This is a genomic window from Paenibacillus sp. sgz302190, from assembly GCF_059820445.1.
This window is the reverse complement of the sequence record NZ_JBZYAO010000025.1, coordinates 57,672-108,630: the sequence shown is the minus strand read 5'-3', so window position 1 is coordinate 108,630 and position 50,959 is coordinate 57,672. Positions and strand designations below refer to the sequence as shown.

Genomic DNA, 50,959 nt, shown 5'->3' with positions numbered 1-50,959 from the left:
CAGTATTTTCTCGTCGGTATATTCCATACATCATACTCCTTCCCCGGGCGGTTTCCAGCCCCTTCGAATCAACTGCCGCTTGCGCTTTTCAAAAAATGCTGTACTGTATCTTCTTATTTATTTGCAAAAAACTCACTTATACCCAACAAAATCGCAGCAACGGACCAATATTCCATCGGTATAAAGAACAAGCTATGCTGCACGCCTAACCGTACCTGTCTTCCGGTTCGACTATCCAGATAGACATGATCCCGATACCGGTTAAAATATTTTCCTGCATACCATATGGGAGGCGCTGACAAAATGAGACCTATACCCAAAAAAATGTCGGTTAATGTTGAAGCCGTAGAATTATCCGCAAACCCCTTTGCTGTTATCGTAAAAAGCGCGACAACCACAACGACGATAGGGATTACCAGTATTCCGGCGCCTTTCCAAATTATCATTGCTTCCACCTGCCTATACATTAATCTACAATCATCCGCCGCGGGCCGCTGTGCCGGAAATCCGCTTTGGCCCGGCTGTCGCCGTGGGCCTCGCTCAATATACGCGTCAAATGTCTATGAATTTGTCCGTTGTCGCAGGACTTGTAGCCCGTGCCCAGTCTGGCGGCCAAATAGCGCAAAATCAGCTCCCGCTCCAGCGGCTCCCGGTTCATGCACTGCATCGCAAACGCGATGTCGTACATGTGAGAGCTGCCCCGCTCCAGCAGCTCGGCGGCAAAATACCGCATCAGCGCCGGACTTATGCTGCGCTCGCCGATACCCGCGTAAGCGGCGTGGATGATGTTCCACGTGTTGTACTCCGTGGCGAAGTCGGCGAAGCTTTGATATTCCGAGCGCAGCCTCGCCCCTTCCTTTAACTTGAAGCGGCCCAGTTCCAGCTCGCTGCCGCTTCCCGCAGGCTCGTCGTCCAGCACGATTTCCGCGCCGTACACGCTGAAATCCGGCTGCTCCTCGCCTGCCGCAAAGCGGATTTTCAGCACGGTCTCCCGGCCCGTCGCGCGGTATGGAAGCTGGAAATCCTCTTCCAGCATATACAACCGGCCGCCGTGCTTGACGATGCCGGCGGATACCGTGAGAGTCTCGGCCTCTACCGTCACGTCCGCTCCCGCAATAATACCGTCCGAGTATGCCCGGAAGGACAGGTCCGCAAAGCGCCTCGGAAAATCCCGCAGGCTTTCGAGCATTTCCCGTTTCAATATCCGGCCTTTATGAAAATTCGGATGGACGTTCGCAAACAATGCCATTCCCCCCTCTCTCCCCCGGCGTTTTTACTTCCATCCGTCAAAAAAGTCCAGCTCCGACAAATCGTTCTCAAACGGAAAAAATTTCTTGGCGCCCAGATAAAGCTGCTCGTCCCGTCTCGCAACCGGCAGCACGTGAAAGCCCCAGACGTTCTCCTCCGAGAACACGAAAAACTTCACTTCTCCATTGACGATCGAGTCGGTATCGTCCTGCGGAATCTTCGCTCCGTATTCGGCATAAATGTCCTCGTAATGCACAGGCGTGAAGCTGCCCGAATCGCTGGCGTACACGTACTTGTGCCGCACTTGGCCGTCGCTGCCCTTTAAGTACAATTCGACCTCGGCCGCGCTGGACGGCCGGGAAACCGAGCCTTGAACGCGGCTAAGCCTCTCCTGGGCGCCGATCAGCAGCTTTTCCTCACGGCTGTGCGTGAAGGCGCTGACCGAGAAGGGGACGACAGGCGCGCGATTCGTCATGTTCGCCTCAATCGTCCCGGCCCTGCGGGCGTTCATATACCGGATAGCGCCCCGCAAGCAGGCCAGCTTCAAGTCCGGCACCTGCCCCGGATGCTCCGTTTTCCGGCGGAATTCAATGCTGCGGCCCGGCACAAACTCCTTCAAGGCTTCCCGAAACACATCGATGGTGCACGATTGTCCAGTCAGCTTGATGATCGAGTAGTCCTGAAGCTGGCCCTCCTGGTAATAGGTTTCCAGAAACTTGCGGACGATTTCGTAAATATCCGCCTTGATCAGCTGATTGATTTCCTTGATATTGAACACGACGTTCGGAAAATCGTACACATCCTTCATCTCGCCGTTCTCGCTGAGCGACAGGCACCACCGGTCCACGGTCGTGATTTTCAGGTCGCTTTCCTGCCTCGTTCCGCCGTCGGCGTCAAACCGGTTGCGCACGATGCCGGTTTTGCGGAAAAATTCTTTTTTCATCCGGTCGGCCATTTCCCAGAGAAAGTAAAAATTGCTTTTCACCCGAAGGTACTCGTCCCTCGTGCGGTTTTCATATTCCTTGAACCGGGTGGGAATCAGCCTCTCCGCTTCCCGGTAACTCGCTTCGAACGCCTCGTACACAGACCCGACGCCGAATTCGTCCACATGCCTGTAAAGGTCCGTCCCCGGAATCTGAATCAGGCTGTCGATATCCGTCACGCGCTTGCGGTTGCCGTAGTAATCGGCAAATACGATTTTCATAAACTGCATAATCCGGTACGTAATATTGTTGCCGCCAAAATTGGTATCGCCGTTTTCATAAGCGGTCTGGATATCGATTTTGTAGGAAAGATTGCCGTCCTCAATGCGAAACCGGCAGGAGGAAAGATCCGTCGTACCGCCGCCGCAATCGATCACCAGCGCCTTGTATTCCTCGCCGTCCATAAAACTGCGCTTCTCCAGCTGATCGGCAATCGTGTTATAGAGCACCGCCATGCCTTCATCCAGTCCATGCTCGGTTTCGATCGCGTATTCCGGCAGCAGCTCGGCAAACATGTCGTTATACTGCATTCGCAGCTTTACCGGGCTCGATATGTGCAAATGCTTGAAGCGGCACTTGAACTGGTGCTCCGCCGTCTCCACCACATGCAGAAGATAAGCCCGCAAAATGTCGCTTCGGGAAACCAATGCAGCATTGCCGTGCCCGTCGACGATTTCTTCGGTCTGCCTGTAGCTGTTCACCCACCGTTTAATTCCGTGAAATACCGTCGCCTGGCTCGTGTACCCGCTCTTTTTCATCGATTTCAGCGCATCGTAGCCAAAATGGTACTTGACATTCGCCGGATCGGAGCAATCCGCCGCACTGACGACCGTCGGCAGCAGATCGATCCACTCTTCTTCCTTGCGGGTCGTATCGGGGAAAGACACGTAATTGATCGCATCCAGCCGGATTGCGCCGTTAAGCTGATTGTGCGAGGAAGGGGAGGAGACATACCCGCTGTCCAAATAAGCGCCAGCCGTCGTATTGGAGGTTCCGAAATCGATGGCCAGCACAGCGTCGGTCTCCTCCAGCTCCCTGATTTCCAGATCGGCGATCGGAACCCGGTAGTAATGCAGATTGACGGGAGGAAGCGGCTTCTCCTGATCATAGATCTTGTAGATATATTCCGAATCCTGCTTGCGAAAAAACAGGAAGCTGTAATTTTTGTTCGGCTTTTTGCGAAACGGAATGTCCGGCGACGCCGACAGGTAATAGACGCCCGGCTCCGCAGCGTCTTTGACCAGATGGAGCAAGCCGCACAGCTCCTGCCGCTCATTCACGATCAGCACGTTGGACTCGCCGATCGCGCCCGGCGCTTCGATCCGGTACTTGTCACGCCGGTCTGCCTTCTGCCCCGCATACAGCGTCAGCCGGGCGGGCACTTTCATGCTGCCGGCGTCCCGCAGCGGCGTGTTCAGATAGCGCCCCAGCGCTGCTTCCACGCGCTCGTGCCCGCCCTTCCTGAAGCTGCGGATCAGCAGGCTGGCTTCCGCATTTCTGTATTTCAAAATCGTGCGGACCAACGCTTCCCTGTCCAAGGATCCGGTGAGTCCTTCGACCAGCTTTTCCTTATGGCAAATGTTTCTTAATTGCAGCGTCGTCATATCCGACAGCTCGCTCCTGGTGTAGGTGGCCTTATGGCGTTCCGCCTGTTCGCCGCCCATGCCCTTGGGCGAATTCAACTTGTAGGTATAGGCCTTCATGCAGCCCCCATCCTCCCATCAATAAATCGCGATGCGGTCGATCCGCATCGTTTCCTCGACATCGACGATGCCGAAATGATCTTCCCAGTACGTTTGCGTATGAAAGCGGACGGGGAGAAATATCGTCTTGATCAGCTCCAGCTTGGCGCGTGCCCGATCGCTTTCCGCCTGGCCGACATAAAACAGCAGCTCATCCTTGTCCTCGCAATTGGCGTAAATGGTGGAACGGCTGAACAGCTTGCGCATCGTATCTTTCAGTAGATACACGGCCTCGCCCGTCTCGTACAGGCTGAGAATATTGCTTGCTACAACCTCCTGCTCCTCCAGGCTCAGCAGCTTCATCTTGTCCCGCACATCCTGCCCGAATATGCCTGCCTCCAGATCCCGCCGCACAAAACGGATATAGAACTCGCGCTTGTTCATTCCCTGCCGCAAATCCATATCCGTCAAAAAATGCATCAGGATATCGAACAGCGCATGCCGCAGCTCCGTATCCTCCTGATTGTTGATGTCGAACAAATCCTTGAATATTTCAAAAAAGCGGTAATACGGGTTCAATTCAACCTGTCTGTCGACAACCCCGGCATTCAGCGCTTCAGGACTAAGCTCCATGTAAGGGGAGTAAGTGCGGGCCGGGGCAAAATAAAGCTCCCGCTTCGCGATCCCCGATTTTTCCGCCTTGATGACCAAATCCCAAACGTAGTTCAAACCCATTCCCCTTCGCATTTGTATTCGGGAAAATACATCTGTACTTCCGATACCAGGAAACTCATCAAATCCTGTAGGATAAAGCTTTCCTCGCCGCGCCTGCGAAAACGGAGCCGCATCGCTTTCTTGTCGTTCTCCGTCCTGACCTGATCGCTGATGAACGGATTCATGCCGTAAGTCGCTTCCTTGCCGTCCGCCTTGTCCACGATCTCCACCTGCTCCAGCTCCAGCGATTCGCAAGCTTCGAAGGAATGAACGATACGGATAATCTCGCCTTTGGCCCGGACGGTCTGCGCCTGTTTGCGGGCGAATCCGCCTGTAAAGCTGTCTTTTCGCTTATTCGAGACAAGCCCGTAAGGGAGTCTGCCGATTCGGGACGGAACGGGCTGCGTAATTTTGAACACGTTCCAGATGCCCGATTTCTCCTGCGGCGAGACGACGGTCAGCTCCTCCGGCATGCGCTTGATATAGCGGATTAGCTCCTCGTCGCCGTCGACCAAATAACCGTGCTCCGCTCCCGTTTTGCGAAGAGACAGCACATGCTCGAAGTTCACCCGGTCCGCCGCCGGAATCGGGAATCCGACATTTTTGAACGAGAGCCGCTCTATGTTCCACATCGGAACCATATCCAGCTTTTTGCAAGCCTCGTACTCCTCCAAATGAACCCGGATTTCGACAATGTCCTCGTCCTCGCCGATCCCCTCCCCGCCGCCTGTCCACCACACATCGAAAAACTTGTGCGCGTACGGGTGGTTCACCGTTTTCCAGGGAACGTTATTTTTCTGAAAAACGCTGTACAGCTTTTCCAGCTCGCCGATATAGGCAAGGTTTTGCCTGAGGTGCGCTTCGATGGGATGGCTGCCGCGCGAAGTGACCAGCTCGCCCCGGAACGTGCTGCGCCCGTTCAGCAGCCCTCTGAGCGCCGTGTACTCGCACTGGAGAAATACCTTCATGAGCGCCGCTTCCCCATGCTCACGCTTTTCGGCCAGCAGCTTCCGAATATCGCTGACTTTCTTCTCCGCATCCTCCGCAATCATCGGATATAAAAACTCGTGGATCGGGTCCATTTCCTCCCTCGGCATCAAGGTCACGTAGACGTCATAGCTTTCCTCGCGCTCCTCTGCCTCCTTGAATACCCGCTCCTCCAGCTTGCGGTTCCATTCCTCCTGATACTCCACCAGGTTGAGAAAGATGCCCGTCATGACGCTCTTCAAAAGCTTGCGCTGTTCGAGATCCTCGATCCTGTTCAGCCTGTCCAGAACGATGTCCTTCATCATGGGTCACTTGCCTCCTCCCTCGTTTTTGCCCCCGCTTCCGGCCAAGCCGGCTTGAGCTGCGGGCGCAGCCTGCGCTTTGGCGCCTTCGGAAGCTCCCTCCGGCGCCGCTGCCTGAGCGGGCGGCGCAGCGGAAGGTGCCGTGGAAGGTGCTGCGGAAGGCGGCGGGTTCAGCTTTTCCTGGGCTTTCGTCATTTTCCGTTCGACGCCAAGCACCTTTTCCAGCATGCCGATCTCCTGGTAAATTTCCTGCGCCATGGCGTAAGAAGACAAGGACTGCTCGAAATCCTGGGCCGCATAGCTTTGGTCGCCCTTCTTTTCCAGCTTGTCGGCGTCCAATTGCCTCTTCTCTTTCTGAATCCCCGCCATTTTGGCGTCCGAGGCTTCGATTTTGCCGGCCAGCTCCTTTTCGCCGCCGGCGAACGAAGCCGCTGCCGCTTCTTTCTTCGCCTTGGCGTACAGCTCTTTGGCGCCTTCATAGTCCTGCGCCTGGAACTTCTCGTCCCCCTGCTTCATCAGGTCGGCGACTTGCAGGTACGAACGATTCCTGCTTATTTTGGCCTCCAGATCCTTGATGTCGTAATCTTCCTGCGAGCGCGCATCCTTCAGCGCCTTCTCGTAACTGGCCAGCGCCTTGGCGTAGTCGCCGTCCTTGAAAGAGGCGTCCCCGTCGACGACTAGCTGCGCCGTTCTCTGCTTCCGGGTCAGCAGCTGCTTATGCAAGGTGTCCTCCACCTTGATGGCCGCGTTCCGCCCCTCGCTGTATTCCTTGACCGCATTCGGGTAATTGCCATCCTGCACGGCAGTGTCGCCGTTCTTCTCATGCTCGAAAATAGCGGCCGCCGCCTCCGCTTTCGCTTTTACGGCGCGCGCTTTATAATAAAGGGCCCCTCCCCCCAGCAAAATGAGGGGAATCAGCACCATTGCAATCGTTTTTACGAGTTTCCATCTGTTTTTGGGCGGCTCCTGGTATACCTTGTCCGCATACACGGCGGCTGCGGTATAGTTCGGAACGACTCCGGACTGCCTGCTCAGCAGAACATCCTCCAGCGTATCGACCAAATCCTGCGGCTCTTTTGCCTCTTCTACGGCATCGAGCATCTCCGCTCCGTTCACGCCTTCCCATACCCCTGAGGTGCACAGCAGCAGCACATCTCCGTCGGACAGCGCGGACTTGCGGGATACGGCCGGCCGGAATTCTCCGCGCTTGCCCAAATACCACAGCAAATTGTGCCTTTCCTCATGCCGTTCCATGACGTCCTGCGAAATTTGCTCCGCATTCGCCATCGTTTGCGTCAAGCTCTGATCCTTGCTTCTTTCCAGCAATCTTCCGTTGCGAAAATGATAGATCCGCGTATTTCCGGCGGTCGCCCAGATCATCTTCGTGTAATTCGCGACGACTACGGTCAGGCTCGCCTTGCGCCGGACTCTGTGGCTTTCCGTTTGCAGCAGCAGGTGCGCTTCGCGCAAATAGCCGCGTACCGCTCTCCGGGAGAGCCTGGGCCTCTGCATGAAATTGCCGAGCACGCATTTCACCGCCATTTCGGCGCTTTCCGCCTCTGTATCCGTATCCAGCCCTTGGGCGATGACCCAACAAGCAAGTTCGTCATACTCCGTAAAAGCAAAATATCCCTTATTACGAACAAATGTTCCCGATTCTGACAAAAAGCTCGTCTTGAAATTGCTGTTATCCTTTCTCATCGCTGCCTCCCCCTGCTATGACCAACCCTTTTCCAGGAGCACTACCGTCGCATTGTCTTGATGCTTAAGCTCTTTGCGTTCAATGGCTTCAATAATGACCTCGGCAGCGTCATAAGCGGTCAGCGGCTCAGACAAAATATACTCCAGCTCGACTTCCGTGAGCGTATTCGTCACGCCGTCGCTGCACAGCAGCACGCGGTCTTTCTTGTGCAGCCGGATGGGCTCTGCGCCGATCTCTATATTTTTGAAACCTTCATAGCCCAAATAATTGACAAGCTGATGCTTGACCGGACTGTTCAACGCTTCTTCCTTCGTAATTTCGCCGGATACGTATCGTTCCTCCAGCACCGTTTCCAAAATATGCTTATGGTTGACATCGATGAATTCGCCGTTGCGGTAAATTTTGATCAGGCTGTCTCCTACCGCTCCCCAATACAGCAAGCCGTCGGCTATAAGGACCGCCGCCAGCGTCGTCCCGCCCTGCGCGCCTTTGAAGCTGTGCATAATTTCCGTATTGCTGATCCGGGCCGCTCTTGTAAAATAGCCGGGAACATCCTCCAGACTCTCCAGCTTCAAAAACTCCTTGACGAAGGTCGTCACCGCCTTGGTACTGGCCGCCCTGCCCCCGGACAACCCGCTGATCCCGTCGGCAAGCACGGCGATAGTTCCGTGGGTATTGGAAATCGTCGCAAAATAGTCGTCCTGCTCAGCACGCCGGCCGATCGTCTGCGCATTGCCGATGGACATAAACGGTGTTTGCTTCGCACGCGTGAGACATTCCCTGATGACCAGCAGGACGAACAAAACGAACGCGAAAGCGAGCACAATTCGGTAAGGCAGCAAATCGGGTCGTACCAGCACGCTCATCCTTCCCTCCCCGCATCGCTATCCCATTCGAAATGAACGCCGCATAACGGGATGAACAAAAACTTGCTTTTCCCAAGCTGAACGACATCGTACGCCGTCATTTCCACGGGCGAATATACCGCTTCGTTGTTATGATAAGCCAATCCCGAGGCGTCGCCGGGCAGCAGATAAAAGTTTCTTTTCTTCGGATCGTAGACGATCACCGCATGGTTCCGGCGGGAAATCGTGTTGTCTCCGATAATGCGGATATGCATATCTTCCGAGCGCCCGATAAAATTTTTCTCCGCCATAATCCGGTAATCCTGACCGAGCTGCGGCCCTTCGATGCATACAAGCCAGCCGGTGACAGGCTCCACGCCGCCCGTTTCGCCCAAATACGGCATCGTTTTATCGTCTTCCTGCGCTCTCGCCGATCTCGCGCCGTCCGCCCTCGGGGCAGGTTCCACCGCCAGGCTGCAATAGGGGCATACGCTGCCGTGTTTTCTCGTACTGAACATGTGCCCGTTGGCGCACCTTGTCAAACTCATTGTATCCATTCCCCCGTATTCGTCTTCTTCAAAAAAGCCCGGCTTACTTCACCAGCAGCCTCGTATTGGCGATGTAAATCGTGTCTCCCGACTCCACTTTATACGGCTGCTCGTCCGTCAGCGCCTGTTTACCGGCCGATCCCTTCTTTTTGATCCCGACCCCGTTGCGCGAATCCAGATCTTCCAAATACCAGGACCCGGAGGCGTAATTGAGCACAGCGTGCTGCTTGCTGATCAAAGCTGCGTATTCCGCATCGGCCAAATCGATTTCAACCTCCTGCTGGCCCGAGCTTTTGCCGATCAACAAGGACGTTTCCCCCTGGATGAACCATTCCTTGATTTTTTCGCCGTCGTCGCCCAGCAAAGTCAGCTTGGCAATGCCGGTTCCCGCCGATTCTTTGCGGTACGCGCCCGGCATTGGCGGCTTCCTGTAAGCCTTGATCCCGTACAGGATGGCGCAGACGACGGCTGCGCCTCCGACGACGTATTTCAAAGCAAGGAGCGGATTCCATATGTATGTATACATCAAAGCCGCAATCGCGGTCAGGGCGATCATCCAATCGATTGCGGCGACCCAGCCGGATTTACCTGCGCCCGGCTGCGGGGTCCCGGTTGCATCCTTCATTTTCATTACCCCCGTTGCGTCTTCCTCCGGTATTATTTTTTCTTGATGCCAAAATAGGCATCGAACATGGCGCTCGTATCGACGGGATTTTTCCCGCCTTTCGGCTTCAGGCCGGCTTCCCCTTCTTTCGGATGAAAGCCGAAAAATCGCGAGAACTGCTTGTCCAGTCCGCTCATGTCGAACTGCTGCCGGCCGCTCTGCGCGCGCTCCCCGGAAGCGGTGTTTCCGCCTGCTGGCGCTTCCTTCCTCGCGTTCAATCGGGCGTCGTACGCCGCTCTCGCCGAAGCGTCGGACAGCGTGTTGTACGCTTCATTCACCTGCTTGAACAGCTTCTCCGATTCCTTGCTGCCGGCATTGGCGTCGGGATGGTGCTTCTTCGCCAGACGCTTGTACGCCTTCTTGATTTCGTCCGCTGAAGCTTGACGCGAAACACCCAGCAGCTCGTAATAATCGCTCATCTTATTCATCCTTGCAACCAGAATAATTGCAAAAAATAGGTAAGGGGCTGCTGCCCCTTAACCTACTTTTCATTCGCGTATGGCTTCTGCCGTTTAAACGGCATAACCGCCTTCGACCGTCGTGAATTCCGTTTTATCTTTCTTCTGCTTGATGAAAATGGTGAATTCGCCGACGCCTTCGGTATCTCCGAAACGCTCGCTGTAATCCACGACGAATGCGTTAGGGAAATAAATTTTGCGAATTACCTGATCGGCTGCAATCACTTCGAGGGTCACTTTTCTGTAGCAATCGGCTTTTTCCGCCGGTACGAGCGACCACAGAGCCAGCTTCATCGTGTCGTCAGCGCTGTCGCCGTCCGTTGCCGTAATGATTTTGCCCGAAATTTTCAGAAAAGCTCCTACATCCGTCGATCTTGCGTTGGAATCGTCCGGTGTATCCGTTTCATACTTGACGGTTTGGATATTGTCCAATCCCAGCTCGATTGTTTCTGCGCCTTCCACTTTAAGTTTGAATCCCATTGAAAAATCCTCCTTAATAATAAATGTGTGCTCCGAAAGCGGGGTCCGCTTGCGGAATATATGCTGAAGGTTCAGTTTGTGAAAACTTCCCCTTAACACCTGTATGAATGCGGCTATCCGGCTCATTAGGCTTTAACGGGGGTCGTCCCTTTGGTAATCATGACCTCCAGGTTTTTCACGTTGCCGTTATACACGAGATCGATGTGACACAAGTTGCTCTTGTCGTCGATGATGTAGCTCATGTCGTCCCCGTCATGGATAATCGAATTCACGAAGCCGCGTGTGCCCAGCCACCTGCTCTTCTGGCTGTTCGGATTGTTGCTGAAAAACTTGACGATGTTGTCATGCTTGAAGTCCCCGGTCTGGAACCGCAAAATGCGCTCAATGTAGGTGCTGACCAGCGTCTTGTACAGGGAGTCGAAGCCGTCTTCCGCCGAAGCAAGGCTTCTCGCCTTGTAGACGGTAATCCGCTTGATGTCTTTGCCCTGCAGCTGCGCGTTCTCGGAGGAAAATACGAAGCCGAAGTTTTTCCTGTTGATCGAATCCTTGATGTTGTTCGTAAAACCGGAAATTTCCTTCGCCATCGTCGTTATCGCTCTGAGACTGTTCTCTCCGGCTTCGATATCGAAGCGGACGCCCGGGAATTCCTTGCTTACGTTCTTGAACGCTTCGCGCAAGTATTCAGGGCACTGATAGGCCGCCACAATGCCGGCTCCTACATAAGCCGCACCGACATAGACTCCTTCGATCCACAGCTTGAGGACATCTTCCTTCTCCTTCGACAGCTTGACGCCCTCTTCGGTTTGCAGCATTTTGCTGTCTATGATTACGCCGGACTTATCCTTCGGTATAATCGTGAAGTTAGGCACGCACGGGACGGCAAACTCGCTGTAGTCTTTTCTGACCAGCACGCCGCATTTGTCGATATATTTATCGATGCCGGAAGTTGCCATGCTGTTGAACGTCGTTTCCTCGCCGGTTTCGAAGCTGAAGAAAACTTGCACTTTGTAATCTTTGATGACCTGCAGCAGCATGGACAAGGATTCCATCGTGTTGCCGTCCTGCTTGACCACCTTCTCGTTGCCCTTGAAGCGCTCTCTGCTGACCTTCGACGCCCCGGAGGACTCCAGCTGTACGGAAGGAACGATGCCGAACCAGATCGTATCGGAGAAATCGTTTTTCGAGTTGACCGTGTTCAGGTACGTTTCCAGCCTTGGAATGTTGCTGCTTTTTACGATCATGTCCAGCTTCGTGTTGGTAATGAGCAGCGACGGCTGCATGCCTTTGTTTTTGGTCGAATACTGGTCGAAGAACATTTTCACGCCCAATATTTTTTCCACCAGCGGCTTGACCGTTTTGACAAATTCGTCTTTAGCGTTTTTGTAAAATTCAAGATAGGTGTTGTAGTTCTGAACTTCCGTCTCGACATCGATCTGGCTTTGCACCGCAGGGAGCGGGCAGAAGGTCCGGACCACAAGATCCTTCACGTAAGAAGAAGGGGTGTCGGACACCGAGTCGTAATCGTCCTCAAACACGCCGATCAGCCCGTTTCCGCTGTTTTCGTCCATAACCATCAGCTGCATGTTGTCGCTTTTGGGCGCTTCGATAATTTTCAGTTCCCCGGTTTCCCCGATCATCAACTGGCCGATTTGAATGACTTCGGACTGATTCTCCTCCTGCGCGCTTCCAAGGAGCAGTCTTGTCTTGATGTCCTCGATCGCAAGCGGAAGCATCGCCATCACGTTGTTGTAATTTTTGCTCGCATCTTCGAACATGATGTTCAGCTTGTCGCCGAAATCGAGCTTTTTCGGATCGCCGTCATCCAATTTGTCGTACAAATCATACATGTAATGTATTTCTTTGCGCACCTGACGGATATCGTCCATCACTTTCTTCGGCGAAATCATATCAAGCAAGTTTTCAAATTTGAAGTCCACATTGGTAATTCCCTGACTTCTTTTCGTGTCGATCAAGGTGAACAGCATTTTCAGAAAATCGTTCGTTTGGTCGATTTTGATTTCAGAGACACTGTCATCGGAAATGCCTTCCGGCTTTTTCAGCGTATACATGACCTTCTGATTGGCCGCATTAAAAAACGAATACACGCTGGGTGAAAATTTGTCCAAAAACTCGTCAAAGCTTTTGACAAGCAGATGCTGGTTGATCTCCTTGATCTTGTCGTCGCTCAGGCTGTCGATGCCCCGAACGTCCCCGACTATGGTCATGAGATCCAGCTTTTCCGGATTCATTTCCTCAAACAACATAGTTCGATTGGTCTGATTAATAATGTCCATTCTGATGTGTCAGCTATAACCATTCTCCCGGCAGCAGTGGCCTGCGAATCTTACAGCCTACTCCTTTCCAAATCGTTATGGGAATAAGTCCTAGTCTTGGATTCATCATAGGCGATGTTATTTTAATTTGTCAACATTGGAAAAATTAATGTATAATTTGTCGAATCCAGGACTTTTTCCCCATTATTATTTATTACCCATATGCTATATTCTGTAATAATATGTCCCTAGTGTTCCATATATTACCTTAACATGCTAAGTAATTCTGTGTATAATTTAACATTTTTGACGGCACTTGTTGGCAAAATGCCCAAAACCCTTGCGTGGAAAGGGTTTACTCATTTTAAATTTTTTGTTACAAAGAGGTGAACGAATGCTCGCTGCAAACAAAATCATCAAGATATGCCGGAAGGCGTGCTTCTTTGTATCCATCGCCGTCTTCTCGGCTCTGTCCGTCTGCCCGCCAGCCGGGACCGCCCTCGCCCAAAGCGATCCCGATGCGGATTTGGCGGCGATGTTCGTCATGGATACCAGCTATTCGATGAACGCTACCGATTCTGACCGCATCGCCGCCGAAGTCATTAAAATGTTTATGGATATGAGCGAAACCGAACGCACCCGCATCGGGTTTCTGGCTTACAATCATAAGGTTGTCGCCGAGCAGGCGCTGACTTTGCTTTCGACCGAGGAGCAAAAGACACAGCTGAAGAAAAAAATCGAGGCGCTGAAATTTTCCGGTTACACCGATCTCGGCTTGGGGCTCAGCAGGGGGGAGGAGCTTTTGACAAGCGGCAAAAATGGCTCCGCCCAGCCGTTTATGATTTTGCTGTCCGACGGAGGCACGGACTTTGGTCCTATATCCACAGGAAGAAGCGTGGAAGATTCCAATAGGGATGTGGAACGGGTCATCGAAAAGGCCCAGTCCGCAGGCTTCCCCATCTATACGATCGGCTTGAATCGCGACGGCTCGGTCAATGCGCCCCAGCTTGAGACGATTGCCGCCAAGACCGGCGGGGCCTCGTACATCACGGAAAGCGCCGCCGATCTGCCGGAAATTTTCAACAAAATTTTTGCCAAACAGATCCGTTCCGTGCTTGTCCCCGTCGCTGCCGTGACGGCAACCGGGGAACTGCAGGAAGTGAGCGTCAGCATCCCGAACTCAAGCGTTAACGAGGCGAACATCATCTTGCTTTCCGAGCATCCGATTGCGGAAACGCAGCTGTACGCCAACGCGAACCGCATTCGTTTTTACAAATCCGCCAAATATTCGCTGATGAAAATGCCCCAGCCGCAAAAAGGCAGCTATCTGTTGAAGTTCAAGGGCAGTCCCGGCGATCTTGTGAAAATCAGCCTGCTGAATAATTACAGCCTGCAAGCCGGGGTGGACGTTCCGCAAGCCGTCAAAGGCATTCCGGCCGCCTTCTCGTCTTTTCTGAAGCGAACGGCCGGCGACGGTTCGAAGCTGGCGGATGCCGATGTCTATCAAGCTGTCAAATCCGAGCTGATCGTCAAAGATTTGAGCACCGGGCAGGAAGAAAAAATCCCGATGAATCTGCAGGGCAACGGTTTCACCGCCGATGCGACGTTCCGCCACTCCGGGAAATATCAGACCCGCGTTCTGCTCAGCGGACAGGACTTTTACCGGGAAACCGGGGTCAGCGAGCTGGAATTAACCAATACGCCTCCGGTGGCAACAGGGGACGGAACGGTTACGTTAACCAAGGAAAATGGCGCTGCAAAATTGAATCTTTCGAACTATTTCAAAGATGCCAATATGGATGAGTTGACCTATATCATCGATTCGGGAAGCACCGGCAAATCGGCCGCTTTCGCTTTGGAAAACAACGGCGCCTTGGCCGTCACTCCTTTGCAAACCGGGACATCCACGGTAACGATTACCGCCAAAGATCCGGAGGGAGGCGCCGTCACTTCCGTCTTGAGCATCACTGTTCACTCCGTGTGGACCCGCTATTACATCGCCGGAGGAATCGCGCTTGCGGCCCTGCTGGCCGGCCTGCTGGTCTATCTGCTGCTTCGGCCGAAGCCCAAATTCGCCGGGCGAATAGAGGGTTATTTCCTCCATACGGCGAGCGGTAACGATATTCCCGTCAAATACTGGCCCTTGTCCTCATTCGAAAAGCAGCGGGCGATAAGGCTCAGCGAGCTGTTCAGCAGCCTCGATATGAACGAACCGCTGCCGGAATCGGAGCGCATCTTCATCGAACCCGGCAAGAACGGCACTCTCCTGTTCAAGCACAACACCCGCTGCACAGTGGAAAAAGGCAGGACGCCGATCGCCAAAAATAAAAAAGAAACGATCCGTTACAACGACAAAGTCTACATCACCTTCGAGGACAGGCTCACGGAAATCGAGCTGCGCTACAAAGAAATAAAAACCAACGCCCTGTCATAAACGGGGGTTGGTTTTTTGGCGTTCTTTTCGTTTCAAGCGAAAATATTCGATATACAGCGCTGCCTTGAGCAGCTTGATGGAAGGGCATCTTTTGCGGGCATGTACGGCCATCCCCCACATCACAATCGCCGAAGACAACGGGTTCACTTCCCGGTTCACCCGTCTGACCGGCTCGATCCGGTCTTCCACTAACCGGCGGGATACGTCCAGGGGGACATTTCCGGTCATCACATAGTAGAGAAGCGACGCAAAACTGAACGTATCCGAGTATTTGCCCTGCCTGGCTTTCTCCGAATACAGCTCAAGAGCGGAAAATCCGGATGAGGTCACAATCGGATGACCGGAACGCCGATCGCCGTACACGGCTGAACCGAAATCCAGCAGCAGCGGCCTGCCGTCGTCCGTCACGATAATATTGCCCGGCTTGAGATCCCGGTGAATGACGCCGGCCGCATGAACGGCTTCGACGGCGGCGGCCAGCGGGAGCAGCGTTTTGTATATGGTGTCGGCTGCATACAACAACTCGCCGCCTCGCAAGCTGCGATCGAGCGTTTGCCCCCGGCTGTATTCCGTCACTAGATACATCGTTCCGTTCTCTTCGAACATGTCGGCAAAACCGACAATGTTCGGATGGCGCAGCTGCTGCAGAATGTGCCCCTCTCTTTGAAAAGCTTCCAGCAGCGCGCTCCATTTCTCCCGCAGCGACGGCTTTCGGCATACGGCTGTTTTGCCGTCGATATCCCGCAGTGCAAGCGGCTTCGGAAAAAACTCTTTGATCGCAAGCTCCTGCCCGCTTACGGCATGATGAGCCAAATAGACAATCGCCAGCTCGCTGGAAGCTAGATGGTTGGCGATTTTGTAAGTATTGTTTAAAAGAGTATCCGGCCGGAGACATCGGCCATCGGTCACTTCGGTCACTGGCTGCGTCAAGCTTGCTCCTCCGTTTCCGATTGAAGTTAAGCGCAAGCGGCATATAGGTGATCAACACCCATTGCCCGACTCCTAGAACGGCAAATCCGCATCCACGACGGGCGGCCGTTCGGGTTCAACCTTTTGCTGAGGCTTCGGTTTGGCTGCAGCGTTTGCCGCAGACGCGACCATCGGCGTCTTTCTGCCGAATTTTTTCTCATAAAGCTCTCTCACCCACTCGCGTACGGGCGCTTTCCACATCTGTGTCTTGGACGGTATGTTTTTCGTCAAGCTCCTGGGCGTCATCCCCAGTTCCTTGGCCATCCGGATTTCTATATCGCTTAATCCGCAACGTTTCTTAGCATCCGCCCATAAGGCGTCTTTTGCCGCTTTGTTCATTGTTGTATCTCCCTTGTTACGTATAAATAGTCTGCTGCCGGCGACGAAGAATCGCAGAACTTGCAGACGAACGCTAGCGTCTTCGCTGTGGCAATAGAGACCTTCTTGTTCAGGCGGTTTCACGAAGAATATCTCGCTACCCTGCCGATATTCCCCTTATTTTAACATGATTGCAGGAAAACTCGAAGCTGAACTGGAAAAACGGTTTTGGATGTCAGATGGAAGTTTTAGTACACGTAATGTTACGGTTAAATTCTTTATTGGGACGACTCTAAAATAATTCCCGTCTTGTTTCAATACACATAGTGTTACGGTTAAATGAGTATGGAAATCACACCCAGCCAACTTAATACTGGTTTCAATACACCTAGTGTTACGGTTAAATAAGATCCTTACTCATAGAGTTAAAGTGATAATTAAAGTTTCAATACACCTAGTGTTACGGTTAAATATCTACCGCTTCGATAGGAAGCTGGGCGGTCCCTAAGTTTCAATACACCTAGTGTTACGGTTAAATTCCGGGCAGTACCGCGGCCGGTAATGTCGGCTACTAGTTTCAATACACCTAGTGTTACGGTTAAATAGCCGGATGCCAAGACGATCGTCATTCGGTTTCAGAGGTTTCAATACACCTAGTGTTACGGTTAAATGTAAGAAATATGGGCGCCAATCCTAACCTGTACTGCGGTTTCAATACACCTAGTGTTACGGTTAAATTCCCATCGAAGTGAATGTGTTCAGTTCGTTTAATCGGTTTCAATACACCTAGTGTTACGGTTAAATGCTAATAAAATCAAGCTTTTTCAAATCATCCATAGCCAAATTTTACTACAGCCATAAGGATTTATCAATTTTTTCCCAACCGGAGATAGGGTTGGAGAATTTTACAACTGAATTGCCCCAAAGCCTTACGGCTCTTAGGCTCACGCCATATTTCCCGCCATTGCCGGTTGGGAAAAACTTCAACAGCATAGATTCCTGGTTATGAAGACGGACTCCGATAACTTCTTCGTCGAAGACATAATCGCCCGTCATTTTAAACAAAGCTACAAAATTAACGCTCTTATCAATTACCTTTTTCATTTCATCTTTGAGCTTGATCAAATTAGATGGCGTGATCTCGCCGCGAAAGACCACTTCTGAAACGGAACCAGGTATTGCTTGCATATTTTATACACTTTCCCTACACGTTTTTCCCCGATATCATGCACCAAAATCACGTAGTTGTAATTTTTCCCCTTTGGCGCAATGACCAACTCACTTCCGCTCTTTTTGTAATCGGCAAATCCCGCACACCTAGATAATAGACGGGATTCATGAGATCATATGCGCAGCTGAAAGTTACGCGCGCCGTAAATAGATGCGAGCTGTTGTTGATAATAAAGTTGCTTATTTCATAATAAAGTCGATTAAATATATAATAAATCGGGTTAAATTTACCCCCAAAAAGCAACGAATGGTGTCGATCGCTAAATTTCTTTATCAAGCACATGCTGCGATTTTTTAATTGTAAAACCAATTCGATTATAGAATTGGACGGCATCTGATCTAGTCTGATTGGTACGCACTCTAATTTTTGTGAATCCGGATTCTACTGCCCATTGCTCACATGCTTGTACTAATTGTTTGCCAATCCCATTTCCTCGATAGATACTGTCGACTACAAGTCCAACTATCTCAACAAATGGTGACGATTCGATTAAGAAACGTACATTAGCATGAATCCATCCGAACAAAACGTGGTTTGATTCCATCACATAAACAATATGATCGTTGTGGTTAGAGATATATTGGAGTCTCTCTTTAAGTTGGGAGACATCCACTGGATAGCCCAATTGGCTTGAAAGTCTAGCGATCTCTTGGGAATCACTCAGAAACGCTTTTCTAATCAAAATAACAACACCCTCTCGATGAAAGATATCAAATTGAATTTTAGCATAGAGGTGATATTTATGGTTGCGGAGAACAGTGCCACAATTGAGAAACGATAGTTCAATCTGCCGAAGGCAATCCCAAAAAAGAGTTCCATTTAAAATTTTCACAAATTTCAGACGATTTGAGCAAGGCTATTAGGGTTTCAATACACCTAGTGTTACGGTTAAATAAAGGGTAAAGACGAATCGGTTAATTCCCAATCGCTGTTTCGATACACCTAGTGTTACGGTTAAATCACAGGCGACGTCGTTCTGATCGCGGATGGCATACTGTTTCAATACACCTAGTGTTACGGTTAAATTCATACGGCGCGTCGTAGATACCACACCGGAAGATAGTTTCAATACACCTAGTGTTACGGTTAAATGTACAAAATACAGCATTTTATACATATGTACGTGCAGTTTCAATACACCTAGTGTTACGGTTAAATTCGAGAAGGCAGCGGCACTCATCCTGGACGAAGAAAGTTTCAATACACCTAGTGTTACGGTTAAATGCTAATAAAATCAAGCTTTTTCAAATCATCCATAGCCAAATTCTACTACAGCCATAAGGATTTATCAATTTTTTCCCAACTGGAGATAGGGTTGGAGAATTTTACAGCTGAATCGCCCCCAAAGCCTTACGGCTCTAAGGCTCACGCTATATATCGCGCCATTGCCGGTTGGGAAAAACTACAAAAGCATGGATTCCTGATTATGAAGACGAACTCCGATAATTTCTTCGTCGAAGACATAATCACCCGTCATTCTAAACAAAGCTACAAAATCAACGCTCTTATCGATTACCTTTTTCAGATCATCCTTGAGCTTGATCAAATTAGATGGTGTGATCTCACCGCGAAAGACCAACTTTTGAAACGGGACCAGNTAAACAAAGCTACAAAATCAACGCTCTTATCGATTACCTTTTTCAGATCATCCTTGAGCTTGATCAAATTAGATGGTGTGATCTCACCGCGAAAGACCAACTTTTGAAACGGGACCAGATATTGCTTGCATATTTTGTACACTTTTCCTACACGTTTTTCCCCGATATCATACACCAAAATCACGTAGTTGTAATTTTTCCCTTTTGGCACAATGACCAACTCACTTCCGCTCTTTTTCCAGAAAAGGCATGAATGGCGTTCCTTCGACGATATGCTTCTTCAACTTGTAAGCGTCGTATTTAATCGCTGTAAGGTAGCTCAGCTTTCGCTTCATTTTGCCATGATCAAATACTTTTTGCAGGCGTTCCTCCAACGCCGTTATAGAAGCTGATCGATTGATCTAAATGGTATGATAGATTTGCGAAACGGTTTTTGTATACAAGATCATATTGCCAAAACTGATAAGCGCGTTCAATGGATTGTCCGGTGGGCGCTTCACTCTACGGTTCATTGCAAAATCTTCGGGTAAAATCGAGGAAAATGTTTCGTAAAACCGCCACCATATTTCACCTTCTACACTTAGCAATTGAGGTACATGCTTGATACGTGGCAAAATATCAGGTACATCTTTTTTCAGCCAATCAAGATAAGGCTTGATCGCCCTGTTCCCATGCTTGTAATAATGGCCACAATTTATCATTAGGTTTGCTGGAATGACGCTGGCCCAAAATTTTACGTAGAAATCGCACAAAGCCCCTTCAGTGGGCAGGGGGAAGAAGTATTCGCATTTCGAAAATCGTAATCAATTCCGCTGGAACAACATCCTAATTTTTACAGAACAAATCTAGTATCTTCTAAAACGAAGGCTTATATTATGGGCTTTCGAAATTCAGGTTCACCCGTCCCCTAAGTTGTAATCTTAAATTGGGAATTAAGAAGGTGGCAATCGGGTTTCCAATTGCCACCTTCTTAATACTAACCAACAAAAATGACTTCTCCGTATTCGTCTATTCCTAAAACTACGGACCATCTACGATATTTCCATTTTGGTTTTGCATTTCAAAGATAACTGACCAACAAGGATATCGGCTACTACTTTTATTGATGTTCACTAGTGTCAGATTAAACGCAGAAGATGGGTTCTGTGAAATATATTCAAGTGCAATCCTTTTTACATCTTCTTCAGTGACTTCTTTTGTTCCATTACTCATCGAACATCTCCAAAATTTTTAATTGAAAAAATCACTTTGTTTAATTTTTTCTACGCATTCCTTGTCCCATTCGTTCAATTTAACCATTTCTAAATTATATCTAGCAACTGACTCATTAGTATTTAGTAAGTATAGTGCGGATAAAGCTAAGTGACCTACTTTATATATGCCCATTAAGTTATTTGCATCGCTCAATAATTCTCCTCTTTTTGCCAATTTCTCAATGACCGCTTGATTAGAAATTTTGAATTGTACAATTTCCTGATACAATTACTTAATACATAATTATGTTCGATATCCAGACATTCAATTAATTCATCTTCTGTTAGTTTATCATCTTGGATGTCTTTTATTAAACTAAATTTCCGCATAATTCCTCCTGACTTATGGCAACGGGCCAAAATCATCTAGTATTTTATTTCTTTCCGCTCTGTAATTTTTCCATAATTGTTCAGCTACTTCTTTGTAACCTAATTTTTCTGCTTCTCTTATCTCCTTCATAACAGGCCCTTAACTCCCATATTACTCTAGTCTTAAAATCGTAAAGAGTACTCATACCTCCCCATCCTATTTTCATATCATCCAAAAAGTGTTGATATTCATGGAGTAGCGCACTCAACGAAGCAATACCCCGTAGACCCATCATCTCTAAACTTCACTTTACCTCCTAGATTCTCTATATCTTTAATAATTTGATTCCATTCCTCTGGATGAGATTTAAGACCAGGACAAAAAATATCATAAAACGGGTCAGCATTTTTGTTTAAAACATTACCCGTCCCCTCAGCTTGCTTCACCAACGGAACAATTGGGCTTTCCGCCTTCATCGGAGTGGTTGCCTTACTTGCATTCGATGTGAGGACACTCAGTTCCTCCGCTCCCTTCACACTTCGTACAACGGCCCCTAACGGTACAAAGACTTCTGCCGTTTTCTCGATGCCGTAGCCCAGCATTTCCGCTTTNGTGAGGACACTCAGTTCCTCCGCTCCCTTCACACTTCGTACAACGGCCCCTAACGGTACAAAGACTTCTGCCGTTTTCTCGATGCCATAGCCCAGCATTTCCGCTTTCCGGTTCGGACTCGCTTCTTCAAATTCCTTTATCGTACTCACGATTGCTTTCGTTACTTGTCCCGGCAGCTGCTTCACGTTCGCGATCCCATTCTTTGCATCTTCTTGCAGTGTATACAGCGGTTTCTCGCTGCGGAAATTCGGACAAAGCACGCCTTAGCGGGCCCTCCACGGCGCTGCTCTTAATATACAAAGTGTTACGGTTAAATGCATAATAATGATCCTTAAGACGATCATCAAACCCAGTTTCAAAACAGGTAGTGTTTCGGGTTAAATCCCTTACGCTTGTTTCCCAGCGATATGAAATGTTGTTTCAATACACATAGTGTTACGGTTAAATTTGGGGCCCCGGCTGAACATGCTGCCGTCCTCTTCCAGTTTCAATACACATGGTGTTACGGTTAAATGCGACGCTCCAGTTGCAATGAACATCGTTGACCGGTTTCAAAACACATGGTGTTGCGGTTAAATATCGTCGCATTTGTATTCTTTGTATAGAGCTTCAATGTTTCAATACACATGGTGTTACGGTTAAATTATAATCGGAGGTGAACGGAATACGATGGCAAACTAGTTTCAATACACCTAGTGTTACGGTTAAATACATTTGCCCGAGATCCTTTCCGCTTGATTCAGCAGTTTCAATACACGTAGTGTTACGGTTAAATCCATATCTTTCAACCAATTTTCGTACTCATTATCGTGTTTCAATACACGTAGTGTTACGGTTAAATGACCGGTTCCGCTCCATACGATCCAATCATTGGCTAGTTTCAATACACGTAGTGTTACAGTTAAATAGGACTTGGCCGACCGCGACAGGCAGCTGGAGGAGTGTTTCAATACACGTAGTGTTACGGTTAAATGAAGGATAGTCGAGTTCTCTTCGATCTATGTCAGGAGTTTCAATACACGTAGTGTTACGGTTAAATAGGATTTCAGCGGCCTGTTGTGGTATGCAATTGCTGTTTCAATACACGTAGTGTTACGGTTAAATTACCAATTCGGCAGTTCGACGGCCTCTACGTTCCAGAGTTTCAATACACGTAGTGTTACGGTTAAATTTGGGTCAGAGTACAAATTATGGTTGATCACGCTTTGTTTCAATACACGTAGTGTTACGGTTAAATGCGCCGGCAACGGCATGGAGGGTGCTGCATTTGCGTGTTTCAATACACGTAGTGTTACGGTTAAATGTGTGCGAATACATAGACCTCCTGCCCAACTTGTAGTTTCAATACACGTAGTGTTACGGTTAAATAAGCAGCGCCCTTGTCATCTTCCATCCATTCAAAATCGTTTCAATACACGTAGTGTTACGGTTAAATCGCCAAACAAGGTTCTCAAGCGACCATGGAAACCAGTTTCAATATACGTAGTGTTACGGTTAAATTATTTGGATGTGCTCGTGGGTAGCACAAACACAACGGTTTCAATACACATAGTGTTACGGTTAAATACGTAGAAAGGAAGGAGGCAAGGAGATTGAAAGACACGTTTCAATACACCTAGTGTTACGGTTAAATCCAAAACTTTCAGGAAAAAGTAAATCGAACCGAGAGGTTTCAATACACCTAGTGTTACGGTTAAATGGTTTCCTCAAATATTGTATTCGGCCGCCGCTACGGGTTTCAATACACCTAGTGTTACGGTTAAATGCTAATAAAATCAAGCTTTTCCAAATCATCCATAGCCAAATTCTACTACAGCCATAAGGATTTATCAATTTTTTCCCAACCGGAGATAGTGTTGGAGAATTTTACAGCTGAATTGCCCCCTAAGCCTTACGGCTCTAAGGCTCACGCCATATTTCCCGCCATTGCCGGTTGGGAAAAACTACAACAGCATGGATTCCTGATTATGAAAACGAACTCCGATAACTTCTTCGTCGAAGACGTAATCACCCGTCATTTTAAACAAAGCTACAAAATCAACGCTCTTATCGATTACCTTTTTCAGATCATCTTTGAGCTTGATCAAATTAGATGGTGTGATCTCACCGCGAAAGACCGACTTTTGAAACGAGACCAGATATTGCTTGCATATTTTGTACACTTTTCCTACACGTTTTTCCCCGATATCATACACCAAAATCACGTAGTTGTAATTTTTCCCTTTTGGCACAATGACCAACTCACTTCCGCTCTTTTTCCAGAAAAGGCATGAATGGCGTTCCTTCGACGATATGCTTCTTCAGCTTGTAAGCATCGTATTTAATCGCCGTGAGGTAGCTCAGCTTTCGCTTCATCTTGCCATGATCAAATACTTTTTGCAGACGTTCCTCCAGCGCCGTTATAAACACATCGCGGCCTGCTTCATTTAGCAGACAATAATTATATTTCTTGTCAAAATGCTTGCTGATTTGAACTTTACGGTTATTAACGACTTCAAAAATGGTGCGGAATACGATCAGCGGCTTGAACGGCTCAGCCAGATCGAGACTCAATGAAAACCTGCGGTCACTCCGGCTCGTTCAGGAAGCTGATCGATTGATCCAAATGGGTATGATAGATTTGCGAAACGGTTTTTATACAAGACCCCTCCTCAGCCGCATAAGCGCTGTGGTCGAACTTTTTAGCCCCTGTCATCTTATCTTCGATCATAAACCGTTCACCGTAAGGCACATAATACAGGCTTCCAATTCGCTCGCTGTACACCCCAGGTTCCCCTTGCCTACCCTTGCGCTCCGGTCCGTAGCTGTAGATAAAATAAGCCATTTTCTCCCGCGTTTGCGAGAGCCTGACTACACGTTCGGCATAGTCCAATTCCTTGTCAGCCATGAGATGCTTGAACTTTTCCCAGACCTGCTCGCCGTTCAGCGTCACAAGCTGGCCCGATTCATTCGTATAAACGATTTCATGGTCAATGAAAAGCGTATAGGTTTTATCGGTAATAAGTTTCATACGCTGTTCAATATCCGGATAATCCAGCTTTTGTACAGAGGCGAGGAGATTCGACCAATGCTTCAAGTTGCCTTGGGCACGCTGTTCGTTCAACCTGTTCATGCACAGGCGGTAAAAGCCGCTAAAATCCTTATTGAGCAGCATCTGTTGGTAATCACTCGAACGCAGGTCCAGCTCCGTGCGCCAATCGTCACGGTACACTTGTCCAGCCTCAAACATATTGAAAAAGTAAGCATGGCAATCCGTCCGCAAGCAAGATCGATTAATCCGTCCGAGAAATTGTTCCTCGCTGTCGAGTATCGAAATATCTTTGAACCCGACATCCATATCGATATCGACACCCGCTTCGATGACTTGTGTGGCGACCACGACCACATCGGGCAAAATAAATTCCCCGGCCGCATCCTTGCCCAATTTGCTCAGAACCTGCTTCCGCAGCAGGTTGCTGTCGTCTCCCGTCAGTTCGAAAACAGGCGTGTCCCGCCACCATTCACGCAGCCTATTATAGAAACTCCGCGCCGTTTTCTTGGTAATGAATTCGATCAGCAAGCGCGTCGGCTTCCCACGTGACTTCCGCTCATCCAGCACAGCCATCACTTCTTCAAGCAGCGTATCCTCGTCAATCTCTTTATGCTGCAGCAGCTCAAAATGCAGCCGCACCCGCTCGCGAAACAGCGGATGATGAAAATAAAGCTCACGCTCCGGCACCAGAGGGCAGGTCTTCGCAGCTCCGTCTTCCATCAATAGATCCAGCTGCGGCAGCGTCGCAGACATGATAATGATCCGAATATTCATAAGTTCGGCAAAAGCGTGCAGGAAATGGATGATTTCCTTCCAGATTTGGTTACGGTAGCTTTGGATTTCATCGATCACGATAACGCTGTTGCACAGATGCGTAAATGCCAGGTTCGACTCTCGCCCAATCCCGAACAAGTAATTGAAAAAGTTCACATGTGAGGTTAAGGTAAGCGGATATTGCAACATTTGCCGCTGCATGAGTTCAACCCTGTAATCGAGCGGAATATCCGGCTCCTGCTCCCCATGCTCATTCGTCCGGGCCTTGTCGGCGTTCAGCTCACGCTCGGTTACAATCGGAGTTACCGAATTCACGACAGCCATGCGATAGCGCTCCTGCAAATCTGCGGGAAAAATCTGATCCAGCGTTTGCTTTGTCTGCTCGATCAGCGTATTAAAAGGAAACACATACACCAGCTTGTTGAGTCCAAGATCGCTATCCAGCAATTGCAGCGCCAGATTGAGCGACATGAACGTTTTCCCCGAGCCCGTAGGGGCCTCCAGGCTGTAGACATATTCATTCCTGTACATCTTAAGCTGCCGCTCGGTCTCCAGGAACAAGGATGCGCGCAGCCTATTGATTGGCGCGATATCTGCGGACCCGGGATCGCTGCGATATGTCTGGACAGTACGATAATTAGCCGTCTGCCGATACTGCTCCAGCACGGGTCCAAGCGGGTTGTTTTGTCCGAAATAGCGAAACGGCAGTTCAGCCCCGCTGTCATAAGCATGGGTGGCATAGAAGTCGCACGCCACCATCGTCGAGTACAGTAATTTGGTAAGCACATAGAAAGGAAAGGGCGCATGCTTATCCATTAAGCGCTGCCCCCTTCGTTCGCTGATCTGATCATAAATTGGCCCGTTCGCCGTGTCGCCCGACGGGTTCAAAAGCTGCTTTTTGTACCTGTAATAATACAAATGGTCGGGATTGCGGACAAGCTGCTTGTGCAGCGTTTCGAGTTCTTCTTCAAAACGTGACAAACCGTCGCCATTCAGTTCTTCATTGCTGACCAAATAGGTATGGTGCCGGGAAATGATATAAGCAAATACATACAGCACATGCCTTAGAAGCTTACGAACCGACCGGGTTCGCTTGTAGTCGCCGGCAAGCTCGATTTGCTCAATGTCAGGAAGATGAATATGCAGGTACAGCAGGGCCGAGAGCAGCGCATGCTTCGAATCGCCGGACAACAAGCGCAGCTTCCCGATCCCCGGATTGCGCATCCGCTTCATTTGGAACATCGGATTGAGCTTGCCGAGATCGTGCAAATAGATCGCCTGGGTGAACCATGTTTTGATCATTTCCTGAGCAGCAGGTTCAAGCGGCAAACCATCGATCCCCAACCGGCCGATTGCGCGTTCCACGGAAGCCGCCAAGCCATTCACTACATTTAGCTTCTCCATAAAAGCCAGCACCCGATTGGAATGGTCAAGAAGCGTTTCCGGAAGCGCCCCCGTTCCCTCCCTGGCCGTATGCGCCAGCAGCAGCGTCTCCGCCCCCTCCGTCAAATATGCGCTCAGTCCCATCGTTCGTCCCCCTGTCCCGCTCGTCGCCTATATAAAATAAATGATGCGATCCCCATCGCAAAATAAGTTCATCAGATCGCTTTCGCAGAAATCATCCGCATCCACTTCCTGATTCGTCAGCACAAGTGCTTCATACACGTATCCGTTATTCGCCTCATTCAAACCGACGGGCATAAATTCCTTAAAAAAGCTGAGCCGCTGCCCCGGCTTAGGCTCTCCTTCCGCATCATAGCGGATATGCTCGGCGCGATGGAGCGAATCTATGAAGCGGGGCCGTGCCTCCTCAGCCAGCTCGACAATCACCGGCTCCCCAATCGATGCCGGATGATCGTTCTTGCCGAGATACGGCATATACACGCTTTGCGATCGCAGGAAGCTATCGGCCAGCCTATCGAAGATGCCGGAAGGCAATCCCTCGTCGTCAGCCACATAGATGGTCCAATGCGGCTTTTCCAGCCATTGCTCCCGCACGTTCAGCACGCTGCCTTCTTCCTGGCTGGCATAGCCGACGGTATTGTTGAATATTTGAATCTTCTTGGCAAAATAACCGCGATCACCGTGCGGGACAATACCGATTCGGGCACACCGAAATACCTCGTAAAACTCCGGAAATACCCTCAAAAGCTCCGCTTTCTTTCTGTTCGCAGACAACGGATAATTCTCGTCGTACTGCTGCATGTACCCGCCAAGCCCAAGCACTGCGCCTAACAGGCCAAACAAAGCGACTTTATGAATATGGCTGTAAGTAAAATAAGCATATACATTGACGTCCGGCTTTTTAAAAAATGCCGTCTCGCCTTTCAACTCAAATCGGAGCGCACGCATGGCATCCCCCTTAACGTTAAATTTCACGTACCGCAGCAAGCTGCCCTACAGCTCAGTCCTGCTGAACAGGTTGTAACGCCGCAGCCCCTCCGCATTCAGTCGAACCTCTGCAGCATAAGGATTCACATAAAGCTCGACACATTCAATCTGCTCCTGAATCGCAGCAAGCAGCGGGGAAATAGCGCTCAAATCGTATACGGTTCCGGGCAGCTCTCCCGCATGGCCGTCTTCCTTATAGACGCGAACATAGGAATCCAGGCTCGGCAAATACGTCCGGGCGTTCTCCTTAAACACAATGAACAGACCAAACGCATTCTCGCAACCTGCCTTACTGTTCGTGTTCAGCGCCGTTGCCCCGGTTAGGGCGCCTTCTTTAAAAGCTTCGTACGCTTCCTCCGTATAACCTTCAAAACCGTCCATCCCCTGAAGTCCGATATATCCATCATAGTGGGTCGGATTGACCGTGAACGGATAAATGTAGTGCGCCTCATTCACGGTTGTTTTTTTCCCGATCGTTGTGGCGTCTTTGTCTTCACTCTTCTCGTTGGAATTGCGGAAAGGCGACAGAATATCCTGCACCTCGACGTTCGAATACGCATATTTATTAAAGCCCTGCCCGATCTGCACGGCTCCGGTCAAGCCCAGATTTTGCCCTTCAATCGCAAACGTCGCTCCGAAATTCATCACATCGATGCAAGAGAACAAACGCTTCAACACAGTCGTCGAATCCTTGGACACCTCTTCATTGAACAAATGCTGGTAGCGCTCTTTTAAATCGCGGGGCTGCATTTTCTCGCCCTCTTTACCCTTGCCCAATTTGTACGAACGAATATACAGCACCTGCTCCCCCTGCTCCTGCCACAGCCGTTTGATACTGTACTTCAAAGCCTTATCGCTGCCAAAAATAATTCCATCGCTCGTAGTCTTGGGAAGCCCTGTAAAATCCGCATTCCAATTCGCCATCCTGCTCACTATGCCTACCAATCCGATTACCCGTTTTGACCGTTTTGCCATCGAAATTTCACTCCTCTTCCTTTTTCTCGTACATCAAATTAACCGCAAAAAGCCCCGCCAACAGCAGCTCGCGCGCATCTTCTTCACTGTCCTGCTCCGTTTCATAGCCTATGATCATCGCAAAAGCCGCATTAAACTTCCGATAATCCAGCAAAATTTTATGCTTATACAGCATGTAAGCTTCTTTCAGCCTGTTTTTCAGCTGCCTGCTGGTTCTAGCCCGCAAGAACGGCTCATACATATTTCCTTTCTTTTCCTTCGCCTCGGATTGACTTATTAAATACCGGGCCAGTTGCCCCGCCAAAAAGTAAAATTCCCCGTCATTTGCACAGCTTGCCACCGGTTCGTCTGCGGTCAATTTCGCACGCAGGGAAGCTAGGATATGCGGGATACGATCCGCCATGCTTCCGCCTCCTTCATTTCTCAATATTTTATCAATGGATAATCGCAAATTCATAGCATCAGCCAGGTTTGTCCAACGCACCGATTCCACATAGAGCAGCTGTTCTTCCAGCAAACGCAGCGTTACTTTGGCAAACATTCCGCGCAGCGTCAACGTCGTGCCTTTTGCAAACCAATCGTGAAAAGCTTGCCGGCTTTGCAGGAACAGAGCGGCCATCACGCTGGTAAATTCTTTCGTTTTTACATCGGGCTCGTTAAATAAGAACTGTCCGTTCATCCGTCCGCGGAAAAAATAGCTGCTGATCGTTTGCTGCAAAAGCTCGGCATTTTGAATCGGCTCATAATATTTCGGAAACCATGCTTGTTCCTCGCTCTGCTCCTTGTCCTTCACCCGCAGTTCAAGAACATTCAGCCATTCTACCTCCACATCGACCCCGGCCGGAAAAGGAACATTTTCGAAGCTGTACAGTTCGTTGTAGCCGCCGTCCATGTACACATGAAACGTACCTTCAAGCCGCGTTCGATTGCCCTGCATAAAACCGGATTCATAGCCAAGTTTGTTCACTCTGTACTTGCGATAAGCCAAAGCCAGCCACTCGGTGGTTTCCTTCGCCAGCAAAGCTTGCCCCAGTGGAACGCGGTCGGGTGCTTCTATACGCATCGTTTTATGCTCCAAAAAAGGCTTCTTGCTATTCATCGTCATATCATAGCCCGGAAGCCCGACAAGCTCGCCGGCTACAATTTGGTTGTAATCATTGCTGTTATATACTTTCGGGATCAGGTACAGGTCGAATTCGTAAGCGTAGACTTGCTCGCAGGAAGGGGATTCTGAGTTGAGAGGATCATCGAGGGTGAAAAATAGCTTCACGTAATTTTTGAATGTTAGTGTCCGGATAAAATCCGCTAGCGGCTCGGCATTATGCTCGTACCATTGCGTTACTTGTTCCAGCCATCGGCTGCGGACAGGACTTTCCAAATAGTTCAGCGCCCCGGCGTAAACGGTATCCTGAAAAAAGCTTATAGGGTCTTTATCGTTGTCTTTGCCCGGAAACAGTTCGTTCCACTTTTGCCGAATAGGCTCTGCGCTCACGGCATTCAAATATCTTTCAATATTTTCCGACATGCTGAATTTGGCATCCTTCTTCTCTCCCAGAAACACATCCCGCTTGACGAAAAGAGCGAACGGATTATTGCTGTGCACCTGCTTTTTGCCGTCGACAGCTTTATTCATATCGACCAGAGAACTCAAGTAATCCCTTTGCTTGAACCAGTTCAGCAAATCCGCTTTGGACGGTTCTTCCTCTTTGGCGCGAATGATCAGATGATTGTGCTCGAACAACGCGGATTGCTCCGCCCAACTCTGTTCCGGGTTCAACCGAACATAAAGCCCTTCCTTCAGCTTGTAATTGTTCTGGATCATATCGGGAAATTCGCGTTTCGCCATAGCAAAAGACGCTGCCAAATCTTTGATCATGCCACTCACCTCCTTAGCGCTGGACGATTATTTAGCCAGGCAGAATCCGGCTCCTACGGAGCTTGATTTTTCTCCAGCCCCGCTGCCCAAAACGATCTGCGCCAATTTCTGCGAGAACGGGTCGTCATGGACAAAAAGCCGCAGCTTATTGCCAAGCAGCTTGCGGTCTTTGTAACGCAATGCGATGGGCTTGCGATTCTCTATTCGTATGCCTTGAATAAACGATTGCACGGCCTGTCCCTCCGCGTGAGGGTCAAGGCTTCTCAACTTCTTCTCGGCGTTCGCATGGAGCTGCTGCAGCAAAAGCTCGATACTATTCTCCTGCAGCCAAGGCTTATGAGCGATGGTCACGATTACGGGGGTGATGCTGATCATTTCCGTAATGTGCGGCAAGCGCTTCGAGCGCTGCTCGCTGCTGATCAACTGAAAATAGGCGTTCTCACGGCATTGCTGCAAACAGTTTCTCATACGGTTGATCGTATCTCGCAGCGGACTGCGTACCGTGAGGATATAAACCCGGCCCTGCCGGTAAACCCCATCCTTCTCAATGGGATACAAGCTGCTGAAAGCGAGATGCTTGTAATCTCTGTCATAATGGGTTTCCTTGAAGCCATCGTCTGACAGCTGCGCCTGATGAAGCCAATGTCCGATGTGTTCCTGTATGTCCAGGTGATGTGAGGATTGTTTTAAAAGAAGCGTGATTCTAAGCTCTTCATACATCTTGCTTCACCTCTGTTTCCATAATTGCCTGTTGAGATTTACTGTAAAAGGCTATATACTTCTGGTAATAACCTTAACACGCGCTACATATGTGTCTTGAAATAATTACATTAACGCGTACCACGCTATATTCAACCGTAACGCTTATGCGTATTCCCCCTTTGATTAATTCCTTTTTATGGAACAAAACAACAATATCATACAATGGTAAGATATGTAAATGTCAAATTATATTAAATCATAAAAATATTTTAGAAAAGAAAAAACAGCCTCGCGGCTGCCTCAAAATTTGTTTTTTGGTAATTGGGTCAGGGAGATAACCGGCCTTTCGGTAAAGCTTGCCCGGTAAGTGAAAGCCGATAACAGCGCGCAGAAAACCTGTCAAGGCGCTTCTTTCAGCTCCTTGATGCTCTTGCGCTGCAAATTTACAGGCCTCCCCCTATGAGCCGCAATTCCTGCGTAAACAACACATCAGCCGTTCATGAAAGGCTTGGCTAAACCGAAAAAGGGCAACCAGATATTTATGCAAGAACGCGGTTTCAATACACATAGTGTTACGGTTAAATTCCGCGGGTTCTTGCCGGCCTGCCTTCGATTCTCCTGTTTCAATACACGTAGTGTTACGGTTAAATTTGATAACGACTATCTCAAGTACCAAGGCGCGGAGTAGTTTCAATACACGTAGTGTTACAGTTAAATTCATTTCGCCAAACATGAATTCCATCCCAAAACTAGGTTTCAATACACGTAGTGTTACAGTTAAATTATCTCGAATAGCAATAACCCCGACCTGAATAAGTGTTTCAATACACGTAGTGTTACAGTTAAATCGCAGAGGACTATATTTTCCAAAGAAGAGTAACCAAGTTTCAATACACGTAGTGTTACGGTTAAATCGAATTTGGTCACAGGAACTTGCGTGCTTTTGAGAAGTTTCAATACAAGTAGTGTTACGGTTAAATGGTTAAGATCGTCACAAATTCTTTTTCTTCAGGAGTGTTTCAATACACGTAGTGTTACGGTTAAATAGGAACTATTCTATCATCACTGGAACGGCCTGCCGGGTTTCAATACACATAGTGTTACGGTTAAATTATGGCGGGGCAGCTCGGGCTACCGCTGGCACAATTGTTTCAATACACATAGCGTTACGGTTAAATGTCTCCACGCCATCGTGCGGGTCGATGCGGCCAGCTAGTTTCAATACACATAGTGTTACGGTTAAATTATGGCGGGGCAGCTCGGGCTACCGCTGGCACAATTGTTTCAATACACATAGTGTTACGGTTAAATGACGAGTTCGTGCAGCGGAAATGCCTTCGACAAGAAGTTTCAATACACGTAGTGTTACGGTTAAATTGGCTCTTTTCAGCATTCTATAGCACAGATACGCGCGTTTCAATACACGTAGTGTTACGGTTAAATAAGAGATTGAGGGCATACACCTTTTTCTGTGATGATGTTTCAATACACGTAGTGTTACGGTTAAATTGCTTTTGTTTTCGGGCTTTTCCCGAACAGTCCGTTGTTTCAATACACGTAGTGTTACGGTTAAATCAACAGGAACGGTGACTATTGGGGATTCGGGTACGTGTTTCAATACACGTAGTGTTACGGTTAAATAAGGCGAGGGTAAACGATGAGTGAAGCAGCAGCCGGTTTCAATACACGTAGTGTTACGGTTAAATGTACAAAGAGAGAGGGAGGAGAGAAGCCTTCCGGGGTTTCAATACACGTAGTGTTACGGTTAAATCGGGATTCGGTATGTTCTTAGGTGGGCGAAATATATGTTTCAATACACGTAGTGTTACGGTTAAATGCCCTTTCTTTTTGCGTGAAGAAGCGTATGGCGTGTTTATGAATAAATGGTTACGTCAAGCGTATCGAGTACTCAAGCCGGGACATCACCTTTACGTTTTTATCGATTGGAGAATGTATCCGCACGTTGCACTTTGGACACGGAATGCCGGTTTTGTAATAAAAAACTGTATAGTTTGGGATAAGGTAAACATGGGGCTAGGTTGGCAATACCGATTTAGGCATGTACTAGGCGATACTCGCTATGCCGCCTGTATAGCCCAAGTTTTCGGAGGAGCTAATGCTCCTCCGTCAAGGATTAGTCCAAATTGTTTGTCGTGACGTTGTGACCGGCATTATCAAGGCCAATTTGCCGACCCGCGTTTACGGAAAGGAGGTCTATCATATTGGAGGCGCCGCCTCTTCGCCTAACCCCTGAGGATAATACCTATACAAAAATAGGAATAAAAAAAGCGGAAAACCCTGTCATAGCATCAAAGAATCACTGGTAATTCATAGAGCTCATTTAGGTTGCTAGCATCGCTAGTGGCGAAGAGCCTCATAGATCATGTCGAGGCAACGGTGAAAGCCATGATTGTTTTATAACGACAGCATTCATTTCACTTCAACTTTGAAAACAAAAACAACCCCACCTTCTGGCCATTGAGCATTGTAGCTATAGGTGTGAATTCCGTTGGTATACGGAACAAGAATTTCATTTTTTGTATTGTCTAATACAATTACATCTTTTTCATTGAGAACTTCATGGATACTGCCCATTTTTTTTGGCTTACTGTCAAACGAAAATATAATTTTTGAATTAGGGGGTACGATAGTAGGTTCGATTTTCATTTCTATTGCTGATGAATCGCCATACTCGTTTTCACCTCTCCAATGGTATGTAAAAACTTTAACTGGAATCTTAGTATCAGTATTTTCAACATAAGCCGTAGAAGTAGGCATAGGATTGTTACTAAATGTGCTACAAGCGCAGAGTGTTGAAATTAAGGAGACATATATAATAAATAACATCACTCTCATTAGCTTATACAGCTCCTTTGTTAATAAACGTAATAAGGAAAGGGAAAATCCCTTTCCTTTGATAAACAGTCAACTTTATCTTAGAACAGTCATTTCTCCAGCTTGAATTTTCGCTACAACACGATCTTGCAAGGTTTGATCTGATGTCCATAGAATACCATCAGTTATGATATTCCAGCAGTCTCTACCTTTTTCATTATTGTGCAAATCCATCTGTGTATGTTGAAGACCAGTGAAACCGTCAAAAATAGTGGTATTGTAATTCGGATCGTCGTGAATCTCATGAGCGGATGCCCATACATATGCTGATGGTTTGTTAATATATTTGCACATTAAAGCATTCCAAATGGCGTGACGGAATGCATCTCTTTGAGTGCCATTCCCATGTTGGTTACTATAAATACTGTTTTCTTCGTAGCTGACAGCTTTGTCTCTACAATAATTTACAAGCAACGCCTGACCAGGAGTTGTAATGACTAGCGCCTTTTCAGCGTCTGTTAACGCCTTCCATTGAGCAACATATGGGTCATACCATGCACGAGCGCTAAAGGATTTTTGATCAAATTGTTGAGTTATATCAGAAACTGTCAACTTGGGATTATCTCTTTTTAAATTTTCAATCTCTTTAAATAATTTTATATCTTCTGCATTAAAAGTCAAATCCTTATATAAGGGATTATTAAGAACTTCATCGACGGTTAGGGATTTTTGCTTTTGTACATCGCTTGGTGAAGTAGCATTTTTTTCGTTAGATTCAGCAAAAGCAGACATAGGTGCGACAACACTTGCTAACAACATTGCGACAGAGGATAAAGTAACGATTGATTTTTTCAACTTCATAGTACATTTCCTTTTTTAACCAGAATAGGAATTAAATATATCATTATTTTTATGCAAATAATGGAAAAACGTGTCGAAACTATGTGTATTTTCTGTGAACGTCTGTCTCTTGAGATAACCATTGCAAACTATATAGGTTGGGATCGATGAAGTGAAATCAGAACTAATGCCGCAGCAGAGGCTGGAAGTGATTAAAGAGCTCAAACAAACACAAACCGATAAACGACGATAACGAGGCATTGCTTTTGGTTTTATTGCTCAACTCCCAAATCCCCTCCGAAGCCTTACTGCTCTAAGGCTCGCGCTGTATATCGCTCCATTGCCGGTTGGGAAAAAAGCTGCAGTAGCATGGGTTCCTGATTATGAAGACGAACTCCGCGAAAGACCGACTTCTTTTTCAGCGTCTCCCATTGGTTGCAATAAAGGGACCGTCTTACTGCGAAGACGATTCCCCTTGCTTCTCAGCATCGTTCTGAACGGGCTCTGCGGGCTTCCTGCGGAACAGCCTTTTCACCAAAGAACCTATGGCTCCGATAGCGATCAGGGCGACGAACCAGAACTTTTTGACCAAAACGAGGAGTACACCGATCAGACCCACTTTTTTCGCTACCGCAAGCCCGGCTCCGCCCAAAATGAGCCCGGTCAGGCCGTACTCCGCCACCTTATCTTTCGCAGCGTCGAAATCCTCGTACCGCTCCCCCGTTTTGATCGCCAGCTTCGGCAAAATTTGCTCGTTCAATATTTTTTTGTCCTCTTCCCGGTGCTGCGGGTCGGAGACGAGAACGGCCGAGATCGTGCCTTTTCGCGTCAGCAGGCGGACGTTGTAGTTGAGCAGCTCTTCTTTGTTGTCATCCTCAGCCAGCAAGGACCAGGTCAAATTGTGCGTCTTGGCATCGTAAAACGGCTCAATATCCCAACCTTTCACATAAATACGCTCGCCCGCCTGCCGCTCCTTGTTCGCTTCCTCGGTTCCTTCTTTATAGCTTTTCAAAATCGCTTTGGCGTCGATCTTCTCTTTTTCGGCATCCTTGATGTGGCCGGTTTCTTCATATCGGAAAATCACGGCCCACGTTTGCTTTTCATCCACCGGAAAAATGCTGCCAAGTTCATTGCCCGTCGGCGTTTCGTGATTTTCTTTTTTCATTTTGATCGTGTCCGCCGCATTCAGAAATACAAAATCTTTGCTAAGATCGACCTCCGCCATGCTCTTCAAATCAACCTTTTTGCCGCCTTCAATCCAGTTGTAGGTCGTCTCTGCAGAAGCACCGCCACCGCCTGTCAAAACCATACAAAATGCCAAAACCAAACCAGCCAATCGTTTCTTCATGTTGTTGCCTCCAAAGTATGTAGTTTAAAAATTCCAACCAGGGCCTTAGTGCAGCAAAAATCGCAGTTTTTTGTAAAGTAAATCATACACCAAGTGTAGGACAGATCCTGAGTTGAACTGTCACATGTCCCAATGACCTATATTATCTTATTTCATAGAGTAATTCTGTGAGAATTTTAACATTTTTTCCGGTTGCTAGATTACTAGGCGCTCAAATCCCTTTCTACTAAAGGGTTTTACTTATTTTATAATTTTTTACAAAGAAGTGAATGAGTACTCGCCGAAAATAGCATTCAGCGTTCCACTCTGCCAGATTAGCTAAAAGAAGGGCACTGCATGCAGCTCCCAGCGCGCGGTGCTGCGCTGCATGACGGTGGTCGGTCGACCACATTTTGCCGTCAAAGATGGCGCAGCCGTTCATTAAGCGGCATGGCAAACGAAAAAGCCTGCGATTGTGCAGGAATTATCGATGAAAATGAGTCTGGACCCGGGTATTCGATGAAAAAGCTGCACTTTTGCAGGAATTATCCATTGCCAGCATCTCCAACGGGCAAAAGGATGCACTTTTGCAGGTTTTCCTCCGCGCTGCCAAGTGGATGAGCGCCTCTAGCGGGCAAATTGTTAAATTGCCTCGCATCACTCGGTTTCGCCGCTAAACCCGGGGTTCTCCTACCCCGCCCCGCCTGCCTGCGCCGCAACCGCCTCCCGCCGCAGCGCCGGCGGATCGTTCCATACTGTGCTCGGAATCTCGCGCCTTAGCACCGGCATGACCTCGGCCGCAAATCGCTCGACTTGCTCGCGCTGCTCCGCTTCGCTCAACCCGTCCACGCTGATGCTGAGCACTTGATGCCCGTACGCATCATGGTAATTCAATATTTTCTCGATTACGCTTTCCGCGCTGCCGACCAACGACGGGCCGTTTTTGATGTTGTCCTCGAGGTCGATGAACGGCGATTGATTATGCTGCGCGGATGCCGTCGAATGAAAAGCGTCGTAATAGGGGCGAAATCGGCGGATCGCCTCCTCGTCGGTATTCGCCAGGTACAAGCTGCCGCAGCCCGCGCCGACGATCGCATTCCGGGGATCGTGCCCGTAGTAAGCCAAGCGTTCCCGGTAATGATCGATCAGGGCCTTATACTTGCTTTGAGGATGAAAGCTGTTGGATGAGAAAATCGGCTCGCCGTATTTGGCGGCAAGTTCGGTGGAAAGCGTGCTGGACGCGCTGCCGTGCCACACCGGGATCTGCTGCTGAAACGGACGCGGCTGCGTGGTCACGTTATCGAGCGGCGCCCGGTAGCGTCCCTGCCAGCTGACGTTTTCCTCATTCCACAGCCGCTTGAGTAGCGCATAGCGTTCGGCCAGAGATTCCCATTGCTCCTCCTCGGCAATGCCAAAAAGCGGATAATGGCGCGGATCGTTGCCTTTGCCAATGATCAACTCCAGCCGCCCTCCCGAGAGGTGATCGAGCGTCGCGTAATCCTCGGCCACCCGAACCGGGTCGAGCACACTCAGAACCGTCACCGTAGTCAGCAAACGGATCCGGGAAGTTTTGGCTGCGACGGCCGTCAGGACGACCGGCGGCGCGGAGGACAGGAACGGCGCGCCGTGCCGTTCGCCGACGCCGTAAGCTTCAAAGCCGAGCTCCTCGGCAAGGACCGCCTGCTTCAGCACATTTTGAAATTTTTGCTGCGTCGTCAAAGTTTCCCCGGTCACAGCGTTCCGAATATTCATCATCAGACTGAACAGTGCGAATTTCATCTTTCGTATTCCTCCTCCAAAATGGCAGCGCTTGATCCATATTCAACTTTTCAACCGCAATTCATTTAAATCATATAATTCATATCGATAAAGTATGATTTACTCCCCAAATATTCTAACACCTAAGGCTGCCACTCGTCGAATAGAGTTTTTCTATTACACGCCTGCGCTTTTCCGCACCCGCACTTGAGCTTTGGCGCCGGTCGCAATGCTGCAAAGCGCACAACAAAAAGTCCGCCCGATCTCCACGCAGCCGCGGGAGGTTTGGCAGACTTTTTATTTACTATTCACCCGGACATTGCTACACGAACAGCTCCATCTGCTTGACGTCCCCCAGTCTTTCCAGGGAAATTGGCGCATGATCGCGGAAATAAGCATGGTTAATTTCTTTTTCTTTGGTCATGACCAGCTTGTTTCCGCCGGCAACCTGCCTGAGTCTGCAGCTAAAGACGACCGGGAAGTAGTCTTTCAGAAACTTGCCTTCGGCGTGGGCCGTAAGGGCAATGATCTGGAAGCCGAGCTGCTCGGCGATAAAAAATACGGGACTCAGCACGTGATCGCTGGAAGCCTTGCCGAAAGGATTGTCCAGAATGACGGTACGGTGCCTTTTCATATTCGCCTGGATATGCTGGCGCTTCTCCGCGACATAATTGAGCAGCCCCAGGAACAGCGTCATATTCTTGCTCCATTTTTCACCGCCCGACCAATTGTTCGACTGCTCCCACGAGAAAGAAGCCTTCGTCACGTTATTCTCGTTCGTCACTTTCCGGCACGATACTTTCATCGGCCTTTCCTGTAAAACGATTTGCAAAAGCTGCTTGGTATCCAGCCACTTTTCAATCTCTTTGCGAACCGCAGGCTTTACCTCCTGCCCGATATCGTCCCGGTAATGGGCTTTTTCCAACTCGGCCAGAATCCATTCCAGATGTTTGCGCAGATGGTCTTTAGCCTCAAGTTCATCCCATTCCGGTATATGAAACGAGTAGACCAGCTTCCAGTGATCCTCGACTTTCACTTTCGTTTTGTTCGGGATATCTCTAAGCTCCGAAGCGATCAGCTTGAGGTGGCTGTGCACATGGATTATGTACTGCTCCAGTTGTTGATTATGGGTGCGCATCGTCTCTTCCGCGACATGGTTGACGCGTTCGATTCTGCTGTGCATTTTTTGCTGAAACAGCGTCGCCTCCTGGTAGCTGTCTTTTTGCTCAACGCCCTGCTCGGCCATTTCTCTCAGCTTCACATCTTTGACGTGCTTCCGGCAAAAGTCAACGAAATGGGCTCTCGCCTTTTTGACAGATGCTTGTTCTATTTCCAGTCCGTCCATAGCGGTGGTCAGCTTGGTCAATGATTTACGGGCAATGGCCATCCTGCCATAAGGGAAATCCGCTTTCGCCTCCTGCGTCATTAGCGCCGCCTGAATGAGCGGATTTTCAAATCCGTGCATGACTTTGTACTGATTGAAGTATTGAATGACCTCTTCGATCTCGCTCAATTGTGCTTGAACCCGGGCATAAAGCTGCTGCAAGCCCTGCTGCTGCTCCTTTAAGCGCCGGTCCTCGATTTGAACCTGCTCCTCCACCGCATGCAGCGCTTCATGAAAGACTATCGGCTGCTGCCCGGAATGGGCTTCGGCATACTGCTCGATCAACAGCTCAACCCTTGCCGCCTGCTCATTGCGCTCCTTTTCGATACGGCCGAAATCTCGCTTTTCCCGCACAAGCCGGGCTTCCTGATCTCTAAGCTCGCCGAGCAGCGCCGACATCTGCTCTTCGCCTGTCGCAGAGAACGAGAGCTCCTCGTCCAGCTCCAGATCGGCCTGCTCCAGGCGGAGCTTGTTCATTTCCTTTTCCAGAGAGGCGCTGCTGGTTCTGGCATGGTTCCAATCCGCTTCAAGCCGCTGTCGTCCCTGAGAAATACGATGCAGCTTAAGGTGCAGGTCTTTCCTTTCATTTTTTAACCAATCCAGACTATGATCCGCCGGAATCGGCTGCACATCAAGAACCTCACTATACAGCTCCTGGCCTTGAAGACTCGCCTTTTCCATTTTCAAATAGGTCATTCGCTCTTTGGCGGATTCGAGCATCTGCTTGACATGGTTCATAGAGCGCCGGCTGCTGCTCACTTTGCTTTGCAGCCCGCCGGCTTGCTCGGTCAGCTCATCGATAGCCAGACTGTACGTACCGATTTCTTTGCCCAGATCGAGATATTTTTGCCCTTTCTCAATCCATTGCTGGAGCTGAACCATCTCATCCTTCTGTTCGTCCATCATTTTACTGTGCTGATCCATCGTATGCTCAGCCAGCCGAACCGATTGCTTGAGCGCATCCTCCCGGCTCTCCAGCTCGCGAACCTGTTCGCGCCCCAGTCCAACCTGCTTTTCCATCTCTTGTACGGCTTCAAGCGGGTATGCGGCAATGAAGCGGCTGAACGCCGTCTGCAGCTCCGAAACGCGCTGCAATTCCTGTTCCTTGGCCTGTCTTGCTGTCAGCACCTCTTCGCCTTCGCGGGAAACGGCTTGCTTCCAGCTCGCGAATACCGCGGCATCCGCGTTCTCACGCCAATGCTGCGGTTCAATCCAAGCTTGCTCTGCCGCGGCGACCGGCATTTCCAAATTGGCAAGGCGTGAGGCCTCCTGCGAAGAGATGATCTGGATCGGAAATTGCATATCCTCCGCATGGTGAAGCAATTTGTTCGTCAATTGGGCGACTTCCCCTTCAGTCGTGATCAAGGTCACGGACCAGAGAGGATGAAGCGACGCCTGCTGTGTCAAGCCTATGCCTTGCAAGTACTGAATGCCTGTCTCCAGCAGAGAGAACTGATTTCTCCATTTATCCAGCAATCCCGCCACGTAGACGTCCGCGAAAAAAGTATGCTGGCCGCTGTAGTCATCGATATAGCGAAAAGCGAGGCGCTCTTTGAGCAGGTAGGCTTCCTTTTCCAAGCGCAGCTTCTCGATATCGTCGTTCAGTTGTTCTTCAATGGAGCTCTGCTTATCGTAAACCGACGCGAGTCTTCCCCATGACGGCCTGTACATGGCAAGCTTCGCCAGCAAAACTCGATGCTCGTTCTTGAAAGCCTCCAGATTCCGCTCAAAGCCGGCGCGTTCCCCGTAGGCTTGCTTGAGGCTCAGGCCGATTTGCTCAAGCTCCCTGCCGCTCACCTCCTTGCCTGAGGCCAATTCCCTGTTTTTCTGCACAAGCAGGACGTTGCTGTCATCCAATTTTTGATAACGCTGAATCCACTCCTTGAGGCTTCCTTCCATGTTTTGGGCAGCGGGATTCGCCAGTACGTTTTTGCGCAGCATGTCTCTGTCCTTCTCGCGCGCCTGCACGATGGACCTGTGTTCGATGATGCGGTTATTCAAGTCCTCCAATTGCCCGATCAGCTCTTCCAGAAGCGCTGCTTCCAGGCGCATTCGCTCCTCATGGGCGGCCGCATCCTGCTGAAGCTTCGCTTCTTCAAGCTGCCACTCCCGCTCCATGTTCATCATCAAGCCGCGAATCTGCCCGCTGTTCGTTTCCCATGCCGCTTGAAGCTCACCTTCCTCTTTGGTGCTCCCGAACTGCTCCAGCTCGCGCTGCAAGTAGCTCATGCGCTCCTCCGCCTGCTTCCATTGCTGCTTATAGTCAGCCAGCCGCAGGGAATAGTAGCGCTGCTTGGCGGCTCGAACCTGCGTCACGATTCGTTCCACTTCATCTTCGGCCATGTTCAGCTTCGTTTCCAAAGCGGACTGCTCTTGCTGCTGCTTCGCGATATGAAGCGACTCTCTTCGTTGGGTCAAGAGCTGCTGCTGCCGCTCGCACTCCGACATTTGATTGCGCAGTTGAATCAGCTTTGCGGATTCTTCCTCTTTCTGCTCGCCCGCTAACAGCCAATAAGCTTTCGCCTCGGCTTGAGCGGCGGCGTACTCCTGCTGCTTGGCGTCCGATTTGGCAAAAATGTGCACATACCTGTCCAATTCAGCAAGAATTTTTTTATTTTCTTCGATCTTTTCTTTGAGTTCTTTATATTTTTTGAAGCTGTCTCTGTGGGATTCAAAGGCATCGGCAAACTCGCCCTGTTCGTATCCCGCCATGGCATCTTCTACCGTCGGGATCAGCAGGCGGTCAAACAGTTGGCTGGTCGTTTTGCACTCGTCAAAAAAACTCTCCACACCGCCCTCCGAGCCGTTGATCTTGGCGATGCGTTCCCATTCCGAGGCAATAATATGGTAATCTTTTTCCAATAATTGCTTGTACTCTTTGATCGTGGCAGGCAGATTGGCGTTCATCCGTTTGGACGTCATGCTCTGATAGTAGTCATAAATCTCGCCTTTATCCGCCGCCCGAAGCTTGCCTGCGCTTTCTTTAACAAAAGGAATCCGATCAATCGCATCAGGGTCGAGCGCCGGATAATCGTACAAATAGCGGTACGAATCCAGACCGGTTGACGTGAGAAACAAACTGACGCAAGTAACGACGTATCTGCGCGGCCTTTCGCTCAGAATCCACTCAATCGCAATGTGAGCGGGGCCATTTTCCAGACTCAGCGTATCCTTCATCTTCCGCCCGGCAAGATCCGCATGCGGGAGCACAGCCTGCATCGCAGTCTGTATAAAAACCGTCTTGCCGCCGCCATTTTCCAGCAATATCGCTCCGTTATGTCCGTCAAAATGAAACATTTCGTCGTTGTACCGCTTGTTGCCATCCTCATAGACGACATTGGTGAAACGTATTTTAGATATGGCCGGCATGACCGCTTCCCTCCTTATCTTCAGCATCGAATTGGTATAGAAACTCCAAAATACCGCGATTATACTCCAATTCCATGAAATATCGCTGCACAATCACTTTCGTCTTTTCCGTCACCGCGACTTCCTGATTGCCGATATCGGATACCAGTTCCTGCGCGACGAGAAATTTCCGCACCGTATCCATAAAGCTCACCCGGCTGATCGTATTGCCGCTTTGCCTGGAGGCCGTTTCCTTAATATCGTCCATAGCGCTCCATTTTTCAATCAAAGACGTCCAGTTGTAGGAAAATTCCCGCTCCATCTCTTTGAGCTCGGCCTCAGGATGCGTCTTCAGCAGTTCGATGCGCTCATTCACAAGCGCTGTCCATTCATCCAGCCCGATAAAGCTTCGGGTCGGTTCCATCGTTTGATAGCTGTCGTAGAAAGCGCCGATCAGCACAATGATGCTCACATACATCAGATACAGATCGGCATTGACGGCGTTAGCCCGCAGATAGGTGCGTTTGAGCGTATCATTGTTGATATGAAAAGGCGATAACCGCGTTTCCGGAATCATATGCAGTTGTTCTCCGGCAATAATCGTCGCGCAGTCGACCTCGCGGGCGAATTGATCGACCAAGCCGCGCACCGCGTCATCCGCCATGTATTCCTGAAGCCACTCCTTCCCCACCGCGCTGTCGCGGGCAAGCAGCGTATAGATGCGAAAAGCTCTCATGATTGTCCCGTTATCAAGCTCCATTGTCGGTATCTCCCCATACAATCTGCATATTCTGAATCGTAAACCTGTCGTTGACATGAATCGCATCCTGCTGCTCGGTCACGATCAGACAGCGATTTCCGAGAAGCGCGTACATATCATCCAGCCACGCACCTTGCGCTTCGCTCTGCTGCGCCTCGCTATCGCCCGCCTGAAGCGGACTTCTTTGGTGCAGGTAGATCCAAAAATCATAAAACGAACGCTCGTGAAGCAGCCGCGCATGCTCGCCCGTTTCAAAGCCGCTGATGAACTGCTTTAATTCGGCTCTGCCGCTTTCGCTTTCTTCCATCAGCTGCAGCAGCTGCTCCATGAGCAGCTTGTACAGCTTCTGCTGGACCGCATGATAACGCAGCTCATCGCTGTCCCCGCCAATTTCCAGAAACTTGTCGTCCCGCTCCTGCCCGTTCCCGTCTTCCACAACATTTTGCTCAGCCCACACGGTCAGCAGCGACCACATCTTCGTCTCCTGAACGGGAAGGAACGGAGCCAGCACGCCCTTCATCGATTCCAAAGGCAACGGCGTACTGAAAATCAACGAACCGATATCCTGGTCAAAATTAAAGGAATCCAGTCCGGTGTAGTACAGCGATTCCTGAGCGGCGCCTAATGCATGCGATTTCAGCGCCATGCTTTGCTGGAAAAGGATCGAATGCTCGCCATGCACCATCTCCAGTTCGTTGGATATGCGCAAAATTAACTCATAAGGCCGCTGATCCGCCTGCCTGACCGTTTCCGCCTGGACGCGGTCCTTCGTCTCTTTCACAAACTGGCGCAATTCCTCGAATTCGTCGTTCTCCATGTGCAGCCGAAGATAAATATCTTCAAGCAGACTTTTATAGCGTCCGAACGTGTCCTCCGACACAATGTTTCTTTTCAACTCATGCTCCAGCTTGACCATCCGCTCCTGCAAAGCCTCTACGTCGATGCGCATTTCATTAATTTGCCGCAAAGCGCCTTCGAACTCGCCTTTTTCCAATTGTTTGCGCAGCACCAACTGATGAATCGACAGCTGAAACTCCGAGTAAAATTCCTTGGTCGCAAAAATAAGCTCCAAACCGTCGTCGTCGAGTGTATAATATTGGGTATTCGTTTTCAGATCGAAAGCATTCGCTTTCAAAATCGAAATGTAAATATGATCCTGCCGCCCGGTCTCCCAATTCATGAAAGAAAAATCCCGTTTCTTCCCTGTCGCAGGCCGAAAGATCTGAATGATCTGCCTGGCCAAATCCTCGAATCCGTCATCGTCCAAGTCGATAAAAATTCCCGTCGTTTTCAACAGAAACTGAGCCAGGTCTTTGACGCCCGCCTTGTTATTGCGCATCAGCTTCTGCTCGAAGAAATAAAGCAGCGTCAGCAGCCCAAGCTCCATGAAATCAATCGGCTTGTTTTGCCGATCCGTCTGCCGTTTCCGCTGCAGCTCGTAGAGCGGGTCAAACAGCGCCAGCTTGGTCATGCGTTCCCTGAACCCGGAAACGATCTGCCCGATTTCTACGTAATCCATTGCGTGTTCCTCCATATTGCGCAAAGCTCTTGCGTATGTAATATTTCCTGCGGGTAGTAGCCTCCGGCAGCCAAACAATCGCTTATCAAAACCTGCTCCTCCGGGGAGAAGTGGCGCATAAACGCTTGAACAGCCTCTTCATGATCCCGTTGATTCTCTTTGCCTAAGGCAAAGCTCCTCGCAAGGCATGCCCGGTAAAAAGGCAGCGCCGGATTCGCCGGTGAGCCGAACCATTCAAGCACGCGCCCGCTGAGCATATGCCAAATGGCCATCCCTTCTTTATCGATATCGCCAAAATAATAGAATTGATGTGCGGCATCCCTAAGCGGCAGCTGCATAGGAAGCAGCTCGATGCTTTTGGCAATGCGGTAGCCGCCGCCAAAAATCAGCGTCGTAAACGGGACATCCGGCAGTGCTTGCAGCAATGCCAGGTAGGTCGTTTTATTTTCGACGATAAGGTGCCTGTGCACAGCGTTTGCTATGCAGCCCGGATTGACCGCCATCATCAACGGGTCGGCGGCGGGAATAATATGAAGCTTATCCCATAGCCCCGTTCGGATCAGCAGCTCTTTTCCCTGCTTCTCCGTTATCCACTTCTCATCGCCGACAAGCTCAAAGCTTCGCTCCGGAGCCGGTACGGGAGTCTGGGGCAGCGCGTGCCTTTTCAAATAACCATCTATGCGTTCAATATAGGGCCAGTCTTGCTGCCAATCGCTTGGCTCCAAAGCATAATAGGCATCCAACCCGATTAAAGAATGTACGAGAAGTCTGGCCCGATGGATTTCCTTATGCAAATCTTCCTTCAGACGGCTCTTCTGCACTCTATATTGATAGGCAAGGGACGGTTGTTTGCCTGTTCTGCCCTTGCTTTGAACCATCTGCAGCACGCCATCGGCTTCAAGCTCCAGCACAGCCCCGGAAAATTCCTCATACGTGCAAGACTGCCCGACAAACAGTGCCTCCAGCTCTGAAAGCAAAGCCGTATGTTTTTTTGAAGATTGCAGGTAACCCCGTATTCGCGATTTGGCTTCCATGAACATATGCTCCTGTTTGCAAAGATGTGTCTATTATATCAGAAAAGCAAACGAAAAAGCCTGCCCGGTCCCCGAGGCGTTGCCGCGGGAGGCGGGGCAGACTTTTTTTAAATCTATGTACTGCTTGTTATCGAGAGCTGACTATCTCCACCTGGAACCCGAGTTCTTGCAGCCATTCCAAAACGCGCTCGCGATTGCGGCTTTCCGTAAATGCATAATACCTATCGAGCTCGCCGCTATACTCCGATAGCGTGTCTTTAAATCTGCGGAATATTCGACGGCCGCCGGATAATACCCCTTCAAGCCGTCTTCTCAGCTTCTCGTTCGAAACCGTTTCCGCAAAATCAACTATATCTTTAAAGCCTTCATGGGGTTCCAGATGGGGTACACGAAAATAAATTTCGTTAAAACCTTCCTCAATGAGATCACTCAGCTCCTCGTCTTCCTCGTCCATGTCAAAAGATCTTAATGTGACAGTTTCGCCGGTCTCTACATTTAGAAAAAACTCGATTTCTTCTACATAAGCACCATAAGTTCCAACGAGCTCAGACAATTGATCCTCAGTTAGTTTGAGATTTGCCGTCTTCTTCTTTAACTCCTCCAAACGCGCATCATTCCTCGCAATCCGTTCTTGATCTGCTTCATGTTCTTCCCAAGTTATCCCATAGGCAAATCCACCGTCGGTATATCCGGCAATAAAATAATAATGTTCATCTTGTTCAATCGGCTCATATTCATTCTGCTCAAACTCTTTGTTTTTCTTCTTCTTTGACATCATTAAAATGACCCCAGACTAAACAGCCTGCTCATGGGCACTTGGAAGTCTTTAAAAACGAAAGATTGAATCTTTTCCTGCTCAGTATAGAGATTCCGTACCTGATAAGCGTTATCTTCCAGTGAATATACGTGAGCCGTTCGATTCCCGGGATCGACAATCCAATATTCCTGCACCCCGTACTTCTGATATAAGTTGAATTTTTCATTAAAATCCTTCAACGCGGTGGACGGCGACAGCACTTCAACGATTAAAGCCGGGGCGCCATAACAGCCATTCTTGGCTATTTGATTCTTCGAGCAAACAACCGAGAGATCCGGCTGCGTAACATGATCGGGTGTTTCATACTCTTCGGTTTCACTAAAAAAAACATCAAATGGAGCCACGAACACCAGGCAGCTCTGATTCTGAAGAAATGTCCGCAGCGCGAAATGAAGCTCTCCTACAATAAATTGATGCACGGAAGTCGGGGCAGGCGACATATGATCAAGCCGGGCGTCGCGAATTTTTACTCCTGTATTTAAGATCAGTATTACCCGAATAATAACAGTTGTTTCATACCGCCTACCAATATTTGGTTGTACAATGGGCTAATGCCAAAATTTATACGGTTGATTTTTATGAGTACGAAAAAAGTGTACGCGAGAGCCGAAGGCCCATCTGCCTAGATGCGCGAAGAAAGCCTGCAATAGTGCAGCTTTTTACCCGTTGAAACGCCCGGCAGCGAAATATTCCTGCAATTGTCAGGCTGTTGAGAAAGTCTAACGGGTTTCCTCTCAGATCAATTTTTATGTGGGGGCACTCATCTCGAAGAGAAAAAATTGATTTAAAACGATCTGAGAGGGGTATTTGGCTCATGCTTTTGGTGCTTTTTTTGAGCAGCCGGGAAAAAAGGGGGTTTCTCAACAGCCTGAATTGTGCAGGCTTTTCCCAGCGTACAGGGGCCAAGGTTCATTTTCAGCGAAAATTCCTGCACAATCGCAGGCTTTTTACCAAAACAGACCATCTCCATAGCAAAAGCCTGTACTTTCGCAGGTTTTCCCTCTGGCCTGACCTACCAAGCCGCCTCATAACCACTCGCGGTCTAAAGATTCCCGCACCCGGCAAGCGTCATTCTGCGAAATACACATATTTATAACGGCATGAAAGATATTGTCACATATCCGCCATGCGCTTGAATATAGTTAGTAATAAGCTTCTTTTTTGAAGCTTATCGCTGTTTGCTTATATGCTTGCAAGCCGGCTTTCCATAGAGAGATCGGTTTCACACAGCCTGTGCTTGCGAAGAAAGCTTTTCCGAGGGAAAGCTCTAAGGAGGTGTCCCGCATGTCTGAGCCTTTATTTATCGTCTCCCGTGAAGACTGGTCGCTGCATCGTAAAGGATACCAAGATCAAAACAGGCACCAAGAGAAAGTGCGCGAAGCGATCAAACAAAATTTGCCGGACCTCGTTACCGACGAAAGCATCGTGATGTCCAGCGGTAAACAAGTCGTCAAGGTCCCTATTAAAAGCCTCGATGAATACCGTTTTCGCTACAATTACAACAAGAGCAAGCACGTCGGGCAAGGGGACGGAGATTCCCAGGTCGGAGATGTGCTCGGTGTCGACCCGACACCCGCGCAAGGTCCGGGCAAAGGCGAAGGTGCCGGCGATCAAGCCGGGGATGATTATTACGAAGCGGAAGTGACCATGGAAGAACTGCAAACGATGCTGTTCTCCGAGCTGGAGCTGCCCAATTTGCAGCAGAAGGAAAAACGCAATTTGTCGACCAAAGAGGTCATCTTCAACGATATTCGCAAAAAAGGGATTATGTCCAACATCGATAAAAAACGCACCATCCTGGAAAATTTACGGCGCAATTCGCAAACGGGCAGCCCCGGCATCCATAGTATTTCGCCCGATGATTTGCGTTTCAAAACGTGGGATGAGGTTGAAAAACCGCACTCCAATGCTTTGATTATTGCAATGATGGATACGTCCGGTTCCATGGGTTCCTTTGAAAAATACATTGCAAGAAGCTTTTTTTTCTGGATGACGCGCTTTTTGCGCACGAAATACGAGAATGTCGAAATTATTTTTATCGCCCATCACACCGAAGCAAAGGTCGTGACGGAGGAAGAATTTTTCACGAAAGGCGAAAGCGGCGGAACGATCTGCTCCTCGGCTTACCAAGCGGCCATCGATATTATCGACAAGCGCTACCCGCCTTCGCAGTTTAACATTTATCCGTTCCACTTTTCGGACGGAGATAATTTGACTTCGGACAATGAACGCTGCGTGAAACTGATCGGCCAGTTGATCGAAAGGGCGAATATGTTCGGCTACGGCGAAGTGAATCAATACAACCGCAGCAGTACGCTCATGTCGGCGTTCCGCCACATTCAGGACCCTAAATTTCTTCACTATGTAATCCGGGAAAAAGGCGAAGTTTATAAAGCGCTGCGAACCTTCTTCTCGAAGCAAGAGGGAGAGACTGCCAAATGAGTCCATCGGAAATCGAACAGCTTGAATATGCCATAGCGGAAATTACGGAAATCGCCAGCGGTTTCGGACTCGACTATTACCCGATGCGGTACGAAATTTGCCCGGCAGACATCATTTATACGTTCGGCGCATACGGGATGCCGACCCGATACAGCCACTGGAGCTTTGGGAAGAATTTTCACCGCATGAAAACGCAATACGATTTCGGTCTCAGCAAAATTTACGAGCTGGTCATCAACTCCGATCCGTGCTACGCCTTTTTGCTTGACGGAAATTCGCTGATCCAGAATAAGCTGATCGTCGCGCACGTGCTGGCGCATTGCGATTTTTTCAAGAACAACGTCCGTTTCTCCAAAACGAACCGCAACATGGTCGAGAGCATGTCCGCAACCGCGGAGCGGATTCGCCAATATGAACTGGAGTTCGGCGCAGTAGAGGTGGAACAGTTCATCGACGCCGTCCTGGCGATTCAGGAGCACATCGATCCTGTTTTGATGCTGTCCTATAAGCAGTCGCGGGCCCGGCAGGAAGCCCGTAAACCTGCTGTTCCCGAAGCGCCGGCCGAAGGAAAATCCGGCTACGAGGATTTGTGGGAGCTGGACCGCAGCGGTACGGCGGATGCGACTGAGAAAGAAGAAGCAAAGCGGTTCCCGCTGAAGCCGGAAAAAGATTTGCTGCTCTTCATCGAAGAGCACGCCCCTTATTTGGAAGATTGGCAGCGGGACGTGCTGACGATGCTGCGCGATGAAATGCTGTATTTTTGGCCGCAGCTGGAAACCAAAATCATGAACGAGGGCTGGGCCTCGTACTGGCACCAGCGCATTCTGCGCGAGCTGGATTTGACGGAGGAGGAGACGATCGAGTACTCCAAGCTGAACTCCTCCGTCGTTGTGCCGTCCCGCCACAGCCTCAATCCGTATTACCTCGGGCTGAAAATTTACGAGGATATCGAGAAGCGTTGGGACAATCCGACCGAGGAGGAAATCCGCAGGCATGGCCGCAAACCGGGCGAAGGCCGGCGCAAAATGTTCGAAGTCCGCGAATACGAATCCGACACCTCCTTCATCCGCAACTATATGAACAAAGAGCTTGTGGAGGAGCTTGATCTGTACGTGTTCGAGAAAAAAGGCCCGGAGTGGAAAATAACCGACAAATCGTGGGAAAACATCCGCGACCAGTTGGTGTACTCCCGAGTCAACGGCGGTTTCCCCTATATCGTCGTGGAGGACGGCGACTACCAGCGAAACGGCGAGCTGTACCTCAGCCATGCGTTCGAGGGTGTAGAGCTTGACTTGAAATATATCGAAAAGACGCTGCCTTACGTCAACAAGCTTTGGGGTAAGCCAATCCATCTGCACACATTAGTGGAAGATAAGCCCGTGTTGTTTACCTACGACGGGAAAAAGCATCATCGGAGGTTTTTGTAAGGGGAGGGGGGACCCGAGCCAATAAAAAGACGCTTCCAGCCGCGGATGGAGGCGTCTTTTTATTGCGCAGCGCTGCGGTAAGGCTGCCGCTGGGGCTTGAGCGCGCAG

At 49.3% G+C, this 50,959-nt stretch carries 41 protein-coding genes, 1 pseudogene and 3 CRISPR repeat arrays; of the genes and pseudogenes, 5 read left to right on the top strand and 37 right to left on the bottom strand.

Going from position 1 to position 50,959, the window contains the following annotated elements; translation table 11 throughout:
* Positions 1-209 (top strand): hypothetical protein (locus AC6RNO_RS24445; protein ID WP_497107067.1); only part of this gene is annotated, 209 nt, incomplete at its 5' end.
* Positions 210-466: 257 nt separating this feature from the next.
* On the opposite strand, the gene AC6RNO_RS24440 is transcribed toward AC6RNO_RS24445, so the two are convergent.
* From AC6RNO_RS24440 to AC6RNO_RS24390, 11 genes are all read right to left on the bottom strand, one after another.
* Positions 467-1,243 carry a DNA and RNA helicase gene (locus AC6RNO_RS24440; RefSeq protein ID WP_497107072.1) on the bottom strand — a complete coding sequence of 259 codons (777 nt, stop codon included), beginning with the start codon at positions 1,241-1,243 and terminating at the stop codon, positions 467-469.
* 30 nt (positions 1,244-1,273) lie between these two features.
* Positions 1,274-3,934 (bottom strand): molecular chaperone, encoded by a 2,661-nt coding sequence (locus AC6RNO_RS24435; protein WP_497107066.1) that lies wholly within the window; start codon positions 3,932-3,934, stop codon positions 1,274-1,276.
* An 18-nt stretch (positions 3,935-3,952) separates the two neighbouring features.
* Positions 3,953-4,648: an iron-dependent peroxidase gene (locus AC6RNO_RS24430; protein WP_497107065.1), complete on the bottom strand. Its 696-nt coding sequence runs from the start codon at positions 4,646-4,648 to the stop codon at positions 3,953-3,955.
* Positions 4,639-5,916 (bottom strand): normocyte-binding protein, encoded by a 1,278-nt coding sequence (locus AC6RNO_RS24425; RefSeq protein ID WP_497107071.1) that lies wholly within the window; start codon positions 5,914-5,916, stop codon positions 4,639-4,641. Before AC6RNO_RS24425 ends, AC6RNO_RS24430 begins: the two co-directional genes overlap by 10 nt.
* A 6-nt stretch (positions 5,917-5,922) precedes the next feature.
* Positions 5,923-7,617, bottom strand: a complete 1,695-nt coding sequence (locus tag AC6RNO_RS24420) for a PP2C family protein-serine/threonine phosphatase (RefSeq protein ID WP_497107064.1) — start codon at positions 7,615-7,617, stop codon at positions 5,923-5,925.
* Between the two features lie 15 nt (positions 7,618-7,632).
* Positions 7,633-8,484 (bottom strand): PP2C family protein-serine/threonine phosphatase, encoded by an 852-nt coding sequence (locus AC6RNO_RS24415; protein ID WP_488437528.1) that lies wholly within the window; start codon positions 8,482-8,484, stop codon positions 7,633-7,635.
* Entirely contained in the window at positions 8,481-9,011 is a 531-nt protein-coding gene (locus AC6RNO_RS24410; protein ID WP_474683638.1) for an FHA domain-containing protein, read from the bottom strand. Before AC6RNO_RS24410 ends, AC6RNO_RS24415 begins: the two co-directional genes overlap by 4 nt.
* Before the next feature lie 43 nt (positions 9,012-9,054).
* Positions 9,055-9,636, bottom strand: a complete 582-nt coding sequence (locus AC6RNO_RS24405; protein WP_497107063.1) for an FHA domain-containing protein — start codon at positions 9,634-9,636, stop codon at positions 9,055-9,057.
* 32 nt (positions 9,637-9,668) lie between these two features.
* Complete coding sequence (locus AC6RNO_RS24400; RefSeq protein WP_497107062.1) at positions 9,669-10,094, bottom strand: DnaJ domain-containing protein; 426 nt, start codon at positions 10,092-10,094, stop codon at positions 9,669-9,671.
* A 93-nt stretch (positions 10,095-10,187) separates the two neighbouring features.
* Positions 10,188-10,613, bottom strand: a complete 426-nt coding sequence (locus tag AC6RNO_RS24395) for a membrane-associated protease 1 (protein ID WP_474683635.1) — start codon at positions 10,611-10,613, stop codon at positions 10,188-10,190.
* Between the two features lie 125 nt (positions 10,614-10,738).
* The gene (locus AC6RNO_RS24390) at positions 10,739-12,907 is read right to left on the bottom strand and encodes a transcriptional regulator (RefSeq protein ID WP_488437526.1); all 2,169 of its coding nucleotides are present in this window, start codon (positions 12,905-12,907) and stop codon (positions 10,739-10,741) included.
* 373 nt (positions 12,908-13,280) lie between these two features.
* Between AC6RNO_RS24390 and AC6RNO_RS24385 the strand changes: the two genes are divergently transcribed.
* Entirely contained in the window at positions 13,281-15,320 is a 2,040-nt protein-coding gene (locus AC6RNO_RS24385; protein ID WP_497107061.1) for a VWA domain-containing protein, read from the top strand.
* Here AC6RNO_RS24385 and AC6RNO_RS24380 read toward each other — a convergent pair.
* The 16 genes and pseudogenes from AC6RNO_RS24380 to AC6RNO_RS24305 form a co-directional block, all read right to left on the bottom strand.
* Positions 15,315-16,250 (bottom strand): protein kinase domain-containing protein, encoded by a 936-nt coding sequence (locus AC6RNO_RS24380; protein WP_497107060.1) that lies wholly within the window; start codon positions 16,248-16,250, stop codon positions 15,315-15,317. The genes AC6RNO_RS24385 and AC6RNO_RS24380 overlap by 6 nt on opposite strands.
* 72 nt (positions 16,251-16,322) lie before the next feature.
* Positions 16,323-16,628, bottom strand: a complete 306-nt coding sequence (locus AC6RNO_RS24375) for a hypothetical protein (RefSeq protein ID WP_497107059.1) — start codon at positions 16,626-16,628, stop codon at positions 16,323-16,325.
* 224 nt (positions 16,629-16,852) lie between these two features.
* Positions 16,853-17,411: a CRISPR direct-repeat array (repeat unit 30 nt; unit sequence GTTTCAATACACCTAGTGTTACGGTTAAAT).
* Between the two features lie 180 nt (positions 17,412-17,591).
* Positions 17,592-17,878, bottom strand: a pseudogene (gene cas2, locus AC6RNO_RS24370) (CRISPR-associated endonuclease Cas2); the annotation flags it as partial.
* Positions 17,879-18,097: 219 nt separating this feature from the next.
* Positions 18,098-18,520: a GNAT family N-acetyltransferase gene (locus AC6RNO_RS24365; RefSeq protein ID WP_497107057.1), complete on the bottom strand. Its 423-nt coding sequence runs from the start codon at positions 18,518-18,520 to the stop codon at positions 18,098-18,100.
* A gap of 181 nt (positions 18,521-18,701) precedes the next feature.
* A CRISPR array of direct repeats spans positions 18,702-19,062; the repeat unit is 30 nt; unit sequence GTTTCAATACACCTAGTGTTACGGTTAAAT.
* A 178-nt stretch (positions 19,063-19,240) separates the two neighbouring features.
* The gene (locus AC6RNO_RS24360; RefSeq protein WP_497107056.1) at positions 19,241-19,384 is read right to left on the bottom strand and encodes a CRISPR-associated endonuclease Cas2; all 144 of its coding nucleotides are present in this window, start codon (positions 19,382-19,384) and stop codon (positions 19,241-19,243) included.
* On the bottom strand, positions 19,381-19,647 hold the full coding sequence (gene cas2, locus AC6RNO_RS24355) for a CRISPR-associated endonuclease Cas2 (RefSeq protein WP_500097782.1): 267 nt from the start codon (positions 19,645-19,647) through the stop codon (positions 19,381-19,383). Before cas2 (AC6RNO_RS24355) ends, AC6RNO_RS24360 begins: the two co-directional genes overlap by 4 nt.
* Before the next feature lie 190 nt (positions 19,648-19,837).
* A complete protein-coding gene (locus AC6RNO_RS24350; RefSeq protein WP_497107069.1) occupies positions 19,838-20,137 on the bottom strand; it encodes a CRISPR-associated endonuclease Cas1 in 300 nt (99 codons plus the stop codon).
* A 319-nt stretch (positions 20,138-20,456) separates the two neighbouring features.
* Complete coding sequence (locus tag AC6RNO_RS24345) at positions 20,457-20,648, bottom strand: hypothetical protein (protein WP_497107055.1); 192 nt, start codon at positions 20,646-20,648, stop codon at positions 20,457-20,459.
* Positions 20,649-20,666: 18 nt separating this feature from the next.
* Positions 20,667-20,843: a hypothetical protein gene (locus tag AC6RNO_RS24340; RefSeq protein WP_497107054.1), complete on the bottom strand. Its 177-nt coding sequence runs from the start codon at positions 20,841-20,843 to the stop codon at positions 20,667-20,669.
* A gap of 2,711 nt (positions 20,844-23,554) precedes the next feature.
* Positions 23,555-23,845, bottom strand: coding sequence for a CRISPR-associated endonuclease Cas2 (cas2, locus tag AC6RNO_RS24335; RefSeq protein WP_500097783.1), 291 nt, complete (start codon positions 23,843-23,845; stop codon positions 23,555-23,557).
* A gap of 7 nt (positions 23,846-23,852) precedes the next feature.
* Positions 23,853-24,164, bottom strand: a complete 312-nt coding sequence (locus AC6RNO_RS24330) for a CRISPR-associated endonuclease Cas1 (RefSeq protein WP_497107053.1) — start codon at positions 24,162-24,164, stop codon at positions 23,853-23,855.
* Positions 24,165-24,177: 13 nt separating this feature from the next.
* On the bottom strand, positions 24,178-26,943 hold the full coding sequence (gene cas3 / locus AC6RNO_RS24325; protein WP_497107052.1) for a CRISPR-associated helicase Cas3': 2,766 nt from the start codon (positions 26,941-26,943) through the stop codon (positions 24,178-24,180).
* Between the two features lie 27 nt (positions 26,944-26,970).
* Complete coding sequence (cas5b, locus tag AC6RNO_RS24320) at positions 26,971-27,768, bottom strand: type I-B CRISPR-associated protein Cas5b (protein ID WP_497107051.1); 798 nt, start codon at positions 27,766-27,768, stop codon at positions 26,971-26,973.
* A 45-nt stretch (positions 27,769-27,813) separates the two neighbouring features.
* Positions 27,814-28,782 carry a type I CRISPR-associated protein Cas7 gene (locus AC6RNO_RS24315; RefSeq protein WP_497107050.1) on the bottom strand — a complete coding sequence of 323 codons (969 nt, stop codon included), beginning with the start codon at positions 28,780-28,782 and terminating at the stop codon, positions 27,814-27,816.
* A 7-nt stretch (positions 28,783-28,789) separates the two neighbouring features.
* A complete protein-coding gene (locus AC6RNO_RS24310) occupies positions 28,790-30,658 on the bottom strand; it encodes a hypothetical protein (RefSeq protein ID WP_497107049.1) in 1,869 nt (622 codons plus the stop codon).
* A 27-nt stretch (positions 30,659-30,685) separates the two neighbouring features.
* A complete protein-coding gene (locus tag AC6RNO_RS24305; RefSeq protein WP_497107048.1) occupies positions 30,686-31,378 on the bottom strand; it encodes a CRISPR-associated protein Cas6 in 693 nt (230 codons plus the stop codon).
* Between the two features lie 536 nt (positions 31,379-31,914).
* Positions 31,915-33,197: a CRISPR direct-repeat array (repeat unit 30 nt; unit sequence GTTTCAATACACGTAGTGTTACGGTTAAAT).
* Between the two features lie 11 nt (positions 33,198-33,208).
* Here AC6RNO_RS24305 and AC6RNO_RS24300 point away from each other — a divergent pair.
* Positions 33,209-33,517, top strand: coding sequence for a DNA methyltransferase (locus AC6RNO_RS24300; RefSeq protein ID WP_497107047.1), 309 nt, complete (start codon positions 33,209-33,211; stop codon positions 33,515-33,517).
* 273 nt (positions 33,518-33,790) lie between these two features.
* Here AC6RNO_RS24300 and AC6RNO_RS24295 read toward each other — a convergent pair whose 3' ends face one another.
* The 10 genes from AC6RNO_RS24295 to AC6RNO_RS24250 form a co-directional block, all read right to left on the bottom strand.
* On the bottom strand, positions 33,791-34,216 hold the full coding sequence (locus tag AC6RNO_RS24295) for a hypothetical protein (protein ID WP_497107046.1): 426 nt from the start codon (positions 34,214-34,216) through the stop codon (positions 33,791-33,793).
* A gap of 75 nt (positions 34,217-34,291) precedes the next feature.
* A complete protein-coding gene (locus AC6RNO_RS24290) occupies positions 34,292-35,056 on the bottom strand; it encodes a DUF6973 domain-containing protein (protein WP_497107045.1) in 765 nt (254 codons plus the stop codon).
* Between the two features lie 433 nt (positions 35,057-35,489).
* Positions 35,490-36,383, bottom strand: coding sequence for a DUF2167 domain-containing protein (locus AC6RNO_RS24285; protein ID WP_497107044.1), 894 nt, complete (start codon positions 36,381-36,383; stop codon positions 35,490-35,492).
* A 669-nt stretch (positions 36,384-37,052) separates the two neighbouring features.
* On the bottom strand, positions 37,053-38,141 hold the full coding sequence (locus tag AC6RNO_RS24280) for an LLM class flavin-dependent oxidoreductase (protein ID WP_497107043.1): 1,089 nt from the start codon (positions 38,139-38,141) through the stop codon (positions 37,053-37,055).
* 301 nt (positions 38,142-38,442) lie between these two features.
* Positions 38,443-42,873 carry a coiled-coil domain-containing protein gene (locus tag AC6RNO_RS24275; RefSeq protein ID WP_497107042.1) on the bottom strand — a complete coding sequence of 1,477 codons (4,431 nt, stop codon included), beginning with the start codon at positions 42,871-42,873 and terminating at the stop codon, positions 38,443-38,445.
* Positions 42,857-43,612 carry a DUF6063 family protein gene (locus AC6RNO_RS24270; RefSeq protein WP_497107041.1) on the bottom strand — a complete coding sequence of 252 codons (756 nt, stop codon included), beginning with the start codon at positions 43,610-43,612 and terminating at the stop codon, positions 42,857-42,859. Before AC6RNO_RS24270 ends, AC6RNO_RS24275 begins: the two co-directional genes overlap by 17 nt.
* Entirely contained in the window at positions 43,602-45,131 is a 1,530-nt protein-coding gene (locus AC6RNO_RS24265; protein WP_497107040.1) for a replicative DNA helicase, read from the bottom strand. Before AC6RNO_RS24265 ends, AC6RNO_RS24270 begins: the two co-directional genes overlap by 11 nt.
* The gene (locus tag AC6RNO_RS24260; RefSeq protein ID WP_497107039.1) at positions 45,119-46,165 is read right to left on the bottom strand and encodes a Wadjet anti-phage system protein JetD domain-containing protein; all 1,047 of its coding nucleotides are present in this window, start codon (positions 46,163-46,165) and stop codon (positions 45,119-45,121) included. Before AC6RNO_RS24260 ends, AC6RNO_RS24265 begins: the two co-directional genes overlap by 13 nt.
* Positions 46,166-46,292: 127 nt before the next feature.
* Positions 46,293-46,943, bottom strand: a complete 651-nt coding sequence (locus AC6RNO_RS24255) for a UPF0158 family protein (protein WP_497107038.1) — start codon at positions 46,941-46,943, stop codon at positions 46,293-46,295.
* Positions 46,943-47,422 carry a Uma2 family endonuclease gene (locus AC6RNO_RS24250; protein WP_497107037.1) on the bottom strand — a complete coding sequence of 160 codons (480 nt, stop codon included), beginning with the start codon at positions 47,420-47,422 and terminating at the stop codon, positions 46,943-46,945. The genes AC6RNO_RS24255 and AC6RNO_RS24250 overlap by 1 nt, the downstream gene beginning before the upstream one ends.
* Positions 47,423-48,266: 844 nt before the next feature.
* On the opposite strand from AC6RNO_RS24250, the gene yhbH reads away from it, so the two are divergent.
* The gene (yhbH, locus tag AC6RNO_RS24245) at positions 48,267-49,424 is read left to right on the top strand and encodes a sporulation protein YhbH (RefSeq protein ID WP_474683613.1); all 1,158 of its coding nucleotides are present in this window, start codon (positions 48,267-48,269) and stop codon (positions 49,422-49,424) included.
* Positions 49,421-50,851: a SpoVR family protein gene (locus tag AC6RNO_RS24240; protein ID WP_488437513.1), complete on the top strand. Its 1,431-nt coding sequence runs from the start codon at positions 49,421-49,423 to the stop codon at positions 50,849-50,851. The genes yhbH and AC6RNO_RS24240 overlap by 4 nt, the downstream gene beginning before the upstream one ends.
* Positions 50,852-50,959 lie beyond the last annotated feature (108 nt).

What these genes read in the sequence shown, in the direction of transcription:
- AC6RNO_RS24260 (WP_497107039.1), bottom strand. Translation starts at nt 46,165, where the DNA reads ATGGAAGCCAAATCGCGAATACGGGGTTACCTGCAATCTTCAAAAAAA.
- AC6RNO_RS24395 (WP_474683635.1), bottom strand. Translation starts at nt 10,613, where the DNA reads ATGGGATTCAAACTTAAAGTGGAAGGCGCAGAAACAATCGAGCTGGGA.
- AC6RNO_RS24265 (WP_497107040.1), bottom strand. Translation starts at nt 45,131, where the DNA reads ATGGATTACGTAGAAATCGGGCAGATCGTTTCCGGGTTCAGGGAACGC.
- AC6RNO_RS24250 (WP_497107037.1), bottom strand. Translation starts at nt 47,422, where the DNA reads ATGTCGCCTGCCCCGACTTCCGTGCATCAATTTATTGTAGGAGAGCTT.
- AC6RNO_RS24410 (WP_474683638.1), bottom strand. Translation starts at nt 9,011, where the DNA reads ATGAGTTTGACAAGGTGCGCCAACGGGCACATGTTCAGTACGAGAAAA.
- AC6RNO_RS24425 (WP_497107071.1), bottom strand. Translation starts at nt 5,916, where the DNA reads ATGAAGGACATCGTTCTGGACAGGCTGAACAGGATCGAGGATCTCGAA.
- AC6RNO_RS24385 (WP_497107061.1), top strand. Translation starts at nt 13,281, where the DNA reads ATGCTCGCTGCAAACAAAATCATCAAGATATGCCGGAAGGCGTGCTTC.
- AC6RNO_RS24255 (WP_497107038.1), bottom strand. Translation starts at nt 46,943, where the DNA reads ATGATGTCAAAGAAGAAGAAAAACAAAGAGTTTGAGCAGAATGAATAT.
- AC6RNO_RS24420 (WP_497107064.1), bottom strand. Translation starts at nt 7,617, where the DNA reads ATGAGAAAGGATAACAGCAATTTCAAGACGAGCTTTTTGTCAGAATCG.
- AC6RNO_RS24435 (WP_497107066.1), bottom strand. Translation starts at nt 3,934, where the DNA reads ATGAAGGCCTATACCTACAAGTTGAATTCGCCCAAGGGCATGGGCGGC.
- AC6RNO_RS24290 (WP_497107045.1), bottom strand. Translation starts at nt 35,056, where the DNA reads ATGAAGTTGAAAAAATCAATCGTTACTTTATCCTCTGTCGCAATGTTG.
- AC6RNO_RS24405 (WP_497107063.1), bottom strand. Translation starts at nt 9,636, where the DNA reads ATGAAGGATGCAACCGGGACCCCGCAGCCGGGCGCAGGTAAATCCGGC.
- AC6RNO_RS24280 (WP_497107043.1), bottom strand. Translation starts at nt 38,141, where the DNA reads ATGAAATTCGCACTGTTCAGTCTGATGATGAATATTCGGAACGCTGTG.
- AC6RNO_RS24315 (WP_497107050.1), bottom strand. Translation starts at nt 28,782, where the DNA reads ATGGCAAAACGGTCAAAACGGGTAATCGGATTGGTAGGCATAGTGAGC.
- AC6RNO_RS24350 (WP_497107069.1), bottom strand. Translation starts at nt 20,137, where the DNA reads ATGATAAATTGTGGCCATTATTACAAGCATGGGAACAGGGCGATCAAG.
- AC6RNO_RS24345 (WP_497107055.1), bottom strand. Translation starts at nt 20,648, where the DNA reads ATGAGTAATGGAACAAAAGAAGTCACTGAAGAAGATGTAAAAAGGATT.
- AC6RNO_RS24270 (WP_497107041.1), bottom strand. Translation starts at nt 43,612, where the DNA reads ATGGAGCTTGATAACGGGACAATCATGAGAGCTTTTCGCATCTATACG.
- AC6RNO_RS24275 (WP_497107042.1), bottom strand. Translation starts at nt 42,873, where the DNA reads ATGCCGGCCATATCTAAAATACGTTTCACCAATGTCGTCTATGAGGAT.
- AC6RNO_RS24240 (WP_488437513.1), top strand. Translation starts at nt 49,421, where the DNA reads ATGAGTCCATCGGAAATCGAACAGCTTGAATATGCCATAGCGGAAATT.
- AC6RNO_RS24430 (WP_497107065.1), bottom strand. Translation starts at nt 4,648, where the DNA reads ATGGGTTTGAACTACGTTTGGGATTTGGTCATCAAGGCGGAAAAATCG.
- AC6RNO_RS24375 (WP_497107059.1), bottom strand. Translation starts at nt 16,628, where the DNA reads ATGAACAAAGCGGCAAAAGACGCCTTATGGGCGGATGCTAAGAAACGT.
- AC6RNO_RS24295 (WP_497107046.1), bottom strand. Translation starts at nt 34,216, where the DNA reads ATGAGAGTGATGTTATTTATTATATATGTCTCCTTAATTTCAACACTC.
- AC6RNO_RS24390 (WP_488437526.1), bottom strand. Translation starts at nt 12,907, where the DNA reads ATGGACATTATTAATCAGACCAATCGAACTATGTTGTTTGAGGAAATG.
- AC6RNO_RS24415 (WP_488437528.1), bottom strand. Translation starts at nt 8,484, where the DNA reads ATGAGCGTGCTGGTACGACCCGATTTGCTGCCTTACCGAATTGTGCTC.
- cas3 (WP_497107052.1), bottom strand. Translation starts at nt 26,943, where the DNA reads ATGGGACTGAGCGCATATTTGACGGAGGGGGCGGAGACGCTGCTGCTG.
- AC6RNO_RS24310 (WP_497107049.1), bottom strand. Translation starts at nt 30,658, where the DNA reads ATGATCAAAGATTTGGCAGCGTCTTTTGCTATGGCGAAACGCGAATTT.
- AC6RNO_RS24400 (WP_497107062.1), bottom strand. Translation starts at nt 10,094, where the DNA reads ATGAGCGATTATTACGAGCTGCTGGGTGTTTCGCGTCAAGCTTCAGCG.
- AC6RNO_RS24305 (WP_497107048.1), bottom strand. Translation starts at nt 31,378, where the DNA reads ATGTATGAAGAGCTTAGAATCACGCTTCTTTTAAAACAATCCTCACAT.
- AC6RNO_RS24285 (WP_497107044.1), bottom strand. Translation starts at nt 36,383, where the DNA reads ATGAAGAAACGATTGGCTGGTTTGGTTTTGGCATTTTGTATGGTTTTG.
- cas5b (WP_497107051.1), bottom strand. Translation starts at nt 27,768, where the DNA reads ATGCGTGCGCTCCGATTTGAGTTGAAAGGCGAGACGGCATTTTTTAAA.
- yhbH (WP_474683613.1), top strand. Translation starts at nt 48,267, where the DNA reads ATGTCTGAGCCTTTATTTATCGTCTCCCGTGAAGACTGGTCGCTGCAT.